Here is a 55081-nt window from a genome sequence, read left to right as displayed (position 1 = left end):
TGATCGACCCCGCCCACCCGATGACGGCACGCCTGGACCGCGAGTTCGAGCCCGTGATCGCGCTGGCGGCCCGCTGGCGCGAGCGCACCTGGGACGACGTCAGCCCCACCGGCCGGTTCGACGGGGGCTTCGTCAACACCGACCACGTGCTGGGTTGGGTCGCCGACGACGGACGACGACGCGGCGACGACGCGCCGGTGCTGGTCGCACACTCCACCCCCGACTTCGCTCGGCTCCACCTCGACGATCCTGAGGCGGCTGGCCCGGAGATGGTGCGGGCACTGCGCGAGGTGATGGGTCTGTCCGAGCCGGTGGAGGTTCACGTGCACCGCTGGTCGCTGGCGCGGCCCGTGGGTGAGCGCGAGGCGCCGTACGCCCTGGAGGCGGGGCCGCACGGACTGCTCGGCGTGTGCGGCGACGGATGGGGCCCTTCGCCGAAGGTGGAGACCGCGTGGCGGTCGGGCCGCGACCTGGGTCGTGCGCTGGTCGAGCGGCTCAGCTGACCAGCGACCTGGTCATGAAGACGCTGTACGGGTCCTCGACGTACGCCCCGAAGGGACCGCACGGGACGAAGCCCGCCCGGGCGTAGAACGAGCGCGCCGGAGCGAAGAACTCCATGCTTCCCGTCTCCAACGACACCCGGGTGACGCCACGGCTGCGAGCGTCCTCGACCAGGTGCTCCAGCACGTAGGTCCCGACGCCCTGCCCGCGACGAGCGGGATCGGTGCGCATCGACTTGAGCTCCTCATGCCCCTCCTCCACGCCCGCGAGCGCACAGCTGCCGACCAGGTCGTCCCCGTCGAGGGCGACCCAGACCCGGATGTGGGTGGCGCGGAGATCGGTCAGGTCGAGGGCGTGCCGGCTCTCGACGGGAGCGGTCGGCTCGGTCTCGTCGAGGTGCGCCTGGAGGAAGGCAGCGAAACGAGGGTCGTCGAAGTCGGCGCGCTCCATCCTCAGCTGCATGGAGCAATGGTGACGGTTCGGACCGGTACGGTCGACGCCATGGCCGACGAGCTCTCGCCCCACGACATCGTCCAACAGTCAGCCCTGCAGCTCTGGGCGGCGGCCCAGACGGACTTCGATCCCTTCCAGGTGCCGCCGGAGGAGTGGGGGCCGACGGTCCCGATCAAGGATGCCGACATCGCCATCGACACCCACCTCGACCTTGCGACTGTCCGCGAGGCGCTGACCGCCCTCGACGGGCACCGGCTCGTCGTGGGACGCGACGCCGGCAACATGAGCGTCGAGTCGATCATCCCTGACCAGCCCTCGTGACCGAGCGTCTCTTCGTCTACGGCAGCCTGGCCCCGGCGCGGTCGAACGAGCACATCCTGGCCGACGTCGACGGGACGTGGGAGCCGGCCTCGGTCACGGGCGCGTTCGTCGACGAGGGCTGGGCGTTCGACGAGGGCTACCCGGCCATCGTCCTGTCCCCGGACGGTCCGGTGGTGGACGGCCAACTCTTCACCTCCGACCACCTGCCCGAGCACTGGGCGCGTCTCGACGAGTTCGAGGGTGTGGACTACGAGCGCGTGACCGTGCAGGCCCGGCGCCCGGACGGACAGTCCGTGCCGGCCCAGGTCTACGTGCACAAGGCCCGCTAGAGCCCCAGCATCCGGCCGATGATCTCCTTCTGGATCTCGGTCGTCCCGCCGTAGATCGTCTGGATGCGCGAGTCGGTGTAGGCCTTGGAGATCGGGTACTCCGACATGTAGCCGTAGCCTCCGTGCAGCTGCACGCCCGCGTCCACGGTCCTCTTCTGGAGCTCGGTCGTCCACCACTTGGCCATCGAGGCGAGCGAGGTGTCGACCGTCCCGGCGTTGAGGCGCAGCACGCAGTCGTTGACGAACACTCGCGCGATGTGGGCCTCGGTCGCCATCTCGGCGAGCACGAACCTGTTGTGCTGGAACTTCCCGATCGGCTTCCCGAAGGCCTCGCGCGACTTCGCGTAGTCGAGGCAGAGACCGAGGACGTGCTCGACGGCGGCGACGGCGATGCAGGCGATCGAGATGCGCTCCTGCGGCAGGTTCTGCATCAGGGAGACGAAGCCGGACCCCTCGGGGCCGAGGAGATTGTCCTTCGGCACGCGTACGTCGGTGAAGGACAGCTCGGCGGTGTCCTGGGCGTGCAGCCCCATCTTGTCCAGGTTGCGCCCCCGCTCGAAGCCCGGCATCCCGCGCTCGACGACCAGCAGCGAGATCCCCTGGTGCCCCGCGTCGGGGTCGGTGCGGGCGACGACGACCACCAGGTCGGAGAGGATGCCGTTGCTGATGAAGGTCTTCGACCCGTTCAGCACGTAGTGGTCACCGGCGTCGACCGCGGTGGTGCGGATGCCCTGCAGGTCCGACCCGGCACCGGGCTCGGTCATCGCGATCGCGGAGATCAGCTCTCCCGACACGAGCCCAGGAAGCCAGCGAGCCTTCTGCGACGGTGTCCCGAGAGAAGAGATGTAGGGGACGATGATGTCGGTGTGGACCGCGAACCCCGGTCCCGAGGCGCCGGCACGCGTCGCCTCCTCCGCCAGGACCATGTTGTAGCGGAAGTCGGTGATCCCGGCCCCGCCGTACTCCTCCTCCACGTCGAAGCAGAGGAGGCCGGCCCGCCCGGCCTCCAGCCACACCTCGCGCGACACCACGCCGTCGGCCTCCCACTGCGCGTGGTGGGGGACCACGGAGCGCTCGAAGAACGCCCGCGCCGTCGCACGGAAGTCCTCGTGCTCCTGCTCGAGGATCGAGGGACGTTCAGGCATGGTGCTCCTTCTGGGTGGGGCCGGAGGCACTCTCCGCCGGGGTGAGGCGACGCCGTGTCGACGCGCCTAGGTTGGCCGCATGAGCCTTGTGAGCACAGCCGTCCGCGCGACCCATCTGGTGACGAACGCCGCGTGGTTCGGCGGGTCGCTGATGGGAGCGGTCGGGCTCAACCCGGCGGCCCGGCGACCCGACACCCAGCGCGAGCGGATCGAGGTCTCCGGGACGGGCTGGGAGCGATGGGGTCCGGTGCAGGGCGGCTCGATCGCGCTGCACCTCCTGAGCGGCGTGGCGATCCTCGCCGACAACAGGAACCGCGTCGTGGCGCACCCGCCGACGACGGTCGCGGTCGCGGCGAAGACCGCGCTGACCGGCGCCGCCATCGCCTCGAGCGCGGCTGCCTATGTGTACGGCGAACGGCTCGGCAAGGCCTCCGGCGAGGACGGTCACGCGGAGGATCCCGAGGCGGCGGACCGGGCGCGGCGGAAGCTGGCCTGGCTGCAGTGGACCACTCCGGCGCTCACTGGCTCACTGCTGGTCCTCGACGCCCAGCTCGGCGAGCAGCAGCGCGGCGCTGCCGGCCTGCTCGACCGACGCTTGTGACGAGCCGCGCGGCGACGTAGGGCGGCTCCCGCAGGGCCTGCACGAACGGGTACTGCTCGGTCCCGGCCAGAGGGTTGGCCACCGGGTCGAACCGCTGAGACGTGTCCTGCTCGGACCACGTGATCTCGATGCGTCCGACGCGGACCCAGTCGCCCGCGCCCAGCGCAACGTGCAGCGTGTACGCCGCAGGCGGCGACCCGTCGACCGGCTCCGCGTCCGGGGCGATCATGAAGGTCGCCGGGCCTGCCGGCGTACGGACGGGCAACAGCGACGTCTGGTGGCCGAACCGGCCCGGGCCGCGCAGGAGCAGGAGGTAGCGGGACGGGCCGTGGGTCCCGGTGCTGGCGAGGAGCACGTCGGCGACACCGCCGTCGGGGCCGCCGGTCGGCAGCCGCAGCGCCATCCCCTCGATGTCGGGCCAGCCCTCCGGCAGGCCCATCGAGCGCGACCACCGCAGGGTGCACGGGTGGGTGCCCACCCGGGCCAGCGGGTCGACGCCGAGGCCCGGCACCGGGTCGGTCACGGTGAGGTCTCCCGTGCCCTGGCGGCCGATCGGGTGCAACGCCTTGTCGCGTCGGGCCAGGCCCGCGACGAGTGCAGCGACGCCGAGGGCAACCCCGGGCAGCGCGCCCGCAGCCAGCCCGGGGACGCGCGTCAGGACACCCATGCCTTGACCTGCGCGATCGTTGCCGCGGGGTCCTCGCTCGCCGGCGTCAGGGACAGGTTGGTGACGCCCGCCTCGCGGAACGCCTCGATCCGCTCGCGGACGTAGGAGGCGGGTCCGACGAGGTTGGCCGCTTCCAGCCAGTCGGTCGGGATCAGTGCCTCGGCCTCCTTCTTCTTGCCCGCGAGGTAGAGGTCCTGGATCTCGGCCGCCTCCGCCTCGTAGCCGTAGGCCGCCGCGACGTCGTTGTAGAAGTTCTTGCCCTTCGCACCCATGCCGCCGACGTAGAGGGCGAAGACCGGCCGGGCGAAGTCGAGCAGGGCCTTGGTCTCGGGGCCCTCGCCGATCGCGACCATGCCGCCGGCGGTGATCTCGAGCGGAGCCAGGCTCGACGACCGCTTCGCAGCGCCCGCCTCGAGAGCGTCGCTCCAGACCAGGTGGGCCTTCTCGGGGTGGAACAGGTGGGGGATCCAGCCGTCGGCGATCTCGGCCGCCTGCTCGACCGACTTCGGACCCAGGCCGGCGATGTAGATGGGCACGGCGTCGCGCTCGGGGTGGGTGAGGATCTTCAGCGCCTTGCCGAGCCCGGTGACGGCGCCGTCGTCCTTGCTCAGGGGCAGCTTGAAGATCCCGTCGCTCTCGAGCTTCTCGCGCTTGAGGCCGCGCCGGACGAGGTCGATCACCTCGGCCGTACGAGCCAGTGGCTTCGAGTAGGGCACCCCGTGGAAGCCCTCGATCACCTGGGGTCCGCTCGCGCCCAGCCCCAGGATCGCGCGCCCGCCGGAGACGTTGTCGAGACCCGCGACAGTCTGCAGCAGTGCGCCAGGGGTGCGGGAGTAGATGTTGAGGATCGCGGCGCCGATCTCGATCGTCTCGGTCTTCGCCGCGAGGTAGCCCATCAGCGTGGGCGAGTCGAAGCCGTACGCCTCGGCCACCCAGACGGTGTCGAGGCCCGCCTTCTCGAGCTGGCTGACCTGGTCGGCGGCGTCGCGGGGGTTGCCGGAGTACATCAGCGGCATCGAGAGCTTCATGCCTGCAACTGTGACACCACCACTGTCATCGTCGCAAGGAGGGTGTCTCAGCGGAGGGCCTGGCCGGCTCGGCGGCGAGCGCGCGAGGCGTGCGTCCCGGGCGCGACTCCCGGACGGGGGTGCGTGACCCACATTGCCCGGCTCGAGAATGTGGGTGTGTGACCCCCCGCTGGCGCGTCGGGGACGACTCAGCACACGGGGGTGCGGCACCCATATTTCCGTCGCCGAGAATGTGGCTGTGCCACCGCCCGGGGTGTGGGCGGCGAGGTATGGCGGTAGCGCGGCCGCTCAGGCCGGCAGGCGCGAGCCGAAGGTGACGTCCACCCCGGGCGAGAACATCACGTGGTCCGGTGGGCGGGCAGCCAGGTCGCCGAACCCGTGCACGGCCAGCAGCTCGTCGTCCAGCTCGTCCAGCACGGCGTGGTGCAGCGGCCAGGTGGGGTGCGCGTTGGGCCAGTAGCGGGTGCGGCCGCGCCGGTCCGCCAGGTGCAGCCCCCACCGGGCCGTGAGGAACAGCTCGAGCGGACCCGCTTCGAGGGGCTCGCCGACGCTCACCGAGATCCGCGAGCGAGTGCCGCGTGGTCCGGGCCAGCGGCGCCGGCAGGTGTAGGTGACTCGGCTCCCGTCGCGCGTGCGGGCCATGCGTGACCAGAGGTAGGGCAGCTGCGGGCCCTGGCGAGCGGCGAGGACCGGCGCCAGCCGGGAGGCGTCGAGGCTGAGGAAGACCACGCCGCGGCGCCCCTGGTCGTCGACGGAGTAGAGCCGCACGTTGGTCTCGTGGAACGACCCGACGTAGGGGAGCCCTGGGCTTCCCCGGAACCCGATGCCCTTCATCCAGAAGGGGATGAGTCCCACATGGGTCATGCCCTCGAACGTGTCGGGCCGCGTCCCCGCTGGGAGGTAGGGCTGGATGCGTTCGGGCTCGACCGCCCAGTGGAGGAAGGCCAGGTCCTCCCAGCGCTGGGTGAAGACGGTCGTCGCAAAGGTGCGCGGTGCGAGCGGCGTGATCGCCTCAGGCTCCATGGTCGGCCGTCCCGTGCCAGGACTCCCACAGTGCGGCGTACGACCCACCGGCGGCGACGAGCTCGTCGTGCGACCCGAACTCCGAGATCACGCCGTCCTCGACGACCGCGACCCGGTCGGCGTCGTGGGCGGAGAAGAGCCGGTGCGCGATCGCGATGACCGTGCGACCTTCGAGTACGGCGGCCAGCGACCGTTCCAGGTGGCGCGCCGCTCTCGGGTCGATCAGGGAGGTGGCCTCGTCCAGCACCAGCGTGTGCGGGTCGGCGAGGACGAGCCGGGCGAGCGCGATCTGCTGGGCCTGGGCCGCGGTGAGCGCACGACCGCCCGAGCCGACGACAGTGTCCAGCCCGGAAGGCAGCGCGGCGACCCACTCGCTGGCGTCCACCGCGGCCAGTGCTTCGTGGACCTCGCTGTCGGACGCGGACGGTCGGGCCAGGATGAGGTTCTCCCGGATCGTCCCGACGAAGACGTGGTGCTCCTGGGTGACGAGTGCGACGTGACCGCGGAGGTCACCGAGCGGGAGCTCGACGAGACCGACGTCGCCGACGGTGACGGACCCGGTCCTCGGCGGGTGGATGCCGGCGAGCAGGCGACCCAGGGTCGACTTCCCGGCGCCTGACGGACCGACTATGGCGATGCGCTCCCCGACGCCCACGTCGAGGTCCACCCCGTGCAGCACGTCGCGTCCCTCCACGTAGGAGAAGTGCACCTCCTCGGCGTCGAGCTTCTCCGAGGACGGCGTGCGGCCGGTGACCGAGCGGTCGTCCGGCACCTGGGCGACGCCCAGCAGCCGGGAGAGCGACGCCGCGCCGAGCTGGAGCTCGTCGAGGATCGAGACGATCCGGTCGACGGGGTCGATCAGCATCTGCACGTACAACGTGGCCGTGGTCACCTCGGCCAGCGTGACGTCGCCACGCGTGTAGAGCCAGCCCCCGAAGAGCAGCGTGCCGACGACGGGGAGCAGGTAGCTCAGCTCCATGCTCGGGAAGAAGACCGTGCGCAGGTGCAAGGTGTAGCGCTCGGCCCTGAAGGACGCCGCGCAGTCCTCGTCGCTGAGGCGCACACGCTGAGGTCCGAGGCCGAGTGCCTCGACGGTGCGGGCGCCTTCGACCGTCTCGGACAGGGTGGTGTTGATCTGGGAGTAGGACGCGGTCTCCGCGAGGTAGCCGTCCTTGGCTCGGGCGAGGTACCACCGCAGCCCGATCACCAGGGGCGGCAGGGCGAGCAGGCACGGCAGCGCCACCCACCAGCCGACGCTGAGCGCGGCGGCGAACGTCAGCGCCGCCGACAGCACCGCGATCGTCCACTCGGGCAGCGCCCACCTCACCGACCAGCCGAGCTGGTCGATGTCGCTGCCGGTGCGGGTCAGGAGGTCGCCGGAGCCGGCGGCCTCGACCGTACCGATCGGCAGCGCCAACGTGTTGGAGACGAAGTCCTCGCGCAGCTCGGCCAGCACCAGCTCGCCCATCACCTGCGAGCGGTAGCGGGCGAAGCGGGTCAGCACCGACTGCAGCACCAGGAAGAAGGCCAGCCACAGGACGATCGAGTCGACGCGCGCAGCCGTGGTGCCGTCCTCGACGGACTGGACGAGGTCGCCGAGCAGCCGAGGGGCAGCCAGCGCGGACAGGGCCGCAGCGATGTGGAGAGCGAGTGCGGTCCACAGCAGCCGGGGGTGGCGATGGGCGACCTGACCGACGTAGCGGCGGACGGCCCTGCCGTCGGCGATGGGAAGCCGGGTGGTGACGCTCATACGCGTACTCGCTTCGCTCCGTGCGCGCATGAGGCACATCTCGCGCGGCGACTGATGGCTAACTTCGCTCGCTCGCTCACGATGCGACCACCACGTCGCGCACGACGACCGTCCGGTAGGCCGGGTGGTTGGCCAGGAGCTCGGCATGGGTGCCGACGGCGACGACCACACCGTCCACGAGGAATGCGACCTCGTCGACGGCGTCCAGGACGAGCGGGCTGACCGTGGTGACGACGGTCGTACGGCCGGCGCGGTGGGCCTTCAACCGGGACGCGATACGGACCTCGGTGTGCGCGTCGACGGCACTCGTCGGCTCGACCAGCACCAGGATCTCGGGGTCCGCTGCCAGGGCCCGCGCGAGGACGAGCCGCTGCCGCTGACCGCCGGAGAAAGAGCGCCCCTTCTCCGTGACGACCGTGTCGAGGCCGTCGGGCAGCGCGTCGAGGATGTCCTTGGCGGACGCGGTGGCGAGGGCTTCGTCGACGCCGCCCTTGCCGCGCTCGTCGATCCGGTCGGCCAGGCGACCCGCGAAGAGCGCGGCCTGGGTGTCCGAGACGACGATCCGCTCGCGGACCACTGCATGCGGCAGCGAGGTGAGGGGGACGCCGCCGAGGGACACGTCGTCGTCGGTCTCGGGCGCGCACAGGCCCAACCTGTCGGCCAGCAGTGCGGAGTCGTCCGGCTGCTCGGACACGATGGCGACGAGCGTGCCGGGACGGACTCGCAGGCCCGAGCGCACGTCGAGGAGGTCGCTGTCGGCAGGAGGGGCTGGGGAGGGGGAGGCGGGGTCGACGACGTCGGGATCCAGGGCGAGGACCCGGCACACCCGGCCGGCCGCGACGCGGCCGCGGATCATCTTGTTGGCGAACTCCGTCGCCGTACGCAGCGGGATCAGGAGGAAGGCGGAGTAGCCGTAGAACGCGACGAGCTCACCGGCACTGAGCTGTCCGACGACCGCGGCGCGGCCGGCGAGCCAGACCACGAGCACGACGAAGACGCCGGGAAGGAAGATCTGCAGGGCGTCGAGCACCGACTGGAGCTTGGCGACGTTGACCGCCGCCACCCGGGTGGCCTGGGACTCGCGCCGGTAGCGGTCGAGGAAGACACCTTCGCCGCCGATCCCGCGCAGGACGCGCAGCCCGCCCACGATGTCGGTGCCGGTGTTGGAGAGGTCGCTGCGCATCTGTCGTTCGGTGGCGCTGCGGACCTGCAGTGGCTTGAGGATCGGGCCGAGCACGAGCAGCAACAGGGGCACGCCGATCAGCACCACGAGACCGAGCTGCACCGACGTCGTCAACAGGATCGTCGAGACCAGCAGGAAGGAGACGATGGCACCCGAGAAACGCGCGGTCACGTCCATCACGTTGCCGATGTGGTTGAGGTCGGTGGTGCCGATCGCGATCACCTCGCCGGTGCTGACCTTGCGTGGCAAGGAGCCACCGAGGCGGACCGACTGTCGGGTGATGAGCTGGACGACGCGGTAGGACGCGGTGAGCCAGTTGGTCACCGCGAACCGGTGACGCATGATCCCGGTGACCGCCTGGACCAGACCGATCAGCAGCATCACCCCGGCCCAGAGCAGCAGCTGCGACTGGTCACGATCGGCGACACCCCGGTCGATCGCGCGGCCGAGGACGGCCGGCAGCACGGCCTGGCACGACATCCAGAGGATCCCGAAGGTCATCCCGCCCAGCAGGGTGCGCCGCTGTCCCATTGCCAGCCACCACAGGAAGCGTCCGGGTGAGCGATGGTCCGCGATACCGGGGTCGGGGACGGGAAGCTGACGCACTCTGACGAGGCTACGGAGGAGGTGGGTGTCCTAGCGAATCCTTTGTTGCCGCTCGCTCCTCACGCGACGTTCACCTGCCTGTCGCCGCACCGATGCCTGCCGGGCTCACCGTGGTCCCATGAGCGTGACCTGCCAGCAGCCGGCCCTCGACCGGACCCCCAGCCTCGTCATCACCCCGGCGATCGTCGCCCATCGCGGCGCCAGCGGACACCGTCCGGAGCACACGCTGTCGGCCTACCGGGCCGCGATCCGCATGGGCGTCGACGACATCGAGATCGACCTGGTCAGCACCCGGGACGGGGTGCTGGTCGCGCGCCACGAGCCCGAGCTGAGCGGCACCACCGATGTCGCGGAGCACCTCGAGCTCGCGGACCGGAGGGGGACGAAGACGATCGAGCGCCGCGTGGTCACCGGGTGGTTCGCCGAGGACTTCACCCTGGCCGAGATCAAGACGCTCACGGCCCGCGAGCGGCGGCCGGCCATGCGTCCGGCCAGCGCTGCCCACGACGGACGTGAGGGCATCGCCACGCTCACCGAGATCCTGACGATGGTGCACGCCGAGTCCATGCGTCGGCGTCGCAGCGTGGGAGTGATGATCGAGCTCAAGCACGCGGCGTACTTCGACTCCATCGGCCTGCCCCTCGACGTACCCCTCCTTGCTGCGCTCCGTCGCCACGACCTCGACGGGCCCATGGCCCGCATCAGCCTGATGGCCTTCGAACCGCAGATCCTCCAGCGGCTGGCCCTGCGGACCCGGCTGCCGATCATCCAGCTGCTCGCGGTCGGTGACTCGCACGCCGTGCTGTGCACCCCGGCGGGACTGGCCAGGATCGACGAGTACGCCGACGGCATCGGCCCGCACAAGAGCCTGGTCCTGCCTCGTGATGCGTCCGGTGCCATCGGTGACCCGTCCACGCTGGTGCGGGACGCCCATCGTCTCTGGCTGACCGTGCACGTGTGGACCGTGCGCGCCGAGAACCGTTTCCTGCCCAGCAACCTGCGACGCGGGCTCGACCTTGATGCGTACGGCGACATGGCCGGTGAGGTCCGGGCGCTCCTCGACGTCGGTGCCGACGGCGTCATCACCGACCACCCGGACCTCGCCGTGAGCGCTGTCCGGGAGCTCGTCAGCTGAGGCGCGTGGTGTCCTCGGACCCGGACCCGGACTCGGACCCGGACTCCGGCTCCGGCTCGGACCACGCGGGCTCGGGCTGCACGTAGGCCGGCCCTGCGGGCACGTGGTCCTTCGACCGTCGCCCGGTCAGTGCGACGGCGAGGAGGCCGGCGAGCCCGGCGGCGAGCCAGGGCAGCGGCATCAGCCATCGCAGGTCGCCGCGCCCGATCGCGCTGGTCTCCAGCAGGAGCCAGATGAAAGTCAGGCCGAGGAAGGCCACGCCCATCACGAGGTGGGCAACGCTGACCGGGTGCCGTCCCGACGCGTCCGCTTCGACCTCGGACTGGATGGCGTCATCGGGGGAGGGGTGGCTCATGGGGGACCTCACTGCTCTCGGGACTCGCGGATGGTGACCTCGCCGACGCCGAGGTCGACGTAGATGCGCAGGTCGGGAACCTCGTTGCCGCCGTCGAGGAGGTTCTCGACCGTGACGTCGAAGCCGTCGTTGTGCTGGTCGAAGACGTCGACGTCGCCGACACCGGTCGTAGCGGCCGCCTGGACGTCCATACCGCGCGGGACGATGACCTCGATCTCCCCGACACCGCCCTCGACCGTGATCTCGTGGCCGTCGAGCCCGTCGACGTCGTCGACGGCAGAGAGGTCAAGCGTGAGCTCACCCCCGTCGAGGGTGTAGAACCCACGGACGTCCTCGGAGGTCGTCGGGGTGTAGGCGAGCGTGGTGTCCACGTAGTTGGACGTGGCGGTGGCGATGAGCGTCACGGCGCTCAGCACGAGGCCGATGAGGATCAGGCCGCCGGCGCGTCCCCAGAAGGCTCCCAGGACCAGCATCGCGCCGGTCAGGGCGAGGCTCAGGGCGGGGTACGCCGCGTCGGGGACGTCGGTGCCGGAGACGTCGATGATGCCCAGCGTGCCGACCCCGGTCGCGATCAGCGCGAGCGTGAACCAGAAGAGGATCGGGCCCTTCTTGCGCGGGTTGCGCGGCCGGGAGTAGCTCGCCCGGTCGTAGGTCTGGTACGGCTGCTGGTACGGCTGGTAATGACTGCGCGGCACCGCCGCCGTCTGCGAATCCCAGATCGGTTGCTCCGGCGCGGCGGTCGGCGTCGTGGTGGTGGGCGAGGCGGGTGACGAGGGGGGGGAGGCTCCGGTCACCGGGGCGGCGTAGCCGGTCACCGCCGGCACGTAGGGACGAGGTCCCTGGTCCTTGCGGTTGAGGAACCACACGATGCCCAACGCCACGATGACGAGCGGCCAGGGGAACCAGAACGCTCCTGCCGAGTCACCAACTGCGGCCAGCGCCGCCACGATGCCGGCGATGAGGAGGGCGATTCCGCGGTTGCGGTCGTCGAGCCCGAGCGGCTGCGCGGTCGATCCCTCCTCCGGGACGAGCAGCCAGGCTGCGCCGTACACCACGAGGCCGGCACCGCCGAAGAACACCAGCACCACGAGCGTGACGCGGACGATGATCGGATCGATGTCGAGGTGGCGCGCCAGGCCGGCCGAGACGCCGGCGATACGACGGTCGAGGTTGCTGCGGCGGAGCCGGCCGAGGTCGAGGACGTCGTTGCGAGTGGGTCGCGGGCTCTGCTGGTCGGGCCGGTCGGCAGCAGGCCGGGGCTCGGCGGCCGGCGGTGGAGAGGGGTTCGTCATGGCTCCAGTCAACGCCCAGCGGCCGGCCGGCACCATCGGGGACGTCCCTGATCATCGACCCGCGTCGGTCGGACGGTCACCTCAGGGTTCGTTCGGGGTCGATCCTCATGGTGGGCACGCGCCCTGCCTGCGACGATGGACACACGATGAGCCTCGCTTCCCCCCACCCTCCGTCCGGGCCCCCACCCGTGGCCCCTCCCTTCCGCCGCGCCACCCGCGACACCGAGTCACCCATTGCGGGCGGCGTGTCCGGCGGGTTGGCGGCGCACTTCGGCGTGCCCGTCCTGTGGGTGCGGGTCGCCTTCGTCGTGCTCACAGTGCTGGACGGTGTCGGGCTGATGCTCTACGCCGGTCTGTGGATGTTCCTGCCCACCGACTCCCGGTTCGACCAATCGGCCCCGGGGCTGGAGAGCGCCACCCGCACCGGCAAACGGCCTCGGCGCGTCTCTCGACTGCGGGACGCAGGCCCTGCCATCGCCATCGGTGCGCTGCTCTTCGGGGCGGTCCTCGCGTTCGAGGCCGCCTTCGGCCAGGGGGCACTCTTCTGGCCGGTCGTGATCGCGGTGGCCGGCATCGGGCTGCTGTGGCGCCAGGCGGACGAGGCGCAGCGTGAGCGCTGGCTGGACTCGACCGGGCGCATCGATCCCTTCCGTGCCGTCTTCGGCGTCGGCGGCTGGGCCTCCTACTTCCGCGTGTTCGCCGGCCTCTCGCTGGTCGTCGGCGCGCTGATCATGTTCGCCGTCTGGACCGGGACGTTCGCCTTCGCCGTGCCGGTCGTCATCGCGGGCCTGCTCGGTGTGCTCGGACTCGCGATCGTCGTCGGTCCCTGGGCGGTCCGCCTGGTCCACGACCTCGGCGCGGAGCGGGCCGAGCGGGTCCGCAGCCAGGAGCGCGCAGACATGGCCGCCCACCTGCACGACTCCGTGCTCCAGACCCTCGCCCTCATCCAGAAGAACTCCGGCGACGCCGCGATGGTGGCCCGGCTCGCCCGCTCGCAGGAGCGCGACCTGCGCTCCTGGCTCTTCGAGTCGGTGGGCACCGACGTCACCCTGGCCGGCGAGCTCCGCGCCATCGCAGCCATCGTGGAGGACACCTACTCCGTGGTCGTCGACGTCGTGGCGGTCGGCGACGTAGACATGACCGAGGCGCTCAAGCCCATCACCGATGCCGCCCGCGAGGCCCTCGCCAACGCTGCCAAGCACGCCGGGGTCAAGCACATCGATGTGTACGCCGAAGTGTCGGCCACCGCCGTCGATGTGTTCGTCCGCGACCGCGGCGCGGGCTTCGACACCACGGCCATCGCGGGCGACCGCCAAGGCGTCCGTGGCAGCATCATCGACCGGATGGCCCGCCACGGCGGGACCGGCGAGGTGCGCTCCGCGCCCGGCGACGGCACCGAGGTGCGGCTCCACCTGCCCCTGATGAATGAGGAATCACCATGAACAACGCGACCAGTGCCACCGGGACCCCCCGTCCTGTCCGGATCGTGATCGTCGACGACCACGCGATGTTCCGCGCCGGGGTACGTTCCGAGCTCACCACGGTGGGCGCGGGGGTGGTGGACATCGTCGCGGAGGCCGCTGACGTCGACTCCGCGGTCGCCGTCATCCGCGAGCAGCAGCCGCACGTCGTGCTGCTGGACGTCCACCTCCCCGGCGGCGGGGGTGCCGAGGTGATGCGACGGATGCCGGCACCCGACGCGCGCTATCTGGCGTTGTCAGTGAGTGACGCCGCCGAGGACGTCATCGGCACCATCCGGGGCGGGGCCAGGGGATACGTCACCAAGACGATCACCGGACCGGAGCTCGTCGATGCGATCGCCCGCGTGGCAGGGGGCGACGCGGTGTTCTCGCCCCGACTGGCCGGCTTCGTGCTCGACGCCTTCGCCGGGTCCATCGACGTCGCGGCCGTCGACGAGGACCTCGACCGGCTCACCGAGCGCGAGCGCGAGGTGATGCGCCTGATCGCGCGCGGCTACGCCTACAAGGAGGTCGCCAAGGAGCTCTTCATCTCGGTGAAGACGGTCGAGACCCACATGTCCTCGACCCTGCGCAAGCTCCAGCTCTCCAGCCGGCACGAGCTCACCCGCTGGGCCTCCGACCGCCGGCTCCTCTAGCACGCTCCTGGGGGTGGGGGGCGATTGACAACAGCCCGCGGAACCGGTGGGCTCGGCCCACCCATTTCCTCTCGGATCGAGGCAGAGCCGTGGCCCACACCAGCGATGTGTCCGTCGCCGAGCATGACGACGGCACCGGCCTCAAGAGGTCGATCACGGGCAAGCAGCTGTTCTTCTACACCCTCGGAGACGTCCTGGGCTCGGGGATCTACGTCCTCATCGGCCTCGTCGCCGCTGCGGTCGGCGGGGCGTTCTGGATTGCCTTCGCGGTCGGCGTCTCCGTCGCCGCCATCACCGGGACGGCGTACGCCGAGCTGGTGACCAAGTATCCCCAGGCGGCCGGGTCGTCGCTGTACGTCCAGAAGGCCTTCGGCAACAAGGCCCTCACCTTCCTGGTGACCGTGTCGTTCCTCGCCGCGAGCTTCGCCGCCTCGGGCTCGCTGGCGGCCGGCTTCGCGTCGTACTTCTCCGAGCTGTGGGCGGGTCCGCCCGCTCTGCTGGTCGCGCTGGTCTTCGTCGCCCTTCTGGTCCTCATCAACTACATCGGCATCAGCGAGTCGGTGGTGACGAACATGGTGATGACCTTCGTCGAGCTCAGCGGGCTCATCATCGTGCTGATCATCGCGGCCATCCACATCGGTCGGGGCGACGCCGACTTCGAGACGCTCACCGACATCAGCGTCTCGGGCAACCCGGCCCTGGCGGTCCTGGCCGGGGTGGCGCTGTCCTTCTTCGCCATGACGGGCTTCGAGAACACCGCCAATGTCGCCGAGGAGACCATCGACCCGCACAAGGCGTTCCCACGCTCCCTCGTCGGCGGCATGATCGTGGCCGGCACGGTCTACGTGCTGGTCTCGATGGCAGCGGCCCTCACCGTGCCCACCGACGAGCTGGCCAAGTCGGAGGTCGCCCTCCTCGAGGTCGTCAAGCAGGGCATCCTGCCGTTCTCCACCGACCTGATGGTCACCATCTTCACGGTCATCGCCCTCGTGGCGATCACCAACACCACCCTGGTCACCCTGGTCACCCAGCCGCGCATCCTCTACGGCATGGCGCGCGAGGACGTCGTCCCGGGCGTCTTCGCCAAGATCCACCCCACTCGGCGCAGCCCGTGGGTCGGCCTGCTCTTCAGCGGCCTGGTCGTGGGCGCCCTGCTGATCATCGGCACGCTGATCACCGAGGCGGGCGGCAAGCTCGACGTCGTCGAGCGCCTTGCCCTGGTGACGGTGGTGTTCCTCCTCGCGATCTACGCCCTCGTCATCATCACCTGCCTGAAGCTGCGCGGGCAGGACGAGGACGAGCGGGCGTTCCGGGCCAACACACCCCTGCTCGTCGTGGGGCTCGTCGGCAACCTCGCCATCCTCTACTGGGTCATCTACGACGACCCCGGCTCGCTGCTCTGGTGCGCCGGCCTGCTTGCGGTCGGTGGCGTGCTCTACCTCGCAGAGAAGCTCTTCGGCAGCCGTGGCACGGAGTCGACCGCTGGTCCACTGGACCGCGAAGACCGGGAGGTCTGACATGCATGTCATCGTCGCCACCGACGGTTCGAAGCAGTCACTGGCTGCCGCCAAGCACCTCAAGGCTTTCGCCGACCCGGCGAAGATCACCGAGGTCTCCGTGATCGCCGTGATCCGGCCCCTGGCGGCGGTGGCCTTCGCCGACGAGCTCTCCGAAGCCGAGCACCAGGCCTCGTGGGACTCCCTGTCGTTCCGGGAGGCCGCCGAGAATGCCGTCGCCATGATCGCAGCCACGTTCGACGGATGGGGACCCAAGGTGCACCAGCGGGTGCGCTCGGGCTCGCCGGCCAACGAGATCATCAAGGCCGCCAAGCAGTACGACGCCGGGCTCGTCGTCGTCGCAGCGGGCGGTCGCGGCCTGAGCGAGAGTGTGCTGGTGGGCAGCACTGCCCAGCGGGTCCAGCACTATGCGCCGTGCCCGGTGCTCGTCGTACGTCCCAAGCCGCGCCCCAAGAAGGCCAAGCAGTCCTGATCCGGTCACGCCGCTAGTCTTCGCCCATGGAGATCCTGCGCCTCGTCCTGTTGTTCCTGCACCTTCTCGGCTTCGCTGCACTCTTCGGTGGGCTCGTGGTGCAGGCGAGGGAGTCGGACAAGTCGGTCAACGCGGCCATGCGTGACGGCGTCGGGACCGCGTTCCTGGCCGGGCTCCTGCTCGTGGGGGTGCTCGAGGCCGGCGACGCCGAGGTCAACCACGCCAAGATCGGGGTCAAGTTCGTCATCGGGCTGGTGCTGCTGGTGCTGGTGATGGCGAACGTCCGGAAGCCCACGATCCCGCAGGGGCTCTGGGCCGGACTTCTCCTGCTGAGCGTGGCCAATGTCGCCGTCGCTCTCTTCTGGTCACCGGCTCACGCGGCCTGAGCGGCGTCGGTCCCAGCCCGTAGGCTGGTGGGGAGATGAGTAGCCCCCACCTGATCCCCGGCCTCGAGCACGACACCGCCCCTTCGGAGCCTCGCACCACCCGCAGTGGACCGACCCCCGACGAGCTGCTCGAGGGGCTCAACGAGCCGCAACGTGCCGCGGTGGTCCACGTCGGGGCGCCGCTGCTCGTGGTGGCCGGCGCCGGTTCGGGCAAGACGCGTGTGCTCACCCGACGCATCGCGTGGCTGATCACCGAGCGCAGGGCGCACCCGGGCTCGATCCTGGCGATCACCTTCACCAACAAGGCCGCGGCCGAGATGAAGGACCGCGTCGAGGACCTCGTCGGCAAGCGCGCCCGCATCATGTGGGTCTCGACGTTCCACTCCGCCTGCGTGCGCATCCTCCGCAAGGAGATCACCGCCCTCGACCTGGGCGGGACGACCTACAAGTCCAACTTCTCGATCTACGACGCTGCCGACTCCAAGCGCCTGATGACGCTGGTCCTCAAGGGTCTCGACCTCGATCCGAAGCGCTACCAGCCCGGTGCGGTGCTCCACTGGGTGAGCGACCAGAAGAACGAGCTGCGCGACCCCGAGGACGCCGTCAAGGACGCACACAACGGCTTCGAGGAGGCCTACGCGGCGGCATACACGAACTATCAGCGCCGCCTGCGCGAGGCCAACGCCCTCGACTTCGACGACCTGATCATGACCGCGGTGCGGCTGTTCCAGAGGCTGCCCGACGTCCGCGAGAACTACCGCCGCCGGTTCCGCCACGTCCTGGTGGACGAATACCAGGACACCAACCACGCGCAGTATGCGCTGATCCACCAGCTCTGCGGCCAGGACCTCGAGCAGGACCGACCGGTCGACGACACGCCCAGCGAGCTGATGGTGGTGGGCGACGCGGACCAGTCCATCTACGCGTTCCGCGGCGCCAACATCCGCAACATCCTCGACTTCGAGAAGGACTTCCCGGACGCCACGTCGATCCTGCTCGAGCAGAACTACCGCTCGAGCCAGACGATCCTGACGGCGGCCAACTCGGTGATCAAGAACAATGCCGGGCGGCTCGACAAGCGGTTGTGGTCGGACGCGGGCGACGGCGAGCGGATCGTGGGGTACGTCGCCGACGACGAGCACGACGAGGCCAGGTTCGTCTCCGAGGAGATCGACAAGCTCGTCGACACCGGCCGGCTCAAGGCCGCCGACGTCGCTGTGTTCTACCGCACCAACGCCCAGTCCCGGGTCTTCGAAGAGGTCTTCATCCGCACCGGTCAGCCCTACAAGGTCGTCGGGGGCGTCCGCTTCTACGAGCGGCGGGAGGTCCGCGACGCACTCGCCTACCTCCGCATGCTGGTCAACCCGGCCGACGAGATCTCGCTGCGCCGCGTCCTCAACACCCCCAAGCGCGGGATCGGCGACCGCGCGGAGGCCTGCGTCCAGGCGCTCGCCGAGCGCGAGCGGATCACCTTCTGGGAGGCGCTCCTCATGGCCGACCAGGCGCCGGGGCTGGCTACCCGCTCGCTCAAGAACATCCAGGGCTTCGTCGCGTTGATCCAGGAGCTCCAGTCGATGGTCGCCGCCGACGAGCGTGCCGACGTGATCCTCGAGTCCGTGCTGGAGCGCTCGGGCTACCTCGCCGAGCTCGAGGCCAGCGACGACCCGCAGGACGCCACGCGCGTCGAGAACCTCGCCGAGCTTGTCGCCGTGGCTCGCGAGTTCTCCGACGACCCCCAACCCGGTCCCTCCGCAGACCCGAGCGATCCTGACGACACCGTGTCGGGATCAGTCGTCCCCGGACTCGGTGACTTCCTCGAGCGGGTGGCGCTCGTGGCCGACTCCGACCAGATTCCCGACGCCCCCGACGGGGAGGGCGCAGGCGTGGTCACCCTGATGACGCTGCACACCGCCAAGGGACTGGAGTTTCCGGTGGTCTTCCTGACCGGTCTCGAGGACGGCGTGTTCCCGCACCAGCGGTCGCTGGGCGACCAGACCGAGCTCGAGGAGGAGCGGCGGCTCGCCTATGTCGGCGTGACCAGGGCCCGCGAACGCCTCTACGTCTCCCGGGCGATGGTGCGCTCGGCGTGGGGCGCGCCCTCGCACAACCCGGCCTCGCGCTTCATCGACGAGCTGCCGGTGGACCTGATCGACTGGCGCCGTACAGCTCAGGCCCAGACCCGCTGGGGCCGGCCCGACCTCGCGGCGGGCTCGCCCGCCCGACTCGGCGTGCCGACCGACGCCGGTCGACGCAACTTCTCATCGGCCGCCGCGCGTGCCGATGTCGCCGCCAAGGCGAAGCCGGCGCGGCAGATCCCGTCGCTGGAGCCGGGCGACCGGGTGGTGCACGACTCGTTCGGGATGGGCACGGTCGTGGCCCTCGAGGGAGCCGGGGAGAAGTCGGTGGCCTCGATCGACTTCGGGTCCGACGGCGTCAAGCGGCTGCTGCTGCGCTACGCGCCGGTGGAGAAGCTGTAGCTGAAGCGCGCCACGGCGCAGCGCGGCGTCGAGCGGTGCGTGTGCCATCTTCTGCGAGCCAGAAGGTGGGTGTGGCACCGCCGACGGGGCAGGCCGGTCACTGGAGCGGGTGGCAGGTGCGTATGCCACCTTCTGCGAGCCGAGAAGGTGGGTGTCGCACCCGCTCGACGTCGGCCGGGCGGTCAGGCTGCGAGGCTCAGGGTTGGATGCCGTGCTCGAGCAGTGCGGTGAACGGGTCGACCGGGTCTCCGGCGCCGGGCCGCACCTCGAGGTGGAGGTGCGGGCCGGTCGAGTTGCCGGTGGATCCCACTGTGCCGATGGCCTCGCCCCCGCGGACGACATCGCCCACGCTGACCAGGAACGAGGTCTGGTGGCAGTACCAGATCTCGGTGCCGTCATCGAGGGTGACGACGGTCTTGTTGCCGTACGAGCCGTCATAGCCGGTCTCGGTCACGACACCGTTGGCGACGGATCGGATCGTGGAGCCGATGGGGGCGGAGAAGTCGAGGCCGGTGTGGACACTGGACCACAGATAGCTGGACGCGCCGAAGGGGGCCGAGATGCGGTAGGAGGCCAGGGGGAGGACCCACTGGTTCTCCTTGATCTTCGCGGCCTGCTTCTCCGCGGCCTTGGCGAACTGTTGGAGGGCGGCGTGCTGCTGCTCGGCCTGGGCCTCCGCCTGGGCGACGAGGTCCTCGTTGGCGGCGTCAGCCATGGCATCGCGACGCGAGTCGCGCGACACGATGACCTCGCGGTTGCGGAGGGGGGAGACGCTGGCGAAGCTGGTGCTGCCGGCAGCGGCGATGGCGCCGGGCTGCGAGCTGGCGGTGCGGACAAGATCGGTGTCAGCCGCGGTGACGGCGCCGTACGCCGAGATCGCGAGGGCGGCGACCCCAGCGATGATCGGGGCGGACGGCAGGGCGCGAAGGACGGGGTGCAGGGCAGGCTGCTTCTCTGCCTTGCGTCGACCGGCGACGGGTGCTGCCGAGTGGTCGCGGCCTGAGCCGCGGTGCGCTCGGTGGTTGCCCATATACAGAAATCCTTCGTCCGGCTGAAATGCGGGGAGTGACAGTGAGGCGTCGCAGACTGTAACGGATAGGTCACAGTGATTGAAATCCTCTCTCGGTGCCATTGTGGAGGACGTCACCGGGGTCTGCAGCCGTTCGCCGAAGTTGCGTCCCGTCCTGCTCGTGACATGGGCCACGTCGTCGGAGTTGGCTAGCCTTCGGCCATGACGTCCGGCACGCCCCACAGTGGCCTCCGCGTCGTGGTCGCCGAGTGCGCGGCCGACGGGGAGGGCGGTCGCGGCGCCCGCATCGCCTGTGCCCTGCGAGACGCGGGACACGAGGTCGTCCACACCGGGCCGCTCCAGAGCCCCGACCAAGTCGTCGAGGCCTCGATCCAGGAGGATGCGGACCTGATCGGCCTCGCAACTGAGGGCGCAGACCCGGGGCTCCGCGCCACGTTGGTCGGGCTCCTCGAGGCGCGCGGGGTCGACGACATCGAGGTCCTTGTGGGCAGCGACGAGATCACCCGCTGGGTGGCGGAGCACTTCGCCCAGGATCCCATCACCGGTTGAACCTCAGGCCCGCGAAGCCTGGTAGCGACGCAACGCCTCCGCGCGCTCGTCGGCGTGGTCCACGATGCGCAACGGATAGCCCCCCTCGTAGCCCACGTCGGACTTCCAGGGCTCGTGTGCGGTGGCGCCGCTCAGGTGTGCCAGCTCGGGCACCCAGCGGCGTACATAGGCACCGTCCGGGTCGAACGTCTTGCCCTGGGTGACGGGGTTGAAGACCCGGAAGTACGGCGACGCGTCGGTGCCGGTCCCGGCCACCCACTGCCACCCGTGGTTGTTGGACGCGACGTCACCGTCGATGAGCGACGACAGGAAGTGCCGCGCACCCACCGTCCAGTAGACGTGCAGGTCCTTGGTCAGGAAGGAGGCGGTGATCATGCGCACCCGGTTGTGCATCCAGCCGATCTCCCGCAGCTGGCGCATGCCGGCGTCCACGATCGGATAGCCGGTGGTGCCGGTGCGCCAGGCCTCGACGGCGTCCTGGTCGTCGTACGTCATGCCCGACAGCGCCGGCTTGAGGTCCGACCAGGCCGAGGCGGGGGCGTGCCACAGCACGTCGGCGTAGAACTCGCGCCAGGCGAGCTCGGTGGCGAAGGCGGACGTCGGGTCCAGGTCTGCGAGCAGGGAGCGCGGGTGCAGCACGCCGAGGTGGAGGTACGGCGAGAGCCGGGACGTGCCGTCGTGGTCGGGTCGGTCCCGCTCGACCGGGTAGTCCGCCAGATCGTTGTCGCGGAAGTCCTGCCAGCGGCGCCAGGCCGCTTCCTCCCCGGCCCCCGGGAGCTTGAACGGAGCGGCGGCGACTGCCTGCTCGAGCATCCCGACGGCCCGCTCGTCCGACTCGGCCGGCACGAGGTCGGGCGACTGCGGGCGCTCGGCCGGGGCCGCCCAGCCGTGCGCCCGCCACGACCGCGCGAAGGCACTGAACACCTGGTAGGGGTCACCGGTCCCGTTGGTCACCTGACCGGGACCGATGGCGTACGGCGAGCCCGTGCCCACCAGCTCGACCATCTCGCCGACCGCCTGGTCGCGCCGGCGACCGTAGGGCGTCGTCTCGGCAGCGACATGGACGACACCGCCGTCCGCCACTGCCGGGACGACGTCGACCGGGTCGCCGTACCGGATCGTCAGGGGAAGGTCCTGGGCGAGAGCCAGCACGTTGGCCGCCAGCCACGCCCGACGCGCCGGACCTGCTGCCGACCACAGCACGGGGTCGATGACGAAGAGCCCGGTCACGGGTCCGTGGGCCAGCGCGGACAGGAGCGCGGGGTTGTCCCGGACGCGCAGGTCGCGACGGAACCACATGACCGAGGACCCAGAAGACATGCACTTCACGGTACCGACGGTGTGATCAGAGCGACTGGCCCCGACCTCGATGTGACGCGCCTGACAGGTCTAGGGTGCCAAGGAGCATTGCCGGAGTGGTTACGCACAAACGAAAAGGACTGGGTACGTCGTGGACTTGATGGAGTACCAGGCGAAGGAACTCTTCGCGAAGTATGGAGTGGCCGGAGCGCTCGGCAAGACCGTCACGACTCCCGAGGACGCTCGCGCGGCCGCGGAGGAGATCGGTGGCGTCGTCGTCGTCAAGGCGCAGGCCAAGGCCGGCGGTCGCGGCAAGGCCGGCGGCGTCAAGGTCGCGAAGACGCCCGAGGAGGCCGAGGAGGCCGCTCGCGCGATCCTCGAGCTGGAGATCAAGGGTCTCCCGGTCAACCGCGTCCTCGTGGTCCCCGGAGCCTCGATCGAGGAGGAGTACTACTTCTCCTTCCTGCTCGACCGGTCCAACCGCTCCTACCTCTGCATCGCCAGCGTCGAGGGTGGCGTGGAGATCGAAGAGGTCGCCAAGACCAACCCCGATGCGGTCAAGAAGATCCCGATCGACGCCGGCACCGGTGTCGACGAGGCCAAGGCGATCGCCATCGTTGATGAGGCCGGTTTCCCCGCCGAGCTGCGCGACCAGGCGATCCAGATGGTCCAGCAGCTGTGGACCGTCTTCGTCGAGGAGGACGCGACCCTCGTCGAGGTCAACCCGCTGGCGCGGCTGACCGGTGACAAGCTCGAGGCCCTCGACGGCAAGGTCTCCCTCGACGAGAACGCCGAGTTCCGTCACCCCGAGCACGCCTCCTTCGAGATCCGCGACGAGGAGGACCCGCTCGAGGCGAAGGCCAAGGACAAGGGCCTCAACTACGTCAAGCTCGACGGCGCGGTCGGCATCATCGGCAACGGCGCGGGCCTGGTCATGTCGACCCTCGACGTGGTCGCCTACGCCGGCGAGAAGCACGGCGGCGTGAAGCCCGCCAACTTCCTGGACATCGGCGGCGGCGCCAACGCCCAAGTGATGGCCGACGGCCTCGACGTCATCCTCAACGACGAGCAGGTCAAGAGCGTGTTCGTCAACGTCTTCGGCGGGATCACCGCGTGCGACGAGGTGGCCAACGGCATCAAGGGCGCGCTCGAGATCCTCGGTGACGCAGCGACCAAGCCCCTCGTGGTCCGGCTCGACGGCAACAACGTCGACGCCGGCCGCGCCATCCTGGACGAGCTCAACCACCCGTTGGTGACCCAGGTCGACACGATGGACGGAGCGGCCGACAAGGCCGCCGAGCTCGCGAACGCCTGAGGACGGAGAGAAAACCATGAGCATCTACCTGAACAAGGACTCCAAGATCATCGTCCAGGGCATGACCGGCGGGATGGGTGCCAAGCACACCACCCTGATGGTCGAGTCCGGCGCCGACATCGTCGGCGGTGTCAACGCCCGCAAGGCCGGCACCACTGTCGAGCTCGGCGGCAAGGAGCTGCCCGTCTTCGGCAGCGTCGCCGAGGCCATGAAGGAGACGGGCGCCGACGTGTCGGTCGCCTTCGTGCCGCCGGCGTTCACCAAGGACGCCTGCATCGAGGCGATCGACGCCGAGATCCCGCTCCTCGTCGTGATCACCGAGGGCGTCCCGGTGCAGGACACTGCCTCGGTCGTCGCCTACCTCGAGGGCAAGTCCACCCGGATGATCGGCCCGAACTGCCCCGGCATCATCACGCCGGAGGAGTCACTGGCCGGCATCACGCCGCACACCATCGCGGGCAAGGGTCCGGTGGGCCTCGTGTCCAAGTCGGGCACCCTGACCTACCAGATGATGTACGAGCTGCGTGACTTCGGCTTCACCACGGCGATCGGCATCGGTGGTGACCCGATCGTGGGCACCACCCACATCGATGCCCTCGAGGCGTTCGAGAACGACCCCGACACCAAGGCGATCGTGATGATCGGCGAGATCGGCGGCGACGCCGAGGAGCGGGCCGCGGCCTACATCAAGGACCACGTCACCAAGCCGGTCGTCGGGTACGTCGCAGGCTTCACCGCTCCCGAAGGCAAGACCATGGGCCACGCCGGCGCCATCGTGTCGGGCTCGTCGGGCACGGCGCAGGCCAAGAAGGAGGCCCTCGAGGCTGCCGGGGTCAAGGTCGGCAAGACGCCGTCGGAGACCGCCGCGCTGATGCGGGAGATCCTCCAGGGCATGTGAGTCCCAGGCACGAGCCCCGTTCGCTGCGGCGACCGGGGCTCGTGTCGATTTCAGCAGCCGGCGCGGGCGAAGACGCACATCTCGATCGCGAGGTCGCGGCCGAGCCGGGTCTGCCTCCGGATCTGCACCCGGCTCTCCGAGAGCCCTCCTTCGCCGTACGTGTGGGTGATCAGCACGCCCTTGCCGACCCGGATCACCTGGAAGGTCGAGAGTCCCAGACCTCGGGTCCAGCTCTGCGTGAAGATGACGGCGTCGTAGCCGGTGTCGGCGTCGTGCACAGTCCAGACTGATCCTCGGACGGGCTCGGTGCAGGCGGTGAGTGCCGTGCGGATGCGGGCCAGAGCTCGGACCGCCACCCGGGCACGACGCATCGAGACGAGCTCACGGGCGTCGAGGTATTCCGGACCGGTCGCTCGCACCGCCTGCCTGTCCTCCACAAGTGCCGGAGCCAAGGGCCACCACCGCTCGCCGCACGCACCGATCCGGCCGATGGCCTTCGCGTCGGGTGCCGGGACGGGCTGCTCACCGGTGGAGTCGTCGACCGAGATCCGCAGGGCGAGCGGGAAGTCGTCGGGAATCGGCGTCGGCGTCGCGGTGGTCGTCGCGGTGGCAGGAGAAGCCGGGACGAGGAGAGCAAGGGCGAGCAGGGTGGTGATGACTCTCGTCATGAGACCGCAGCCTAGGCGCCGGGCAGGTCGCTGAGGCGCTCCAGCGCCCGCTCGGCGATGGCGACGAAGGCGTCGCGCTGGAGCGTCTTGCCCTCCGAGGGGGTGAAGCCGACCTGGGAGACGGCGTTGCCGTCGCGCATGATCGCCATCCAGAACTGCATGGTCCTCTCGTCCGAGATCTCGATCTCCAGGTCCCACACGGTCAGCTGTGTCCGCTTGCCCGAGCGGTCGACCAAGGTGTCGACCTCTGTGCCGAGGTCGACCTCGGCGCACCGGCGGATGCGGCTGCGGACCTCCTTGACGAAGCTCGCCGCCTGCCCGTCCTGCATGGTTGCGACGGTCTGGGTGAGCCCGAAGGTGTCGATCTTCTTCTGGGCCAGGAACAGGAAGGTGCGCGTCAGCGGGCGCTTGACGCCCTTGCCGGTGAACTGCGTGTTGTCGCAGTAGGTGGACGCGGCGTTGGCCCGGGCGCGCTGGGGGTCAGTGCCGACCCAGGGACCGACAGCACCGGCCACCGGTGGCAGGTCGACCGCGCTGAGCAACCCGGGTGGCCTGCCCACGGCGATGGGATCGCTGGGCCGCACCTTGGGCGGTCCGGCACAGGCGCCGGCCCCAACCTTCCCGCACGCGGCGTTGACCGCAGCAGCCACCCCGGCGGCCGTCGCCTGCACGGGCACCGGCCTTCCGGAGGTGCTGACGAGGGTGATGACGGTGAGCCGCCCGGTGCGGGCAATGCCCACGGCGATCTGGGCGGGAGTCCTGTTCCAGGTGCGCAGGTTCAGCACCGTCGCCTCGTCGCCCACCCGACCGATCGTGTGGGTCGAGAGGAGCTGGGCTCGTGAGTCGAGGCAACCGGCGTACCAGCCTTGTGCGGTCGTGAAGGCTGTCTGCGCGGCCTTCGCGTCGGCCGACATCTCGACGAACTCGACGGCAGTGGCCCGCTCGCGAGTGTCCCGGCGGCTGCTGGACGTGCCGTCCCTCTTCGTCTTGTCACTGCCGCTGCCGCTGCCACTGCGGCTGCCACTGCCGCTGCCACCGGCGGTCGACGCGGCGCTGGTCTTGCCGATGAACGACCGCATCAGGGCGCCGGCGCCATCGGTCTTGGCGTTGGTGAGGAAGTCGTCCTCGGTCTTCGGGTCGGCGAAGCGGGTCTGCTGGCACGGCATCACCAAGCCGTCACCCGCCAGGTTGTCGGACGTCTCACTGAGGCGCCACGTCATGCTGGGATCGAACCGGGAGACCTGGTCGACCTGCAGCAGGGACTCGGCAGCGAGCGACGGGGGTGCGGTGGGTCGGCTCTGACGCAGGGACGCGCTCGGCAGAGCGCGCTCCTGGTCCAGGCTGCTCGGCTCGACGCCGTCCGAGGCGACGACGGTGCCGGAGATGAGGAGCGCCGCCACCACCGCGGCGGAGCCCATCAGCGTGTGCGTGCGACGGCGGGCGGTGCCCGAACGACGCACGATCGTGCTGCGGGGCCACCTGGTGTCGGCGATGGGTTCGAGCAAGGCCTCGAGAAGAGGGCGTACGTCGGTGCTCGCCGCATCACGCGCGATGGAGAAACGAGAGGTCGAGGTCTGGAGCACTCGCTCCGCGTCCGACCGGGGGAGACCGACCTCGCGCGCGATCTCTCCGAGGGTCATCGGGGAGAGGGTGCTCAGCACCAGCGTCCTGCGCTCCTGCGCGCTGAGCTTGGACAGCGCATCCAGGGTGGCCCGGACGTCGTCGTCGATGCCCTTGTCGCGGTGCCACGGACGCGCCGCGTGCCGCCGTTGGGCCCGCCGGTGCGCCAGCGGTCGGACGAAGGCCTCGCGATCCTCGAGCCGCGAGACCTTGCGCCAGTGGTGCCAGGCGACGGAAAAGGCATCACGCACCGCGACCCTGGAGGCCGACAGATCACCCGTCAACGCGTACGCCTCGTGCAGGAGGCGGTCGCGGGTCTCGGCGTAGAACGCGTCGAACGTCTCTGGGCTCCTCATGACCTTTCCACGGTACGTGATCCGCCGCAGCCCGCGCACACCCCGGCTCTGGCTCTGCGCCGGAGGGAGGCGCTGCCTCTGCGGCGTACCCGGCGTGGGAACCCGAACACCATCCGTGCCCGCGTCATGATGGCGGGGCCATGACCTCACTGCTCGTCGACCGCCGTGACCGCACGGGTGCCCCTGCAGCCGCCCAACGACCCCTGGTGCTGATCGCCACGCTGGGCGGGGCCGTGGCTGCCCTCGCCCCCTTGCTGGTGTGCATCGCCGTGGGCGTCGTCGGCTGGTTCGCCTCCGACGCCGGCGCGCACGGCGCTCCCCGCGACGGCATGCGCATGGGCGCCCTGGCATGGCTGATGGCTCACGGATCGGGCACCACCGTGCAGGGAGTGGCGGTCGGCGTCGTTCCCCTGGGGCTCACGGCGATCTGCGCGTGGTCGATGTGGCGGGTGGCTCACCGCGTGGGTGACGCGCTGTCCGGTCACGGACCGGACGCCGACCGGATCTCCGACGGCGAGCGCGACCTGACGGTACCCATGGCGGCCGGCACGTTCTTCCTCGGGTACGCCGTCGTGGCGGTGGTGACCGCCGCGTTGGCGTCCACGGTCGCGACCGCGCCCAGCGTCCCTCCGGTCGTCCTGTGGATCCTGGCGATGTCGCTGCTGTTCGCAGCGCCCGCGATCGCCATCGGCTCGGGTCGCGCGGCGATCTGGGCAACCTTCGTGCCTGTCGTGGTGCGACAGGGCGCTGCGACCGCACGCGCGATCCTGACGGCGCTCCTGGCCCTGGCCACCCTGGTGTTCCTCGTCTCCCTCGCCGTCGGTGTGGGCGAGGCGGCGACCATGGTGGGCCAGCTGCACCTGAGCGCGGCGGAAGGCACGGTCTATGCGTTGACCAACGCCGCCTTCGTGCCCAATGCGACTCTCTTCTCCGGGTCCTTCCTGCTGGGTCCCGGCTTCGCAGTCGGTGGCAACACCCTGGTCTCACCCGACGCAGTGGTGCTGGGGGCACTCCCGCTGTTCGCCTTGCTGTCCGCCCTGCCGGATGCCGGCGTGCCCGCCCCCTGGCTCTCCGCAATGGTGTGGCTGCCCCCGGTGACCGCCGCGGCAGCAACCATGAGGTTCCAGCGACGGCACCCCGCTCCGACTTGGCTGGACGCTGGGCTCCGCGGTTGCGGAGGCGGGATCGCCGCCGCCGTGGCCTTCGCCGTCCTGGCATCGGTGTCCGGTGGGGCCGCAGGGCCCGGACGGATGCGTCACGTCGGGCCTGACGTGTTCGACGTGCTCCTCGCCTCGATCACGGCGTTGGGACTCGGAGGCCTTGTCGGGGCTCTCGTCATGACCTGGTGGCAGCGACGAGGACTGTCGTCGTCAGGGCCCTAGGATCCACCGGGTGACCAGTCGTCTCGTCGTCCTCGTCTCGGGCACCGGAACCAACCTGCAGGCACTGATCGACGCCTGCGCGGATCCGGCATACGGCGCAGAAGTGGTCGCCGTGGGTGCAGACCGCCACGGCATCGAAGCGCTCTCTCGGGCGGACCGGGCAGGCATCGCGACCTTCGTCAAGCGGGTCGTGGACTTCAGCACGCGCGAGCACTGGGACCGCGCGATGGCGGACTCGGTGGCCGGCTTCGAGCCCGACCTCATCGTGCTCGCCGGCTTCATGAAGCTCGTCAGCGACGACTTCCTGGCTCGCTTCGAGGACCGCGTCGTCAACACCCACCCCGCGCTATCCCCGTCGTTCCCGGGCATGAACGGCCCCGCCGACGCCCTGGCGTACGGCGCGAAGGTCACCGGCGCCACGCTCTTCATCGTCGACGGGGGAGTCGACACCGGCCCGATCGTCGCCCAGGTCGCGGTGCCGGTGGTGGATGGCGAGGACGTCGAGACCCTGCACGAGCGGATCAAGGCGGGCGAACGGACGATGCTGGTCGACACCGTCGGCCGGATGGCGCGCGAGGGCTGGCACGTCGACGGCCGCCTGGTGCGGATCGGCTGACGGCACCTCCGCTTCGGTCGACTGCGTGGTCTTGTCTCCGCTTCGGTCGACTAGGCTGCCCCCACACGACTGGCGCAGGTGGGCGACCACCGGGGAGTGAAGCCAGGGAGCATCGAACGCCTGGGTGCTCCCCCCCGCAGCGACTCATGGAGCAACCGTGTCCCAACGCCTTGACCAGATCCCCCTTCGCCGCGCCCTCGTCTCGGTCTACGACAAGACCGGGCTCGACGACCTCGTCCGCGGGCTCCACGAGGCGGGCGTCGAGCTCGTCTCCACCGGCGGTTCGGCCAAGCTGATCGCGGACCTCGGCCTGCCGGTGACGAAGGTCGAGGACCTCACCGGGTTCCCCGAGTGCCTCGACGGCCGGGTGAAGACCCTGCACCCCCGGGTGCACGCCGGCATCCTCGCCGACCGCCGTCTCGACTCGCACGTCCAGCAGCTGGCCGACCTCGACGTCGAGCCCTTCGACCTGGTCGTCTGCAATCTCTACCCCTTCGCGCGGACGGTCGCGTCCGGTGCCACGCCCGACGAGTGCGTCGAGCAGATCGACATCGGTGGTCCCTCGATGGTCCGTGCGGCCGCCAAGAACCACCCCTCGGTCGCCATCGTGACCTCACCCGACCGCTACGCCGACGTGCTGTTCGCAGCTGCGGCCGGGGGCTTCACGCTCGAGGCGCGCAAGGCGCTGGCTGCCGAGGCGTTCGTGCACACGGCGACCTACGACGTGCACGTCGCGTCCTGGATGGGCAACGTGCTGACCGACACGTCCGCAGGCTCGGGCTTCCCGGCCTGGATGGGCGCGACCTGGGACAAGGACGCCGTGCTGCGGTACGGCGAGAACCCCCACCAGTCGGCGGCGCTCTACTCCAACGGACACCTGCCGGGCGGACCGGGTCTCGCCCAGGCCACCCAGCTGCACGGCAAGGAGATGTCCTACAACAACTACGTCGACGCCGATGCGGCCCGCCGTGCGGCATACGACTTCGACCAACCGGCCGTCGCGATCATCAAGCACGCCAACCCCTGTGGGATCGCCGTCGGCCCCGACGTCGCTGACGCCCACCGCAAGGCCCACGCCTGTGACGCGGTGTCCGCCTTCGGTGGGGTGATCGCGACCAACCGGCCCGTCTCGGTGCAGATGGCCGAGCAGGTCGCCGAGATCTTCACCGAGGTCGTGGTGGCGCCCGGTTACGAGGACGGTGCTGTCGAGGTCTTGGCGGCGAAGAAGAACATCCGGCTGCTCGAGTGCGCCCCGCCCGCGCGCGGGGGAGTCGAGATGCGCGCCATCTCGGGCGGCCTGCTGCTCCAGGGCCATGACCTCCTCGACGCCGCCGTCGAGGGTGGTGGCGACGACCCGGCCGCATGGACGTTGGCCACCGGCGACGCTGCCTCGGACGAGCTGCTGGCAGACCTGGTCTTCGCTTGGCGCGCCTGCCGCGCCGTGAAGTCCAACGCCATCCTGCTGGCCGCCGACGGCGCCTCGGTCGGCGTCGGGATGGGTCAGGTCAACCGGGTCGACTCCTGTCGGCTGGCAGTCGAGCGGGCAGGCGACCGTGCGCGAGGCTCGGTCGCCGCGTCGGATGCCTTCTTCCCCTTCGCCGACGGCGCCCAAGTGCTCATCGACGCCGGCGTTACGGCGATCGTGCAACCCGGCGGTTCGGTGCGCGACAACGAGGTCGTGGAGGCGTGCGAGAAGGCCGGGATCACGATGTACTTCACCGGCGCGAGGCACTTCTTCCACTGATGGTCCGGTTCCTCACCGGCCTCGTCCCGGACACGAAAGCTGGAGCGCGACCTCGCGCTCCAGTCGGTGCTCTCGGCGTTCGGCACCGGCTCGTTCCTCACGGGTACGACCGTGCTCTTCACCCAGATCGTCGGGCTCACCGGGTCGGAGATCGGTCTGGGCCTGTCGTCAGCGGCACTGGTCACCGGCGCACGGTGGAAGTCCCTGTCGGGCCGGAGGTGCACGTCTCGCCGGGGGCGTTCAAGAACCGCGGGTTCTTCATCCTGTCGGTCTGCAACGGCGTGCTGTCCTCCAACCAGGTGCTCCTGAACGTCGTCGTGCCGCTGTGGCTCGTCGAGCGCACCGATGCGCCGCAGACCCTGTTGGCTTGGCTGTTCGGCACCCACACCGTGCTCGCCGTGCTGTTGCAGGTCCGCGCCTCCCGCGGGGCGGCCTCCGTCGACGGCTCGCTGCGAGCGGTGCGCTGGGCCTTCGTGCTCTCCTGCTTGGTCCTCAGCGTGACCCACGAGACGGTGGGCTGGGTTTCCGTCGTGCTCATCTGGATCGGACACATCACCATCACCGGCGCGGAGCTGTGGCAGTCGGCCTCCGACTGGGCTTCACCTCGGAGCTGTCCGACCCGCGACGGCTCGGCGACGACCAAGGCGTGTGGGGCCTGGGCCACCAGGTCGAGCCCCTCGTGTTCCCCGCGCTCTACACCTTCCTCGCGCTCACGTGGGGCGCCCCGGGCTGGGCCGTCATTGCCGCGATCGGCGTCACGGCGGCAGCCGTCTCCCACCCCGCGGCACGCGCCGCGGAGCGCTACCTCGCGCGCCATGGCGCCCCCTCGACAGCCACCAGCAGCACGACCAACTCGCCCCTCAGCTCACCCGCCAGCCACCTGGAGACATCGTGACCGCACAGACCCTCGACGGAGCAGCCACGCTGCGCACCATCAAGGCCGAGCTGGCCGAGCGCGTCGCCGCGCTCAGGGCCCGTGGCATCACACCCGGGCTCGGCACCGTCCTCGTCGGCGACGACCCGGGCTCGCACTGGTATGTCGGGGCGAAGCACAAGGACTGCGCCGAGCTGGGGATTGAGTCGATCCGCCGCGACCTGCCCGCGACGGCGACCCAGGCGGAGGTGGAGGACGTGATCGACGAGCTGAACGCCGATCCGGCGTGCACCGGTTTCCTCGTCCAGCAGCCCACCGGGCTGGACGAGTTCGCGCTGCTCTCGCGCGTCGACCCGGACAAGGACGTCGACGGCCTGCACCCGACCAACCTCGGCAAGCTCGTGCTCGGCAAGGCCGGGCCACTGCCGTGCACCCCGGTCGGCGCCATCGAGCTGCTCCGCCGCCACGGCGTGCCGATCGCCGGCGCCGAGGTGGTCGTCGTCGGCCGTGGACTCACCGTCGGCCGTCCGCTCGGCCTGCTCCTGACCCGACGCTCGGAGAACGCGACCGTCACCCTGTGCCATACCGGGACAACGGACCTCGCAGCCCACGTGAGGACGGCCGACATCGTCGTGGCCGCTGCGGGTGTGCCCGGCATCATCACCGCCGACATGGTCAAGCCCGGTGCGGCCGTGCTGGACGTCGGGGTCTCCCGCGTCGACGGCAAGATCACCGGTGACGTGGCGCAGGACGTCTGGGACGTGGCCGGCTGGGTCTCGCCCAACCCGAAGGGTGTCGGTCCGATGACCCGCGCGATGCTGCTGAGCAATATTGTGGAGATCGCCGAGCAGAACACCACCCCATGACGGGACCCCTGTGACCGACCCTGCCCCCGATTCGCCGCCCGACGAGAGCGTCGAGCGGTCGCGCGACGAGAGCTGGATCGCGCCGCCCGAGAGCGTGCCGCCGATCTCGGCCGAGGACCTCGTCGACGGAGACCACCCCGGGTACGGCCCTCAGGAGCGGCGTTATCCCTCGACCATCGGGGGCGCCTTCTACATCTGCGTGCTCGCGGTCACGGTCGCCGGGCTCGTCGTGGTCACGAGTGGCGACTGGCGGCTCGGGATCCGCATGGTGGGCGGAGCGTTGATCGCGGCCGCCGTCGTACGCATGCTGCTGGCGCCCCAGGACGCCGGCATGCTCGCCGTCCGCCACAAGGCCCTGGACATGGTCCTGCTCACGGGACTCGGCGCTGCCCTGATCTTCCTGGCGACCTCGATCCCGGACCAGCCGGGGTTCTAGCGAAGCTGCTCCGAAATCGCCTCGACCCGCCACGAATCACTCAGGCGGGTCGAGGCTGTGGAGCAGATGCTGTGAGCTAGATGAGGCCGAGCTCGGTGACCTGGTCACGCTCGGACTCGAGGCGGGCGACCGACGCGGCGATCCGCTCCTTGGAGAAGTCGTTGAGCTCGATGCCCTCGACGATCTTGTATTCACCGTCGGTGACCGTGCACGGGAACGACGAGACGATGCCCGTGGTGACGCCGTAGGAGCCGTCGGACGGAACCGACATCGACACCCACTCCGAGGTGCCGTTGAGCCAGTCCCGCATGTGGTCGATGGTGGCGTTGGCCGCCGACGCAGCGGAGGAGGAGCCGCGCGCCTTGATGATCGCGCCGCCGCGCGTGGCGACGGTGGGGATGTATTCCTCGGTGATCCAGGCCTCGTCGACCTGCTCGGCCGCCGGGCGGCCGCCGACCATGGTGTTGAAGAGGTCGGGATACATCGAGTCGTCGTGGTTGCCCCAGATCGCGAGGTTCTCGATCTCCGTGACGGCCACGCCCAGCTTCTTGGCAAGCTGCGTCTTGGCGCGGTTGTGGTCGAGCCGGGTGAGGGCGTTGAAGCGCTCGCGCGGGATGTCGGGGGCGTTGCTGAGCGCGATCAGTGCGTTGGTGTTGGCCGGGTTGCCCGTCACGAGCACCTTGACGTCGTCGGCGGCGTTGTCGTTGAGCGCCTTGCCCTGACCGGTGAAGATCTTGCCGTTGGCCGCCAGCAGGTCGGCACGATCCATGCCCTCCTTGCGCGGCATGGCACCCACCAGCATGGCGGCGTTGACGCCGTTGAAGATGGGCGCCGGGTCGGCACCGATCTCGACGCCGGCCAGCAGCGGGAAGGCGCAGTCGTCGAGCTCCATCACGACGCCCTCGAGGGAGGGCAGGGCCGGCTCGATCTCCAGCAGGCGGAGCTCGATCGGGCGGTCGCCCAGGGCGCCGGCGGCGAGACGGAAGAGCAGGCTGTAGCCGATCTGACCGGCTGCGCCGGTGACGGCGACCTTCAAGGGAGTGGTGGTCACGAGGACTCCTGTAGGCGAAGTGAGATGGGGGTCGAACCACGACCGACGCTAGCAGCGCCGCTCGCTGACCGGCCCGGGAGGGTTGGCTGGCATTCTCCTCCCATGTCGCGCACCTCCGTCCCCCCACGTCGCGGTCGCCACTTTGCCGTCCTCGCGCTCGCCCTGGCCCTGACGGGCTGCAGCGCGGGCGAGCCTCGCTCCGTCGGTCCGGCGGGTGTGGACGGGCTCGAGATCCCGACGCCGACTCCCGACCCGCAGGACTTCGTGCGGGTGGTCGACAACCCCTACCTGCCGCTCGTGGCCGGCAGCGAGTGGGTCTACGACCGCGTCGAGGGGGGCGTCACGGAGTCGGTCACGGTCTCGGTGAGCGGCACGCGCACCGTCGAAGGGGTCACCGCGACCGAGGTCACGACCGTCGCGGAGGGCCGCTCTGGATCCGTGAGCTTCCTGGAGCTCCTCGCCCAGGACCGGGAGGGGAATGTCTGGTCCTTCGGCGGAGACGACTGGCTGGCGGGCCGCGACGGGGCCCAGGCCGGACTCGTCATGCCGGCCACGCCCCGCGTCGGCGACGGCTTCCGCCAGCAGTACGCCCCCGGGGTCGCCGAGGACCGGTCGCAGGTGCTCGACACGGCGACCAGCGTCACGACGGCGTACGACTCCTGGACCGATCTCGTCGAAGTGCTGGAGACCAGCGACGTGCCCACCGGGACCGAGACGCGGAAGCTCTACGCGCCGGGGGTGGGGCTGGTGCTGGCCGAGGAGGGGGCGACAAGGACCGAGCTCGTGTCCTACGAGTCGGCCGAGAATCCGTGACGTGTCACGCTTGGGCGACGCGGCCAGCACTGCTGTTACCGAACGGTCGCGAAGTCGCGGGCGGGGACCTCGTGACTGCTCGGTAGCGAGCGTAAAGGCTTGCCGCGAGGCGGCTCAGTCCGGGCGACGCACCTGGGTGCGGCCGTCCTCGCCGTCGTCCTCAACCGGCTGGCCCCAGTTCTGCGCGGGTGGCTGCTGCTGTGGCACGGGCGGAGCGTAGGGGTCGGGTGCGGGCTGGCCCCAGTGCTGGGGGCCGGCGGCCGGCGGACCTGCGGGCGATGCCGGCTGGCCCCACTGCTGGGCGGGAGGTTGCTGCTGGGGCACGGGCTGGGCGTAGGGATCGGGTGCGGGCTGCCAGTGCTGCGGCGCGGCCTGGGGCGGCAGGGCACTGTGCTGCCCCTGCGACGCGGGCTGCCCCTGCCACTGCGGCTGGCCCTGGTTCCACTGCTGCTCGTAGGTGCCGGGCGGGGCATAGACGGCCTGCTGTCGACCGGAGCGGAAGCTGAGCCCGGACCCCGGGACGTGAGCGGAGGCGTGGCCGAAGACCAGGGGGTAGGTGAGGCCGGCGATCGTGGCGCCCACCAGCGGAGCCACGATGAACAGCCACAGCTGGATGAGCGCGTCGGTCCCGCCGAACACTCCCACGCCGACCGAGCGGGCGGGGTTGACCGAGGTGCCGGTGGCATTCATCGAGGCGAAGTGGATCATCGCCAGCGCGAAGCCGATGGCCAGCGGCCCCATCAGCGCCTGGAACTCGTTGCGCTCGTCGGTCACCGCCAGGATGACGTACAGGAAGATCGCCGTCAGCAGCATCTCGAGCACGAAGGCCGCCCACATGGCATAGCCCGACCCCTCGTCGCCGAAGGAGTTGGCGCCCATGTTCCCCTCGGAGGAGAAGCTCTCGAAGCCGTGCATGAGACCGAAGAGGGCCGCGCCGGCGAGCAGGGCTCCCAGGAGCTGGGCGCCGACGTAGACGGGCGCCGTCTTCCAGGGCAACCGCCCGCCGAGGACGGCACCGAGCGTCACCGCGGGGTTGAAGTGGCCGCCCGAGATGCGACCGACAGCATAGGCCATCACCATGACGGCGAGGCCGAAGCTGAGGCCCGTCGTGACGTAGTCGTTGCTCATCAGCGCCGCCCCGACGCCGAAGAAGACGAGCACGAAGGTGCCCAGCAGCTCCGCGGCGAACTTCTGGCCCGTCGTCGGGGTCTCGTCGGTGCCGATGTGTGGTTCGGTCATGAAGCAGCCTTCCGTCAGGTGGAACAGGTGCCCACCCCCGTGGACCACGGGCACTCTAGCGAGGCGAGGTGACGGGTGCGAGGCTAGGGACAGGCGACGTCAGGTATCTTGACGTCAAGTTAGTTTGCTCGCGCCGTACCCACGTCTCGTCTAGGAGCGTTCCGCACCCATGGCCAAGATCATCTACACCCACACCGACGAAGCACCCATGCTCGCGACCTACTCGTTCCTGCCGATCGTGGCGACCTACGCCAAGACCGCCGGCGTCGAGGTCGAGACGCGCGACATCTCGCTGGCGGGGCGGATCATCAGCCAGTTCCCCGAGCGACTCTTACCGGAGCAGCGCATCGACGACGCCCTCGCGGAGCTCGGCGAGCTGGCGACCAAGCCCGAGGCCAACATCATCAAGCTGCCCAACGTCTCGGCCTCCCTGCCGCAGCTCAAGGCGGCGATCAAGGAGCTGCAGGGCAAGGGCTACGACCTCCCCGACTACCCCGAGAACCCGCAGACCGCCGAGGACAAGGACGCGCGGGCGAAGTACGACAAGGTCAAGGGCTCGGCGGTCAACCCCGTGCTGCGTGAGGGCAACTCCGACCGACGCGCGCCCGGCGCGGTGAAGAACTACGCCCGGTCGCACCCGCACTCGATGGGTGCCTGGAGCAGCGACAGCAAGACCAACGTGGCCACCATGGGCGCCCACGACTTCCGCTCCAACGAGAAGTCGGTCGTGATCGAGTCCGACGACACCCTGAGCATCGTGCACGTAGCCACCGACGGCACCGAGACGGTCCTCAAGGACTCGCTCCCGGTGCTGGCCGGCGAGGTCGTCGACGGCACCTTCATGAGCGTCGCCGCACTCCGACGCTTCCTCACCGAGCAGATCGCCCGCGCCAAGTCCGAGGGCGTCCTGTTCTCGGTCCACCTTAAGGCGACCATGATGAAGGTCTCCGACCCCATCATCTTCGGCCACGTCGTGCAGAGCTTCTTCCCGACCCTCTTCGAGCAGTACGGCGAACAGCTGGCCGCCGCCGGCATCAGCCCGGGCGACGGGCTGGGCGGGCTCCTCGACGCGGTGTCCGCCCTGCCGGAGGGGGACGCCATCAAGCAGGCGGTCGCGCAGGGCATCGCCGACGGCCCCGCCCTGGCGATGGTGGACTCCGACAAGGGCATCACCAACCTGCACGTGCCCTCGGACGTGATCGTCGACGCGAGCATGCCCGCCATGATCCGCACCAGCGGCCACATGTGGGGCCCGGACGGGCAGGAGGCCGACACCCTCGCGGTGATCCCGGATTCCTCCTACGCCGGCATCTTCCAGACCGTGATCGACGACTGTCGCGCCAACGGCGCCTTCGACCCCTCGACCATGGGCTCGGTGCCCAACGTGGGACTGATGGCCAAGGCGGCCGAGGAGTACGGCTCGCACGACAAGACCTTCGAGGCGTCGGCTGCGGGCAGGATCGAGGTCCGCAACGGTGCCGGCGCCGTGCTGATCGAGCACGACGTCGAGCCCGGTGACATCTGGCGTGCGTGCCAGACCAAGGACGAGCCGATCCGCGACTGGGTCAAGCTGGCCGTCACCCGCGCCCGCGCCAGCGGTGCGCCTGCCATCTTCTGGCTGGACGAGTCCCGCGCGCACGACGCCATCCTGATCGCGAAGGTCAACACCTACCTCGCCGACCACGACACGTCCGGCCTGGACATCACGATCGCCAAGCCGGCCGACGCGTGCGCGACCTCGATCGAGCGGATCCGCCGCGGCGAGGACACCATCTCGGTGACCGGCAACGTGCTGCGCGACTACAACACCGACCTCTTCCCGATCCTCGAGCTGGGCACCAGCGCCAAGATGCTCTCGATCGTCCCGCTGATGAACGGCGGTGGCCTCTTCGAGACCGGCGCCGGGGGATCCGCGCCCAAGCACGTCCAGCAGCTCGTCAAGGAGAACTACCTGCGCTGGGACAGCCTGGGGGAGTTCTTCGCCCTGGCTGCGTCGTTCGAGCACCTGGCGGCGTACGACGACAACCAGCGCGCCAAGATCCTCAGCGACACCCTGGACCGCGCGACCGAGACCTTCCTCAACGAGGACCGGTCGCCGGGTCGCAAGCTGGGCACCATCGACAACCGCGGCTCGCACTTCTACCTCGCGCTCTACTGGGCCGAGGAGCTCGCCGAGCAGACGGAGGACGCCGAGCTCGCGGACGCGTTCGCTTCCCTGGCCGGTGCCCTGCGGGACAACGAGCAGAAGATCGTCGACGAGCTCCTCGCCGTACAAGGGAAGCCGGCCGATATCGGCGGCTACTACGAGCCCGAGGACGAGCTCGCCACCGCGGTCATGCGTCCCAGCGCCACCTTCAACGAGGTGCTCGCCTCGCTGTGATCGGGTTCACCCGACGAGGGCGTCGGCACAGGGAATGAGTAAGGGCCTCACCGGCTTGCACACTGAAGTGCCCCTGACGACTGACGACGCCCTCGATCTCGACGACGCCCCGGTCGTGCAGGCCCGCCACTTCGGTCTTGCCGTCGTGGCGCTGGCAATGGGCGGCTTCGCGATCGGCACCACGGAGTTCGTCACGATGGGCCTGTTGCCGCAGATCGCCCGCGGCGTCGACGTGTCCATCCCCACCGGGGGTCACATGATCTCCGCCTACGCGCTCGGCGTCGTCGTCGGCGCTCCGTTGCTGGCCTTTCTCGGTGCCCGTCTGCCTCGGCGCGCGCTGCTGGTGGCGCTGATGGTCGCCTTCGCCGTGGGCAACGCGGCGAGCGCGCTCGCGACGTCGTACGGCGAGCTGATGGTCGCCCGGTTCGCGGCTGGTCTTCCACACGGCGCCTACTTCGGCGTGGCATCGCTGCTGGCTGCCAGTATGGCGAGCCCGGCGCGCCGGGGGCGTGCAGTGGCGGCGGTGATGCTCGGCCTCAGCGTCGCCAACGTCGTCGGCGTCCCCGCTGGCACCTGGCTCGGGCAGAGCCTCGGCTGGCGGTCGGCCTTCTGGGTCGTGACCGTCCTTGGTGTGGTCACCCTTGCTCTCGTGCTGGCGTTCGTGCCCAGCTGTCCCGGCGACGGCGGGGCGAGTGGGCGACGCGAGCTGGGCGCCTTCGCGCTGCCGCAGGTGTGGCTGACGCTGGTCGCCGGTGCCATCGGCTTCGGGGGGATGTTCGCCGTCTACACCTACATCGCACCGACCGTCACCGGCGTCGGCGGTCTGCGCGAATCTGCGGTGCCGGTCTTCCTGATGTCCTTCGGTCTCGGCATGGTGGTCGGCACCTGGGTGGCCGGGATCATGGCGGACTGGTCGATCTTCCGGTCGCTGCTGATCGGCTCGGCCGGCCTGGGAGCCAGCCTGCTCGTCTTCTGGCTCACTGCCCCGGCCGGCTGGGTCGCGCTGCCCGTGGTCTTCCTGATCACCGCCATGGGCTCGGTGCTCGTGGTCAACCTCCAGCTGCGGTTGATGGACGTCGCCGGCGACGCCCAGACCCTGGGCGCGGCCATGAACCACGCATCCCTCAATGTCGCCAACGCGTTGGGTGCCTGGCTCGGCGGGCTCGTGATCGCTGCGGGTCTGGGCTATCGCGCGCCCGCCCTGGTCGGCGTCGCCCTGAGCGTGCTGGGATTCCTCGTCATCGTCCTCTCCGCAGTCGTGCACCGGCGTAACCCGCCGTCAACACCAGCGAGCCCACTCGGTAGCTCGGTTTAACGCGCAGTCCACACCGCCGTAGCACCGGTCGAACAGGCTGGGGGCCATGGACAAGGACCCGAGATCTGCCCCCGAGGACGCCGACCTGGTGTGGCGGCGCCAGCTGCGAGACCGGCGAACAAATGACGTCGTCGAGCTGCTCGCCCGCCGCCGCGAGCTCGCCGGTCTCAACCCGTGGGCCGACCTGGTGAGCGAGGGCGTCGCCTGGACCGCGTGAGCGGTCATGCAGAGGGACCGCGTGAGCGGTCATGCAGAGGGACCGCGTGAGGCGGGCCGGGCGACGCGTCGCGAAGGTCAGATCGCCCAGCAGTTGCTCCACTGGGAGAGCCCGGCGAAGCGCGCCTCGAAGAACAGCGCCGCCTCGACCCCGAATGGCACGTAGCCGCCGACGTGCGTGGGGATCAGCGTGGGGGAGAACCGCACGTTGGCGCCCCGGCTGCACCACGACTTCGCCATCGCCTTGCCCACGGCGTAGGGGATGACGTCGTCGAAGGTGGAGTGGCTCACGAACACCGGCATCGCGGGCTTGATGTTGCCGATCCTCTGCTCGGCGATCATCGTGGCGAACTGCGGCAGGGCGATCAGGTCCGACATCGGCCTGCCGTTGTAGCTCAGCGTCGAGGACTTCACGAAGGCGTGACCGAAGAGGTCGAAGACACAGTCCTGCTCGACCGTGGTCATGGTCTCGACGCCCTTCGCGTTGAGGTACGGCGTCAGGTCCACGCCATAGCTGGCTGAGATCCCGCGCAGCGCGAAGAAGGCGAACGCCGAGTAGAGGCTGCCGTCGAGGGTGGTGGCCACCTTCGCGAGGTCGGCAGGCACCGCACCCACCGCCACTCCCTTGACCCGGAGCTCAGGGGCGTACGTCGCCGCGAGCTCAGCCGCCGACGCGGCCGCGCCGCCACCCTGCGAGTAGCCCTGGATGCCCACGGGGCTGGTGACCGAGAGGCCGGTGCCGGTGATCCGCTGGGCGGCTCGGATGACGTCGAGCACGGCCCGGCCCTGCGAGACGCGGTCCATGTAGGTGTGGATGCCGGCCGTGCCGAGCCCTTCGTAGTCGGTCACGGCGACGGCGTACCCGCGGTTCAGCAGCCCCTGGATGGCGATGCCTTCGTATTCGAGGCCCGCGCTGTACTGACGTGAGGGTGCACATCGGTCACCCATGCCCTGGGTGCCGGCGGCGAAGCCGATCACCGGTCGGCTGCCCAGGCCGATCCAGGCCGTCTTGGGGACGAGGACGACGCCGGAGACCGCGATCGCCTTCCCTGTCCGGTTGGTGGTCTTGTAGAGCACCCGCTTCGCGTTGGTCACCAGGCTGCTCGCGTTGAGGGGGTCGAGCAGGAAGGTCATCGGCTCGGTCCGGATCACCGTGCCGTTGGCCGCAGGCAGGGTGGCTGGTGCCTCGTAGAAGGCGGGCCGCGGCGGTTCGACGACCACCGCATTCGCCGTAGGTGCTGCCACGACGACGATGGCCGTGGCCACCAGCGTCGCGATGGATGCTGCAAGCGCGCGCGTTCGAGTCATGGATCTGTGCCCTCCCAAGCAACTGCCCCCGTGACCGGCCCTCCCGGTTGCGCGATGTTACTTGTGAGTTACCTCACAGCGCCAGAGTTGGGCGAGGAAAAGTTACTGGCGCGTAGAGATGCAGCGGTCCTCAGGTGTAGACCATGCCCATGCGCTCACGGACCTCGTCCAGCGTGGCCTCGGCGACTTCGTTGGCGCGCTCGTTGCCCCTGCGCAGGATGTCGGAGACGTAGGACGTGTCCTGCTCGAGCGCGAGCCGCCGAGCGCGCAGGGGAGCGAGCTCGGTGTTGATGGCCTCGGTGAGCCGCTTCTTCAGGACGCCGCCCCCGCCGTCGCCGATCTCGTCGGCGACCTGCTCGGGTGCGACGCCCTCGCACAGGGAGATGAGCAGGAGGAGGTTGGCCACCTCAGGACGACCGGTCGGGTCGTAGGTGATGACCCGGTCGCTGTCGGTCTTGGCGCCCTTGAGCTTCTTGGCCGTCTCGTCGGCGGTCATCCGGAGCTCGATGACGTTGCCCTTGGACTTGCTCATCTTGGTGCCGTCGAGACCGAGGATGTTGGTGGCCTCCGAGAGGAGCGCGTCGGGCTCGGGGAACGTGGCGCCGTACCGCTCGTTGAACCGGCGCGCCACGACGCGAGTCTGCTCCAGGTGAGGAAGCTGGTCGCGGCCCACCGGCACGACGTTGGCCTTGCAGAAGAGGATGTCGGCGGCCTGGTGGAGGGGGTAGGTGAGCAGCAACCCGCCGATGCTGGTGATGCCGGCGCTCTTCGCCTCGTCCTTGACCGTGGGGTTGCGCTGCAGCTCGGCCACGCTGACCAGGCTCAGGAACGGCAGCATCAGCTGGTTGAGGGCCGGCACGGCCGAGTGGGTGAAGATCGTCGCCCGGTCGGGGTCGAGGCCCGCCGCGATGTTGTCGAGCGTCAGGCTGCGGACGCTGTCCTGGATGTCACCGAGCATCTCGCGGTCGGTGATCACCTGGTAGTCCGCGATCAGCTGCCAGATCTCGGCCCCGCTCTGCTGGAGCCTGACCCGGTTGCGGATGGAGCCGAAGTAGTGGCCGATGTGCAGGGCGCCGGTGGGCCGGTCGCCCGTCAGCATCCGCAGGCTGCCCGGATCGTCCTCCAGTCGCTGCTCGATCGAGGCGCTGCGCGCCAGGGCTGCCTGGTAGGAGTCGGTCACGAGGAGGGATCCTACAAACCGCCCGCCGGGCTCCGCGAACCAGTTGGGAGAAGCAGTTGGGTAGGGTCTCCGGGTGCCAACCATCGGAGTTGCCGTGGCGATCCCGGAGCCCTGGGCGACTGAGCTCCAGGACTACCGGACCTCCGTCGGCGACCTCACAGCCCCGCAGATCCCGACGCACATCACCCTGATCCCCCCGATCGAGGTCGGTGACTCCCAGCTCGGCGACGTCGAGGAGCACCTGGAGGGGGTCGCAGCGCAGATGGACGTCTTCCCGATCCACCTGCGGGGGACGGGCACCTTCCGGCCCGTGTCCCCAGTCGTGTTCGTGACGCTGGCCGAGGGCATCTCCAAGTGCGAGATGCTCGCCGCAGCCGTACGCCGAGGACCGCTGGCCGTCGAGCTCCACTTCCCCTACCACCCGCACGTCACCATCGCTCACCACCTCGCGGACGCCCAGCTCGACCAGGCCTTCACCGAGCTCGCCGACTTCGAGTGCGCGTTCCAGGCCAACGCGTTCTCGCTCTACGTCCACGACACCGACGCGGGCTGGCAGGCGACGCGGGAATTCGCGCTGCAGCCCATCCCCTGAGTCCGGGAGCCCTGCATGCAGCTGATCGACAACCTCAACAAGCGCGTCCACGAGGTGCGTGAGCACCGCCCGCTGGTGGACCACATCGTCCGCACGGTCCAGCACTACGGCAAGGTCAACGGCAGCCTGCAGGCCGGGGCGGTCACCTACTTCGCGTTCTTGTCGTTCTTCCCCATCCTCGCGCTCTCCTTCGCCATCATCGGCTACGTCTCGTCGGTCTATCCCGACGCCCAGCGCGACCTCGTCAAGGCGATCGACGCCGTGCTCCCCGGCATCGTCGGGCCGAGGGACGGCCAGGTGAAGCTCGACGACATCGAGGACGCCGCCCCCGGCATCTTCAGCATCGGGTTGGTCACCGTCCTCTACTCCGGTCTTGGCTGGTTGTCCGGCATGCGCACCGCCCTGCTGACCGTGTTCGAGCAGCCCGAGCGCGAGCGGCCCAACTTCCTGTCCGGGAAGCTGCACGACATGATGGCGTTGGGCGCCCTCGGCGTGATCCTGATGGTCAGCGTCGGAGTCTCAACAGTCGTCACCACGCTCTCGACCACCATCCTCACGTGGTGGGGGCTCGGACTGGGGCTCGATCCGGTGGTGTGGGTCCTCGCCCTCCTGATCGGCATCGCCGCGAACACCTTGCTGTTCTTCGCGTTCTTCCGCCTGCTGGGCGATCCCGACGCGCCGGCAAGGGCGCTGTGGTCGGGGGCCTTCGTCGGGGCCATCGGCTTCGAGCTGCTCAAGCAGGCGTCCCGCTACCTGTTGGCGCTCACCGAGGACCAGCCCGCCTTCCAGGCGTTCGGCATCGCGCTCGTCCTGGTCGTGTGGATCAACTACTTCTCCCGGGTGATCGTGTACGCCGCAAGCTGGGCACACACCCACCCGGCGGCACTCGCGGCGGAGCCGGTCGACACCGAGGAAGCCGTGCAGGGCCCGCGGATCGACCTTCAGCAGGCCGTCGAGCACAACCCTGCGGTCGCCGCGGCAGCACCGGGCATGTCCCCGACCGGCGCGTTCGCCGCCGGCGCTGCGTCGATGCTCGCGCTCGTCGCCATACTCCGCCGCAACAAGCCCTGAGCCCTGCCTAGCCTGCCTGGCGGTGGGTGAGCCACATTTTCTGGCCTGGTCACCGCCCAGCCCGCGCTTGGTCCTGCAGCGGTGCGCTAGCCGCCTTTGACGTCCACGGAATGTGGCTCATTCACCGCCCTGCCCCGGAAGAAGGGCCAGGCTCAGTGGCCGTGCCGCATGGCGGTCCGGAGGTCCTTGTTGAGCTGCGAGATCACGTCGAGCGGGATCTCCTTGGGGCAGGCAGCGGTGCACATGCCGATGTTGGTGCAGCCACCGAAGCCCTCGTGGTCGTGCTGGGCCACCATGTTGACGACGCGGGAGTCGCGCTCGGGCTGACCCTGGGGGAGCTCGCCGAGGTGAGTGATCTTGGCACCCATGAACAACGACGCAGAGCCGTTCGGGCAGGCGGCCACGCACGCCCCGCAGGCGATGCAGGTGGCGACGTTGAACGCGCGCTGCGCGTCCTCGCGGGGGACGGGGACCGAGTGGGCCTCGGGGGCGGACCCGGTGTTGACGGAGATGTAGCCCCCCTGCTGGATGATCCGGTCGAAGGCGCTCCGGTCCACCACGAGATCCTTGAGCACCGGGAACGCGGTGGCGCGCCAGGGCTCGATCGTGATCGTCTCGCCGTCGACGAACGAACGCATGTGCAGCTGGCAGGTCGTGGTGACCTCCGGTCCGTGCGCGTCACCGTTGATCATCAGCCCGCACGTGCCGCAGATGCCTTCGCGGCAGTCGGAGTCGAACGCGATCGGGTCCTCGTTGTTGGCATTGAGCTGCTCGTTGAGGACGTCGAGCATCTCGAGGAAGGACATGTCGGGGGACACGTCGTCCAGCTTGTAGGTGTGCAGGGCGCCGGCCGAGGCGGCGTCCGGTTGACGCCAGATCTTCAGCGTCAGGCTCATGTTGTCGTTGCTGCTCACTTGTAGCTCCGCTGCTTCATCTCGATGGCCGTGTAGGTGAGTTCTTCCTTGTGCAGGATCGGCGGCTCGCCGTCACCGGCGAACTCCCACGCTGCGACGTACGCGAAGAGGTCGTCGTGGCGAAGCGCCTCGTTGTCCTCGGTCTGCGACTCGGCCCGGAAGTGGCCACCGCACGACTCGCGACGGTTGAGCGCGTCGATGCACATGAGCTCGCCGAGCTCGATGAAGTCAGCCACTCGGCCGGCCCGCTCGAGCGACTGGTTGAGCGACTCGTTGGTGCCGAGCACCTTGACGTTGCGCCAGAAGTCGTCCTTGAGCGTCCGGATGAGGTCGATGGCCTTCTTGAGGCCGTCCTCCGTGCGCTCCATCCCGCAGTACTCCCACATGATGTTGCCGAGCTCGCGGTGGTAGGAGTCGACGCTGCGGGTGCCCTTGACGTTGAGGAAGTGGTTGATCCGCTGCTCGACCGTTGCGCGGGCCTCCACGACAGCCGGGTGCGACTCGTCGATCTTCTCGAAGGGCCCGTCGGCGAGGTAGTCGCGGATGGTGTGGGGCAGCACGAAGTAGCCGTCGGCCAAACCCTGCATCAGCGCCGAGGCTCCCAGACGGTTGGCGCCGTGGTCGGAGAAGTTGGCCTCACCGGTCACGAAGAGCCCCGGGATGGTGGACATGAGGTCGTAGTCGACCCAGGCGCCGCCCATGACGTAGTGCACGGCCGGGTAGATGCGCATCGGCACTTCGTACGGGTTCTCCCCCGTGATCCGCTCGTACATGTCGAGGAGGTTGTCGTACTTCTCCTCGATGCCGTCGCGCCCCAGTCGCTCGATGGCGGCCGCGAAGTCGAGGTAGACACCGCGGCGCACGCCCTCGACCTTCGGTCCCACGCCGCGGCCCTCGTCGCACACGTTCTTCGCGGCGCGGGAGGCGATGTCGCGGGGGACGAGGTTGCCGAAGGAGGGGTAGATCCGCTCGAGGTAGTAGTCGCGGTCCTCCTCGGGGATCTCGCGCGGGTCCTTGTCGCAGTCGGCCTCGTTCTTCGGCACCCAGATGCGGCCGTCGTTGCGCAGCGACTCGCTCATCAACGTCAGCTTGGACTGGTGGGCGCCGGAGACCGGGATGCAGGTGGGGTGGATCTGGGTGTAGCAGGGGTTCGCCATGTAGGCGCCCTTGCGGTGCGCTCGCCACACGGCCGTGACGTTGCAGCCCATGGCGTTGGTCGAGAGGTAGAAGACGTTGCCGTAACCGCCGCTGGCGAGCACGACGACGTCGGCCAGGTGCGTCTCGACGGCGCCGGTGACCATGTCGCGCGCGATGATGCCGCGGGCCCGGCGGCCCTCGCCCTCGCCGACGACGATCAGCTCGAGCATCTCGTGCCGGGTGAACGTCTCGACGGTCCCGGCAGCCACCTGGCGCTCGAGGGCCTGGTAGGCGCCGATGAGGAGCTGCTGGCCGGTCTGGCCGCGGGCGTAGAACGTGCGGGAGACCTGGACGCCGCCGAAGGAACGGTTGTCCAGCAGTCCGCCGTACTCACGCGCGAAGGGGACGCCCTGGGCGACGCACTGGTCGATGATGTTGGTGCTGACCTCGGCCAGGCGGTAGACGTTGGACTCGCGGGAGCGGTAGTCGCCGCCCTTGACGGTGTCGTAGAAGAGCCGGTGGACCGAGTCGCCGTCCTCCTTGTAGTTCTTGGCGGCGTTGATGCCGCCCTGCGCGGCGATCGAGTGCGCCCGGCGCGGGGAGTCCTGGTAGCAGAAGGACTTGACGTTGTAGCCGGCCTCGCCCAGCGTCGCCGCCGCCGAAGCGCCGGCGAGCCCGGTGCCGACGATGATCACCGAGAGCTTGCGGCGGTTGGACGGGTTGACCAGCCGCGCCTCGAACTTGCGGTCCTGCCAGCGGTTGGCGATCGGTCCCTCGGGCGCCTTGGTGTCCACGATGGGCTCGCCCGGCGTGTAGTAGCCGACGGCGTCGTCGGTCATGTCCGCCGGGCTGTCCTTGGAGGGATCGGCGTGCGTGGTGGTGTCGGGCATTTCGTGGGCCATGGGGATCGCCTTTACTTCGAGATGACGCCGGCAAGGACGGCGATCGGCACGAGCGAGAAGCCGACCGAGATGATCAGCGCGGTGACGAAGGCGATCCGCTTCCACCTCAGTCGCGCACCCGCAGTGCCGGTGAGGCCGAGGGTCTGGGCAGCGCTCCAGACGCCGTGGTGCAGGTGTGCCCCGAGGGCGAGCATCGCCGCGAGGTAGATCAGCGTGAGCCACCAGACGGAGAACGAGTCGACCATCAGGTTGAAAGGGTCGTTGGTCGCCCCACCGCTCACGTTGACCTTGCCGACAGTGAAGTTCAGCAGGTGCCAGATGATGAACAGCAACAGCGTGACGCCGCCCCAGCGCATCATCCGGCTGGCGAAGTTGGCGCCGGTGCTCTTCTTCACGGCGTACGGCGTGGTGCGGGCCTTCTTCGCCCGACCCCACAGCGCCAGCCCGGTGTAGACGTGCACCACGAGCGCCAGGAGCAGCACGACCCGGATGATCCAGAGCGCACCCTCGTGCGGAAGGATCGGCTCACCGATCTCGCGGATGTGCTCCGCGTATTCGTTGAAGGCGTCGTGGCCGGCGAAGGCCTTGAGGTTCCCGTACATGTGCAGCAGCACGTAGCCGATGAACACGAGGCCGGAAACGGCCATCAGGAGCTTGAGGGCGACGGTCGAGCGCGAGGCGCGCGCCCCTTTGACCAGAGACGTGGTTGACACGACCGAACCGTACCCCGCAGGTCATGGGGAGATCCCCGTGGGCGCGTCCTCTTCCCCTCGGGTGTGACACAAGCCATAGTCTGTCGCGTTGTCCACCTTGAGGAGCAGCGACTGTGGCCCTGACAGATTCCGGGAAAACCGGCGTGACCGGACCCACGCGTGCCAGCATCGAGGCGCGCACCCTGCGCAGCGACCGGTGGTGGCTCGCGCCGCTGACGACGTTCGTGGTCTTCACCGCCTTCGTCATCTACGCCACGATCCGGGCGTTCATGGGGCGGGACTACTACGCCTCGCCATACCTCTCGCCGTTCTACTCACCGTGCCTGGGCGACTGCGTGGAGGGCGCCTCCGACTTCGGACAGCCGTTCCAGGCCTTCCCGCTCTCGGCCGCGCTGCTCATCCTGATCTTCCCGCTGGGTTTCCGGATGACCTGCTACTACTACCGCAAGGCCTACTACCGCGCGTTCTGGCTCTCCCCGCCCGCGTGCGCGGTCGCCGAGCCGCACTCGGCCTACTCCGGTGAGTCGCGGTTGCCGCTGATCCTGCAGAACATCCACCGCTATTTCTGGTACGCCGCCGTGCTGGTCGGCGCGGTGCTCACCTTCGACGTGTTCCTCGCCTTCCGGGCCATGCCGGCGGAGTACGCCGTCGGAGACGGCGAGACCAGCGGGATCCATATGGGTCTGGGCACCCTGCTGATGATCATCAACGTCGTCTTCATCTGGCTCTACACGCTCTCGTGCCACTCGTGCCGGCACGTCGTGGGCGGTCGCCTGCGCCACTTCTCCAAGCACCCCGTCCGCTACAAGCTGTGGACGTGGGTGTCGAGGCTCAACACGAGTCACGGCAGGTGGGCGTGGTACTCGCTGTTCTCGGTCGCGATCGTCGACCTCTACATCTTCCTGCTCGCCGCCGGAACCATCCAGGACGTGAGGTTCTTCTGATGAGCGACAACACTGGCAGCCACCCCGCCGGGGCCCACCCCACCACTCGGCACCCCATGACCGGCAACGAGATGTCCGCAGCTGCGGCCGGCGGTATGGAGCGGCACACCTACGACGTCGTGGTCGTCGGGGCGGGCGGTGCCGGCCTCCGGGCCGCGATCGCCGCGCAGGACGCGGGTGCTCGCACGGCGCTCGTGTGCAAGTCGCTGCTCGGCAAGGCGCACACCGTCATGGCCGAGGGCGGCATCGCCGCGGCGATGGGAAACCGCTGGCCGGAGGACAACTGGGAGGTCCACTTCCGCGACACGATGCGCGGCGGGAAGATGCTCAACAACTGGCGGATGGCCCAGCTCCACGCACAGGAGGCGCCCGAGCGGGTCCAGGAGCTCGAGGACTGGGGTGCCCTCTTCGACCGGACCGAGGACGGCCTGATCAGCCAGCGCGACGTCGGCGGCCACAAGTACGCCCGGCTCGCCCACGTCGGCGACCGCACCGGGCTCGAGATGATCCGCACGCTGCAGCAGCGCGCCGTACACCTCGGCATCGACGTCTTCATGGAGTGCACGATCACCGACCTGCTCAAGGACGACGGAGTCATCTCCGGCGCCTTCGGCTACTGGCGCGAGTCGGGACGGTTCATCACCTTCGAGGCGCCCAGCGTGATCCTGGCGACGGGCGGGATCGGCAAGTCCTTCAAGGTCACCAGCAACTCGTGGGAGTACACCGGCGACGGCCACGCCCTGGCGATGCGCTCGGGCGCCAACCTCATCAACATGGAGTTCGTCCAGTTCCACCCCACCGGCATGGTCTGGCCACCCTCGGTGAAGGGCCTGCTCGTCACCGAGTCGGTCCGCGGCGACGGCGGCATCCTGAAGAACTCCGAGGGCAAGCGGTTCATGTTCGACTACATCCCGGAGTTCTTCAAGAGCGAGACCGCCGACACCGAGGCGGAGGCCGACCGGTGGTACGACGACAAGAAGAACAACCGTCGACCACCCGAGCTGCTGCCCCGTGACGAGGTGGCGCGGGCCATCAACTCCGAGATCAAGGCCGGTCGCGGCACGCCCCACGGCGGCATCTACCTCGACATCGCCTCCCGGCGCTCGCCCGAGTTCATCCGCAAGCGGCTGCCGTCGATGTACCACCAGTTCAAGGAGCTCGCCGACGTCGACATCACCGCCGAGCCGATGGAGATCGGCCCCACCTGCCACTACGTCATGGGTGGCGTCGAGGTCGACGCGGACACCCAGGAGAGCGCCGTGACGGGCCTGTACGCCGTCGGCGAGTGCTCGGGCGGCATGCACGGGTCCAACCGGCTCGGTGGCAACTCGCTGGGTGACCTGCTGGTTTTCGGCAAGCGTGCGGGTGAGGCCGCGACCGCCTACGCCACGTCCCTCGGCGAGGCGCGTCCCCAGGTCGACGAGGCGGACGTGAAGGCCGCCCAGGTCAGTGCCCTGGCGCCGTTCGAGGTCGAGGGCGGTGAGAACCCGTACACGATCCAGTCCGACCTCCAGCAGTCGATGAACGACCTGGTCGGGATCATCCGCACCGCCTCCGAGCTGGAGGAGTCGCTCAGCCGGATCGAGGTTTTGAAGAAGCGCGCGGAGACGATGGTCGTCGAGGGGCACCGCCAGTACAACCCTGGCTGGCACCTCGCCCTGGACCTGCGCAACATGCTCCTCGTCAGCGAAGCCATCGCCACGGCAGCGCTCGCCCGACAGGAGTCGCGCGGGGGGCACACCCGCGACGACTTCCCCCAGGCCGACGACGCGGTCTGGGGCAGGAAGAACCTCGTCGTGTCGACCGACGACAGCGGGCAGGGCGTGGTCCTGCGGGAGCAGCCGCTGCCCGAGATGCCTGAGGACCTGAAGAAGTACTTCGCACCCGCAGCCGCCGAGAGCCCCGCAGCCAGCAAGGAAGGGAAGTAGCCATGGGATACGACCTGAAGATGCGTGTATGGCGCGGCGACATCGACGGCGGTGACCTGGCCGACTACACCGTCGAGGTCTCCGAGGGGGAGGTCGTCCTCGACGCACTCCACCGGTTGCAGGCCACCCAGGCCGGCGACCTCGCTATCCGGTGGAACTGCAAGGCCGGCAAGTGCGGCTCGTGCAGTGCCGAGATCAACGGCCGGCCCCGGCTGTTGTGCATGACCCGGCTCTCCGACTTCGACGAGTCCGAGACGATCACCGTGACGCCGATGCGCTCGTTCCCGGTGATCCGCGACCTCGTCACGGACGTCTCCTACAACTACGAGAAGGCCAAGGAGCTGCCCGGGATCGCGCTCGGTCCCCGAGATGCCGACGGGAAGCGCCGGATGGCACAGATCGACGTGGAGCGCGGCCAGGAGTTCCGCAAGTGCATCGAGTGCTTCCTGTGCCAGAACACCTGCCACGTCGTGCGGGACCACGAGGACAACAAGCCGGCCTTCGCCGGGCCGCGGTTCTTCCTGCGCTACGCCGAGCTCGACATGCACCCCTTGGACACCCACGACCGTCGCGAGCTCGCCCAGGGCGCAGCGGGGCTGGGGATGTGCAACATCACCAAGTGCTGCACGGAGGTGTGCCCGGAGAACATCCAGATCACCGACAACGCGATCATCCCGATGAAGGAGCGCGTGGCGGACCGCAAGTACGACCCGCTCGTGTGGCTGGGCAACAAGATCGGGCTGCGGAACAAGGACTACGAAGGTCGCACCGAGGTCTGAGGCGCCCATGCGATCCAAGGCCCTGCCGGTCGTCATGCTGGTGGCCGCTGCCCTGTCGGGGGCAACCCCTGCCGCGTCGGCACTGCCGGAGTAGGAGCACGCCGGGGTCCGGGTGTCGTTCCCGGACAACCATCCGGTGCGGGTCACGGACCTCCGGCACGCCCGGCACGAGCGCTACGACAGGGTCGTGATCGAGCTGCGAGGCCCGATGCCGGACTACCGCACGGGTTACTACCCGCGCTCCACCTATGACGGGACGGGCGAGCCGATCCCCATCAGGGGTCGCTCGGGGCTCTGGATCGGCCTCATGGCGGACGACCACGACGCCGACGGCGCCAACCTCGACACGGGTACGCGACTGGCGAGGCCGCGGTACGAGACGCTGAAGGCGCTCGCCCTCGCCGGCTGGCACGCGGGGCAGACGACCTTCTTCTTCGCGCTGCGGCACCCGTGCGCCGTACCGTGTCTTCCACTTGGCGGACCCGAGCCGGATGGTCATCGACTTCCGACACGGCTGAGCTGACGACGTGAGCAGCTGACGAGACAGCGGTCGCTCGCTGTCACCTGCTGGCAGTGAACTACCGCTGTCTTGTCCTCAGTCGCTGTCCTGGGGTGGTCCCGAGGGTGCGGACGGGCACGACCCCTCGTCGTACGGCGTCAGCGAGCTCGTGGATGAGCAGGAGCAGGAGCACGACCTCGGCCACCAGGAAGGGCGGTAGCAAGAGGAAGGAGACCAGCACTGCGAGCAGGACGACCACGACCGCCAGCGCCAGCGCGAGCGGGTCCTCGGGCAGACACAGGTCGAGACCAGGGGATCAAGCGGCCGCCGGAGCGCTCTCCACAGGGGACCGGGGCTTCCGGGGCGAGCGCCGTGAGACGAATGCCATAGGTCCACCCGGGTCCTCGACGCACCCCCGGGCCTATCCTGCCCACCATGACCGACGCGCCTGCCGATCTCGAGGCTGATCTCGAAGGTGGCCTCGCCGAGCCCGAGGACCTGGAGCCCGCGCAGGGCTCGCTGCGGTTGTCGTCGCCCGGTGACGACTACGACGCCACTCAGTGGGAGACGGCCGCGGCCGGGGTCCTCCGCAAGGCCCGCAGGCTGCGTGACGACGATCCGGACTCGGCCGTGTGGGCCACGCTGTCGCGCACGACCCTGGATGGGATCGAGGTGGCGCCCATCGGCGTCCCCGGCGACCTCGAAGGCCTCGCGACCTCCGGCCGGCCGACCCGTGCAGGCGACTGGGACGTCCGCACCCATGTCAGCGGGCCCGACGCAGCCCAGGCCAACGAGGCCGTGCTGCTGGACCTCGACAACGGCGCGACCTCGCTGTGGGTCGAGCTCGGCGCCGGTCTCACCGTCGAGGACCTGCCGCGCGCCCTCAGGGGAGTGCTGGTGGACCTCGCGCCGGTCGTCCTCTCCAACTCCTCGGTCGCCGCGGCGCGGGCCCTCGTCGCCCTCGCCGACGACACCGGGGTCGACCTGCACCCCGGCACCAACTTCGGCGCGGACCCGCTTGCCGACGACGTCGTCGAGGTGGCGCTCCTCGCGCGCGAGCACGGCGTGCTGGGTGTCGTGGCCTCCGGCCTGCGAGTGCACGAGCAGGGTGCGAGCGACGCGCAGGAGCTCGGCGTCGCGATCGCCGCCGGCGTCACGGCGCTCCGGGCGCTGACCGAGGCCGGCTTCAGCCCCGACGAGGCAGCGGCGGTCGTCGAGCTCCGCCTGGCCGTCACCGACGAGCAGTTCCCCTCCATCGCCAAGCTCCGTGCCGCCCGCCGCCTCTGGGCGCGCGTGCTCGAGCTGAGCGGGGTCGGTGACCTCGCGGTTCGTCAGCACGCCGTGACGTCTCGTGCACAGATGAGCAAGTACGACCCCTGGGTCAACATCCTGCGCGGCACCGTGGCCGCCTTCGCGGCGGGGGTCGGTGGTGCGGAGGCCGTGACGGTGATCCCGTTCGACGAGCCGCTGGGCCTGCCCGACGCGCTGGGTCGCCGGATCGCCCGCAACACCTCGTCCCTCCTCATCTCCGAGTCGCACGTCGCCCGCGTCGCCGACCCGGCTGGCGGGTCCTATGCCGTCGAGAAGCTGACCGATGACCTGGCGGCCGCGGGATGGGCGGAGCTGCAGGAGATCGAGGCGGCCGGCGGGCTGGCCGCCGACTCCGGCCTGTCCGGCAGGATCGCCGCGGTCGCTGCGACCAGGGACGAGCAGGTGGCGCGCCGCACGCGGCCGCTGACCGGCGTGAGCGAGTTCCCCCACCTCGGTGAGTCGCTCCCCGAGCGCGCGTCCTCGTCCATCGGGGCCGACGTCCGCCGCTACGGCGCTGCCTTCGAGGCGCTGCGCGACGAACCCGCGACTGCTCCCGTCTTCCTCGCGACCATGGGGTCGGTGGCTGCCCACACCGCCCGGGCCACGTTCGCCACCAACCTGTTCGCTGCCGGCGGTGTCGCTGTCGAGGTCGCAGGACCCACGGACGGCGTGGAGTCGGTGCTTGCGGCGTACAACGGCGAGCAGGTCGTGTGTCTGGCGGGCACGGATGCGGCGTACGCCGACCGGGGCACCGACCTCGTCGCCGCACTGCGCGGGGCGGGGGCCACCCACGTGATCATCGCCGGGAAGCCCATCGACGGGGTCGACGACAGCTGTGCCATGGGCGTGGACGCGCTCGCCTTCCTGACCAGGACGAGGGAGAAGCTGGTATGAGCATCCCGAAGAGCTTTGCCGACCTGCCGCTGGCGGGCGGTGCGACGGCGTCGAGCACCGCGACGGCGGGCGCGCCGTGGGGGAGTCCCGAGGGCATCGACATTCTGCCCACCTACGGCCCCGAGCACCTCGAGGGCCTCGATGCGCTCGACACGTGGCCCGGACTGGCGCCGTTCCTGCGTGGCCCCTATCCCACGATGTACACCACCCAGCCGTGGACGATCCGGCAGTACGCCGGGTTCTCGACCGCCGAGGAGTCCAACGCGTTCTACCGGCGCAACCTCGCGGCCGGCCAGAAGGGGCTCAGCGTCGCCTTCGACCTCGCGACCCACCGAGGCTACGACTCCGACCACCCGCGTGTGCGCGGCGACGTCGGCATGGCGGGGGTCGCGATCGACTCGATCTACGACACCCGCACCCTCTTCGACGGCATCCCGCTGGACGAGATGTCGGTCTCCATGACCATGAACGGCGCCGTCCTGCCGGTGCTCGCCCTCTACATCGCGGCGGCCGAGGAGCAGGGGGTGAAGCCCGAACAGCTCGCGGGGACGATCCAGAACGACATCCTCAAGGAGTTCATGGTCCGCAACACCTACATCTACCCGCCGCTGCCGAGCATGCGGATCATCAGCGACATCTTCGCGTTCACGTCGCAGAAGATGCCGCGGTTCAACTCCATCTCGATCTCCGGCTACCACATCCAGGAGGCCGGGGCGACGGCCGATCTGGAGCTGGCCTACACGCTGGCCGACGGCGTCGAGTACCTGAAGGCCGGCCAGGCCGCCGGCATGGACGTCGACACCTTCGCGCCCCGGCTGTCGTTCTTCTGGGCGATCGGGATGAACTTCTTCATGGAGGTCGCCAAGCTCCGTGCCGGGCGGCTGC

54 protein-coding genes are annotated in these 55081 nt (G+C 69.8%); 32 read left to right on the top strand and 22 right to left on the bottom strand.

Features of this window, described 5'->3' with window-relative positions; translation table 11 throughout:
* The coding region (locus tag JWN68_RS11510) for an FAD-dependent oxidoreductase (RefSeq protein WP_297738814.1) at positions 1–503 on the top strand (503 nt) is incomplete at its 5' end.
* Here the strand turns inward: JWN68_RS11510 and JWN68_RS11505 are convergent.
* On the bottom strand, positions 496–963 hold the full coding sequence (locus tag JWN68_RS11505) for a GNAT family N-acetyltransferase (RefSeq protein WP_297738811.1): 468 nt from the start codon (positions 961–963) through the stop codon (positions 496–498). The genes JWN68_RS11510 and JWN68_RS11505 overlap by 8 nt on opposite strands.
* A gap of 39 nt (positions 964–1002) precedes the next feature.
* Here JWN68_RS11505 and JWN68_RS11500 point away from each other — a divergent pair, with 39 nt between their 5' ends.
* Together JWN68_RS11500 and JWN68_RS11495 are read left to right on the top strand one after the other, a co-directional pair.
* Positions 1003–1275: a hypothetical protein gene (locus tag JWN68_RS11500; protein WP_297738809.1), complete on the top strand. Its 273-nt coding sequence runs from the start codon at positions 1003–1005 to the stop codon at positions 1273–1275.
* Positions 1272–1604 carry a gamma-glutamylcyclotransferase family protein gene (locus tag JWN68_RS11495; RefSeq protein ID WP_297738807.1) on the top strand — a complete coding sequence of 111 codons (333 nt, stop codon included), beginning with the start codon at positions 1272–1274 and terminating at the stop codon, positions 1602–1604. The genes JWN68_RS11500 and JWN68_RS11495 overlap by 4 nt, the downstream gene beginning before the upstream one ends.
* Here JWN68_RS11495 and JWN68_RS11490 read toward each other — a convergent pair.
* Positions 1601–2749, bottom strand: coding sequence for an acyl-CoA dehydrogenase family protein (locus JWN68_RS11490; RefSeq protein ID WP_297738805.1), 1149 nt, complete (start codon positions 2747–2749; stop codon positions 1601–1603). The two genes, JWN68_RS11495 and JWN68_RS11490, sit on opposite strands and share 4 nt — an antisense overlap.
* A 79-nt stretch (positions 2750–2828) precedes the next feature.
* On the opposite strand from JWN68_RS11490, the gene JWN68_RS11485 reads away from it, so the two are divergent.
* Positions 2829–3350 (top strand): hypothetical protein, encoded by a 522-nt coding sequence (locus JWN68_RS11485; protein WP_297738804.1) that lies wholly within the window; start codon positions 2829–2831, stop codon positions 3348–3350.
* Here the strand turns inward: JWN68_RS11485 and JWN68_RS11480 are convergent.
* From JWN68_RS11480 to JWN68_RS11460, 5 genes are all read right to left on the bottom strand, one after another.
* Positions 3268–4017 carry a hypothetical protein gene (locus tag JWN68_RS11480; protein WP_297738802.1) on the bottom strand — a complete coding sequence of 250 codons (750 nt, stop codon included), beginning with the start codon at positions 4015–4017 and terminating at the stop codon, positions 3268–3270. The genes JWN68_RS11485 and JWN68_RS11480 overlap by 83 nt on opposite strands.
* On the bottom strand, positions 4005–5045 hold the full coding sequence (locus JWN68_RS11475; protein WP_297738799.1) for an LLM class F420-dependent oxidoreductase: 1041 nt from the start codon (positions 5043–5045) through the stop codon (positions 4005–4007). The genes JWN68_RS11480 and JWN68_RS11475 overlap by 13 nt, the downstream gene beginning before the upstream one ends.
* A gap of 288 nt (positions 5046–5333) precedes the next feature.
* Entirely contained in the window at positions 5334–6068 is a 735-nt protein-coding gene (locus JWN68_RS11470; RefSeq protein ID WP_297738797.1) for a DUF2071 domain-containing protein, read from the bottom strand.
* A complete protein-coding gene (locus JWN68_RS11465) occupies positions 6058–7818 on the bottom strand; it encodes an ABC transporter ATP-binding protein (protein ID WP_297738795.1) in 1761 nt (586 codons plus the stop codon). The genes JWN68_RS11470 and JWN68_RS11465 overlap by 11 nt, the downstream gene beginning before the upstream one ends.
* Before the next feature lie 76 nt (positions 7819–7894).
* Positions 7895–9607, bottom strand: coding sequence for an ABC transporter ATP-binding protein (locus tag JWN68_RS11460; RefSeq protein ID WP_297738793.1), 1713 nt, complete (start codon positions 9605–9607; stop codon positions 7895–7897).
* 118 nt (positions 9608–9725) lie between these two features.
* On the opposite strand from JWN68_RS11460, the gene JWN68_RS11455 reads away from it, so the two are divergent.
* Complete coding sequence (locus JWN68_RS11455) at positions 9726–10742, top strand: glycerophosphodiester phosphodiesterase family protein (protein WP_297738791.1); 1017 nt, start codon at positions 9726–9728, stop codon at positions 10740–10742.
* Here the strand turns inward: JWN68_RS11455 and JWN68_RS11450 are convergent.
* Both JWN68_RS11450 and JWN68_RS11445 read right to left on the bottom strand, forming a co-directional pair.
* On the bottom strand, positions 10735–11097 hold the full coding sequence (locus tag JWN68_RS11450; protein ID WP_297738789.1) for a hypothetical protein: 363 nt from the start codon (positions 11095–11097) through the stop codon (positions 10735–10737). The genes JWN68_RS11455 and JWN68_RS11450 overlap by 8 nt on opposite strands.
* A gap of 8 nt (positions 11098–11105) precedes the next feature.
* Positions 11106–12389, bottom strand: a complete 1284-nt coding sequence (locus tag JWN68_RS11445; protein ID WP_297738787.1) for a PspC domain-containing protein — start codon at positions 12387–12389, stop codon at positions 11106–11108.
* Between the two features lie 188 nt (positions 12390–12577).
* Between JWN68_RS11445 and JWN68_RS11440 the strand changes: the two genes are divergently transcribed.
* From JWN68_RS11440 to pcrA, 6 genes are all read left to right on the top strand, one after another.
* Positions 12578–13831 (top strand): ATP-binding protein, encoded by a 1254-nt coding sequence (locus JWN68_RS11440; protein WP_297738785.1) that lies wholly within the window; start codon positions 12578–12580, stop codon positions 13829–13831.
* Positions 13828–14505, top strand: coding sequence for a response regulator transcription factor (locus JWN68_RS11435; RefSeq protein WP_297738783.1), 678 nt, complete (start codon positions 13828–13830; stop codon positions 14503–14505). The genes JWN68_RS11440 and JWN68_RS11435 overlap by 4 nt, the downstream gene beginning before the upstream one ends.
* An 89-nt stretch (positions 14506–14594) precedes the next feature.
* Complete coding sequence (locus JWN68_RS11430; protein ID WP_297738781.1) at positions 14595–16022, top strand: APC family permease; 1428 nt, start codon at positions 14595–14597, stop codon at positions 16020–16022.
* 1 nt (position 16023) lies between these two features.
* Positions 16024–16494, top strand: a complete 471-nt coding sequence (locus JWN68_RS11425; RefSeq protein WP_297738779.1) for a universal stress protein — start codon at positions 16024–16026, stop codon at positions 16492–16494.
* Between the two features lie 26 nt (positions 16495–16520).
* Positions 16521–16880 carry a hypothetical protein gene (locus JWN68_RS11420; RefSeq protein WP_297738777.1) on the top strand — a complete coding sequence of 120 codons (360 nt, stop codon included), beginning with the start codon at positions 16521–16523 and terminating at the stop codon, positions 16878–16880.
* A gap of 35 nt (positions 16881–16915) precedes the next feature.
* Positions 16916–19357 carry a DNA helicase PcrA gene (gene pcrA / locus JWN68_RS11415; protein ID WP_297738775.1) on the top strand — a complete coding sequence of 814 codons (2442 nt, stop codon included), beginning with the start codon at positions 16916–16918 and terminating at the stop codon, positions 19355–19357.
* A 196-nt stretch (positions 19358–19553) separates the two neighbouring features.
* Here the strand turns inward: pcrA and JWN68_RS11410 are convergent, their stop codons facing one another.
* Positions 19554–20387, bottom strand: a complete 834-nt coding sequence (locus tag JWN68_RS11410; protein ID WP_297738771.1) for a M23 family metallopeptidase — start codon at positions 20385–20387, stop codon at positions 19554–19556.
* Between the two features lie 201 nt (positions 20388–20588).
* Between JWN68_RS11410 and JWN68_RS11405 the strand changes: the two genes are divergently transcribed.
* Entirely contained in the window at positions 20589–20936 is a 348-nt protein-coding gene (locus JWN68_RS11405; RefSeq protein WP_297738769.1) for a methylmalonyl-CoA mutase, read from the top strand.
* A 3-nt stretch (positions 20937–20939) separates the two neighbouring features.
* Here JWN68_RS11405 and JWN68_RS11400 read toward each other — a convergent pair whose 3' ends face one another.
* Complete coding sequence (locus JWN68_RS11400) at positions 20940–22256, bottom strand: deoxyribodipyrimidine photo-lyase (protein ID WP_297738767.1); 1317 nt, start codon at positions 22254–22256, stop codon at positions 20940–20942.
* 130 nt (positions 22257–22386) lie between these two features.
* Here JWN68_RS11400 and sucC point away from each other — a divergent pair, with 130 nt between their 5' ends.
* Together sucC and sucD are read left to right on the top strand one after the other, a co-directional pair.
* Positions 22387–23550 (top strand): ADP-forming succinate--CoA ligase subunit beta, encoded by a 1164-nt coding sequence (gene sucC / locus JWN68_RS11395; protein WP_297738765.1) that lies wholly within the window; start codon positions 22387–22389, stop codon positions 23548–23550.
* Positions 23551–23566: 16 nt separating this feature from the next.
* A complete protein-coding gene (sucD, locus tag JWN68_RS11390; RefSeq protein ID WP_297738763.1) occupies positions 23567–24448 on the top strand; it encodes a succinate--CoA ligase subunit alpha in 882 nt (293 codons plus the stop codon).
* A gap of 50 nt (positions 24449–24498) precedes the next feature.
* On the opposite strand, the gene JWN68_RS11385 is transcribed toward sucD, so the two are convergent.
* The gene (locus JWN68_RS11385) at positions 24499–25116 is read right to left on the bottom strand and encodes a hypothetical protein (protein ID WP_297738761.1); all 618 of its coding nucleotides are present in this window, start codon (positions 25114–25116) and stop codon (positions 24499–24501) included.
* A gap of 11 nt (positions 25117–25127) precedes the next feature.
* Positions 25128–27092 (bottom strand): hypothetical protein, encoded by a 1965-nt coding sequence (locus JWN68_RS11380; protein WP_297738759.1) that lies wholly within the window; start codon positions 27090–27092, stop codon positions 25128–25130.
* Positions 27093–27232: 140 nt separating this feature from the next.
* On the opposite strand from JWN68_RS11380, the gene JWN68_RS11375 reads away from it, so the two are divergent.
* From JWN68_RS11375 to purH, 3 genes are all read left to right on the top strand, one after another.
* Complete coding sequence (locus JWN68_RS11375; protein WP_297738758.1) at positions 27233–28474, top strand: DUF6350 family protein; 1242 nt, start codon at positions 27233–27235, stop codon at positions 28472–28474.
* 10 nt (positions 28475–28484) lie between these two features.
* Positions 28485–29090: a phosphoribosylglycinamide formyltransferase gene (purN, locus tag JWN68_RS11370; protein WP_297738756.1), complete on the top strand. Its 606-nt coding sequence runs from the start codon at positions 28485–28487 to the stop codon at positions 29088–29090.
* A gap of 157 nt (positions 29091–29247) precedes the next feature.
* The gene (purH, locus tag JWN68_RS11365; protein ID WP_297738754.1) at positions 29248–30834 is read left to right on the top strand and encodes a bifunctional phosphoribosylaminoimidazolecarboxamide formyltransferase/IMP cyclohydrolase; all 1587 of its coding nucleotides are present in this window, start codon (positions 29248–29250) and stop codon (positions 30832–30834) included.
* A 181-nt stretch (positions 30835–31015) separates the two neighbouring features.
* Here the strand turns inward: purH and JWN68_RS11360 are convergent, their stop codons facing one another.
* Complete coding sequence (locus JWN68_RS11360; protein ID WP_297738752.1) at positions 31016–31372, bottom strand: hypothetical protein; 357 nt, start codon at positions 31370–31372, stop codon at positions 31016–31018.
* 36 nt (positions 31373–31408) lie between these two features.
* On the opposite strand from JWN68_RS11360, the gene JWN68_RS11355 reads away from it, so the two are divergent.
* From JWN68_RS11355 to JWN68_RS11345, 3 genes are read left to right on the top strand one after another with little or no spacing between them, the layout of a single operon-like run.
* Positions 31409–31729, top strand: a complete 321-nt coding sequence (locus tag JWN68_RS11355; protein WP_297738750.1) for a hypothetical protein — start codon at positions 31409–31411, stop codon at positions 31727–31729.
* Positions 31726–32574, top strand: a complete 849-nt coding sequence (locus tag JWN68_RS11350) for a bifunctional methylenetetrahydrofolate dehydrogenase/methenyltetrahydrofolate cyclohydrolase (RefSeq protein ID WP_297738748.1) — start codon at positions 31726–31728, stop codon at positions 32572–32574. Before JWN68_RS11355 ends, JWN68_RS11350 begins: the two co-directional genes overlap by 4 nt.
* A 10-nt stretch (positions 32575–32584) precedes the next feature.
* A complete protein-coding gene (locus JWN68_RS11345) occupies positions 32585–33010 on the top strand; it encodes a DUF3017 domain-containing protein (protein WP_297738746.1) in 426 nt (141 codons plus the stop codon).
* Between the two features lie 76 nt (positions 33011–33086).
* On the opposite strand, the gene JWN68_RS11340 is transcribed toward JWN68_RS11345, so the two are convergent.
* Positions 33087–34061, bottom strand: coding sequence for a malate dehydrogenase (locus tag JWN68_RS11340; RefSeq protein WP_297738744.1), 975 nt, complete (start codon positions 34059–34061; stop codon positions 33087–33089).
* Positions 34062–34163: 102 nt separating this feature from the next.
* Between JWN68_RS11340 and JWN68_RS11335 the strand changes: the two genes are divergently transcribed.
* Positions 34164–34874 carry a hypothetical protein gene (locus tag JWN68_RS11335; RefSeq protein WP_297738742.1) on the top strand — a complete coding sequence of 237 codons (711 nt, stop codon included), beginning with the start codon at positions 34164–34166 and terminating at the stop codon, positions 34872–34874.
* A 114-nt stretch (positions 34875–34988) separates the two neighbouring features.
* Here JWN68_RS11335 and JWN68_RS11330 read toward each other — a convergent pair whose 3' ends face one another.
* Positions 34989–36113, bottom strand: coding sequence for an MIP family channel protein (locus JWN68_RS11330; protein WP_297738740.1), 1125 nt, complete (start codon positions 36111–36113; stop codon positions 34989–34991).
* A 169-nt stretch (positions 36114–36282) separates the two neighbouring features.
* Here JWN68_RS11330 and JWN68_RS11325 point away from each other — a divergent pair, with 169 nt between their 5' ends.
* The 3 genes from JWN68_RS11325 to JWN68_RS11315 are packed head-to-tail and all read left to right on the top strand — an operon-like array spanning position 36283 to position 40025.
* Positions 36283–38493, top strand: coding sequence for an NADP-dependent isocitrate dehydrogenase (locus tag JWN68_RS11325; RefSeq protein ID WP_297738738.1), 2211 nt, complete (start codon positions 36283–36285; stop codon positions 38491–38493).
* Positions 38494–38527: 34 nt separating this feature from the next.
* Positions 38528–39808 (top strand): MFS transporter, encoded by a 1281-nt coding sequence (locus tag JWN68_RS11320; protein ID WP_297738736.1) that lies wholly within the window; start codon positions 38528–38530, stop codon positions 39806–39808.
* Between the two features lie 46 nt (positions 39809–39854).
* Positions 39855–40025, top strand: coding sequence for a hypothetical protein (locus JWN68_RS11315; RefSeq protein WP_297738733.1), 171 nt, complete (start codon positions 39855–39857; stop codon positions 40023–40025).
* Between the two features lie 77 nt (positions 40026–40102).
* On the opposite strand, the gene JWN68_RS11310 is transcribed toward JWN68_RS11315, so the two are convergent.
* Both JWN68_RS11310 and trpS read right to left on the bottom strand, forming a co-directional pair.
* A complete protein-coding gene (locus JWN68_RS11310) occupies positions 40103–41332 on the bottom strand; it encodes a lipase family protein (protein WP_297738731.1) in 1230 nt (409 codons plus the stop codon).
* Positions 41333–41462: 130 nt separating this feature from the next.
* A complete protein-coding gene (gene trpS / locus JWN68_RS11305) occupies positions 41463–42512 on the bottom strand; it encodes a tryptophan--tRNA ligase (RefSeq protein ID WP_297738729.1) in 1050 nt (349 codons plus the stop codon).
* Between the two features lie 73 nt (positions 42513–42585).
* Between trpS and JWN68_RS11300 the strand changes: the two genes are divergently transcribed.
* Both JWN68_RS11300 and JWN68_RS11295 read left to right on the top strand, forming a co-directional pair.
* Positions 42586–43104 carry a 2'-5' RNA ligase family protein gene (locus tag JWN68_RS11300; protein ID WP_297738727.1) on the top strand — a complete coding sequence of 173 codons (519 nt, stop codon included), beginning with the start codon at positions 42586–42588 and terminating at the stop codon, positions 43102–43104.
* A gap of 15 nt (positions 43105–43119) precedes the next feature.
* Positions 43120–44175: a YhjD/YihY/BrkB family envelope integrity protein gene (locus JWN68_RS11295; RefSeq protein WP_297738724.1), complete on the top strand. Its 1056-nt coding sequence runs from the start codon at positions 43120–43122 to the stop codon at positions 44173–44175.
* 152 nt (positions 44176–44327) lie between these two features.
* Here the strand turns inward: JWN68_RS11295 and JWN68_RS11290 are convergent, their stop codons facing one another.
* The 3 genes from JWN68_RS11290 to JWN68_RS11280 form a co-directional block, all read right to left on the bottom strand.
* Positions 44328–45071: a succinate dehydrogenase/fumarate reductase iron-sulfur subunit gene (locus tag JWN68_RS11290; protein WP_297738818.1), complete on the bottom strand. Its 744-nt coding sequence runs from the start codon at positions 45069–45071 to the stop codon at positions 44328–44330.
* Positions 45072–45085: 14 nt separating this feature from the next.
* Complete coding sequence (locus JWN68_RS11285) at positions 45086–47065, bottom strand: fumarate reductase/succinate dehydrogenase flavoprotein subunit (protein ID WP_297738816.1); 1980 nt, start codon at positions 47063–47065, stop codon at positions 45086–45088.
* Between the two features lie 74 nt (positions 47066–47139).
* Positions 47140–47841, bottom strand: a complete 702-nt coding sequence (locus JWN68_RS11280; RefSeq protein ID WP_297738722.1) for a succinate dehydrogenase cytochrome b subunit — start codon at positions 47839–47841, stop codon at positions 47140–47142.
* Between the two features lie 143 nt (positions 47842–47984).
* On the opposite strand from JWN68_RS11280, the gene JWN68_RS11275 reads away from it, so the two are divergent.
* The 4 genes from JWN68_RS11275 (at position 47985) to JWN68_RS11260 (ending at position 52015) form a co-directional block, all read left to right on the top strand.
* Complete coding sequence (locus tag JWN68_RS11275; protein ID WP_297738720.1) at positions 47985–48785, top strand: hypothetical protein; 801 nt, start codon at positions 47985–47987, stop codon at positions 48783–48785.
* The gene (locus tag JWN68_RS11270; RefSeq protein ID WP_297738718.1) at positions 48785–50713 is read left to right on the top strand and encodes a fumarate reductase/succinate dehydrogenase flavoprotein subunit; all 1929 of its coding nucleotides are present in this window, start codon (positions 48785–48787) and stop codon (positions 50711–50713) included. The genes JWN68_RS11275 and JWN68_RS11270 overlap by 1 nt, the downstream gene beginning before the upstream one ends.
* A gap of 2 nt (positions 50714–50715) precedes the next feature.
* Complete coding sequence (locus JWN68_RS11265) at positions 50716–51492, top strand: succinate dehydrogenase/fumarate reductase iron-sulfur subunit (RefSeq protein WP_297738716.1); 777 nt, start codon at positions 50716–50718, stop codon at positions 51490–51492.
* Between the two features lie 112 nt (positions 51493–51604).
* Positions 51605–52015 carry a hypothetical protein gene (locus JWN68_RS11260; protein WP_297738714.1) on the top strand — a complete coding sequence of 137 codons (411 nt, stop codon included), beginning with the start codon at positions 51605–51607 and terminating at the stop codon, positions 52013–52015.
* A 55-nt stretch (positions 52016–52070) separates the two neighbouring features.
* Here the strand turns inward: JWN68_RS11260 and JWN68_RS11255 are convergent, their stop codons facing one another.
* Positions 52071–52250, bottom strand: coding sequence for a hypothetical protein (locus JWN68_RS11255; protein ID WP_297738713.1), 180 nt, complete (start codon positions 52248–52250; stop codon positions 52071–52073).
* Positions 52251–52426: 176 nt separating this feature from the next.
* Here JWN68_RS11255 and JWN68_RS11250 point away from each other — a divergent pair, with 176 nt between their 5' ends.
* Both JWN68_RS11250 and JWN68_RS11245 read left to right on the top strand, forming a co-directional pair.
* Entirely contained in the window at positions 52427–54196 is a 1770-nt protein-coding gene (locus JWN68_RS11250) for a methylmalonyl-CoA mutase family protein (protein WP_297738712.1), read from the top strand.
* Positions 54193–55081, top strand: an 889-nt coding sequence (locus tag JWN68_RS11245; RefSeq protein ID WP_297738711.1) for a methylmalonyl-CoA mutase family protein, incomplete at its 3' end; no start/stop codon positions are given. The genes JWN68_RS11250 and JWN68_RS11245, both read left to right, overlap by 4 nt.

Origin of the sequence: Nocardioides sp., from assembly GCF_025964975.1 — a bacterium.
Taxonomy (GTDB): domain Bacteria; phylum Actinomycetota; class Actinomycetes; order Propionibacteriales; family Nocardioidaceae; genus Nocardioides.
Note: the sequence above shows the minus strand (reverse complement) of the source record. Positions and strands in the feature narration are given on the sequence as shown.

Bases quoted from the DNA above. Each gene is read 5' to 3' on its own strand.
- JWN68_RS11505 (WP_297738811.1), bottom strand. From the start codon at position 963: ATGCAGCTGAGGATGGAGCGCGCCGACTTCGACGACCCTCGTTTCGCT.
- JWN68_RS11500 (WP_297738809.1), top strand. From the start codon at position 1,003: ATGGCCGACGAGCTCTCGCCCCACGACATCGTCCAACAGTCAGCCCTG.
- JWN68_RS11490 (WP_297738805.1), bottom strand. From the start codon at position 2,749: ATGCCTGAACGTCCCTCGATCCTCGAGCAGGAGCACGAGGACTTCCGT.
- JWN68_RS11485 (WP_297738804.1), top strand. From the start codon at position 2,829: ATGAGCCTTGTGAGCACAGCCGTCCGCGCGACCCATCTGGTGACGAAC.
- JWN68_RS11480 (WP_297738802.1), bottom strand. From the start codon at position 4,017: ATGGGTGTCCTGACGCGCGTCCCCGGGCTGGCTGCGGGCGCGCTGCCC.
- JWN68_RS11475 (WP_297738799.1), bottom strand. From the start codon at position 5,045: ATGAAGCTCTCGATGCCGCTGATGTACTCCGGCAACCCCCGCGACGCC.
- JWN68_RS11470 (WP_297738797.1), bottom strand. From the start codon at position 6,068: ATGGAGCCTGAGGCGATCACGCCGCTCGCACCGCGCACCTTTGCGACG.
- JWN68_RS11465 (WP_297738795.1), bottom strand. From the start codon at position 7,818: ATGAGCGTCACCACCCGGCTTCCCATCGCCGACGGCAGGGCCGTCCGC.
- JWN68_RS11455 (WP_297738791.1), top strand. From the start codon at position 9,726: ATGAGCGTGACCTGCCAGCAGCCGGCCCTCGACCGGACCCCCAGCCTC.
- JWN68_RS11450 (WP_297738789.1), bottom strand. From the start codon at position 11,097: ATGAGCCACCCCTCCCCCGATGACGCCATCCAGTCCGAGGTCGAAGCG.
- JWN68_RS11445 (WP_297738787.1), bottom strand. From the start codon at position 12,389: ATGACGAACCCCTCTCCACCGCCGGCCGCCGAGCCCCGGCCTGCTGCC.
- JWN68_RS11435 (WP_297738783.1), top strand. From the start codon at position 13,828: ATGAACAACGCGACCAGTGCCACCGGGACCCCCCGTCCTGTCCGGATC.
- JWN68_RS11425 (WP_297738779.1), top strand. From the start codon at position 16,024: ATGCATGTCATCGTCGCCACCGACGGTTCGAAGCAGTCACTGGCTGCC.
- JWN68_RS11420 (WP_297738777.1), top strand. From the start codon at position 16,521: ATGGAGATCCTGCGCCTCGTCCTGTTGTTCCTGCACCTTCTCGGCTTC.
- pcrA (WP_297738775.1), top strand. From the start codon at position 16,916: ATGAGTAGCCCCCACCTGATCCCCGGCCTCGAGCACGACACCGCCCCT.
- JWN68_RS11410 (WP_297738771.1), bottom strand. From the start codon at position 20,387: ATGGGCAACCACCGAGCGCACCGCGGCTCAGGCCGCGACCACTCGGCA.
- JWN68_RS11405 (WP_297738769.1), top strand. From the start codon at position 20,589: ATGACGTCCGGCACGCCCCACAGTGGCCTCCGCGTCGTGGTCGCCGAG.
- JWN68_RS11400 (WP_297738767.1), bottom strand. From the start codon at position 22,256: ATGTCTTCTGGGTCCTCGGTCATGTGGTTCCGTCGCGACCTGCGCGTC.
- sucD (WP_297738763.1), top strand. From the start codon at position 23,567: ATGAGCATCTACCTGAACAAGGACTCCAAGATCATCGTCCAGGGCATG.
- JWN68_RS11385 (WP_297738761.1), bottom strand. From the start codon at position 25,116: ATGACGAGAGTCATCACCACCCTGCTCGCCCTTGCTCTCCTCGTCCCG.
- JWN68_RS11380 (WP_297738759.1), bottom strand. From the start codon at position 27,092: ATGAGGAGCCCAGAGACGTTCGACGCGTTCTACGCCGAGACCCGCGAC.
- JWN68_RS11375 (WP_297738758.1), top strand. From the start codon at position 27,233: ATGACCTCACTGCTCGTCGACCGCCGTGACCGCACGGGTGCCCCTGCA.
- JWN68_RS11360 (WP_297738752.1), bottom strand. From the start codon at position 31,372: ATGAGCACGACGGAAACCCAGCCCACCGTCTCGTGGGTCACGCTGAGG.
- JWN68_RS11335 (WP_297738742.1), top strand. From the start codon at position 34,164: ATGTCGCGCACCTCCGTCCCCCCACGTCGCGGTCGCCACTTTGCCGTC.
- JWN68_RS11330 (WP_297738740.1), bottom strand. From the start codon at position 36,113: ATGACCGAACCACACATCGGCACCGACGAGACCCCGACGACGGGCCAG.
- JWN68_RS11325 (WP_297738738.1), top strand. From the start codon at position 36,283: ATGGCCAAGATCATCTACACCCACACCGACGAAGCACCCATGCTCGCG.
- JWN68_RS11320 (WP_297738736.1), top strand. From the start codon at position 38,528: ATGAGTAAGGGCCTCACCGGCTTGCACACTGAAGTGCCCCTGACGACT.
- JWN68_RS11315 (WP_297738733.1), top strand. From the start codon at position 39,855: ATGGACAAGGACCCGAGATCTGCCCCCGAGGACGCCGACCTGGTGTGG.
- JWN68_RS11310 (WP_297738731.1), bottom strand. From the start codon at position 41,332: ATGACTCGAACGCGCGCGCTTGCAGCATCCATCGCGACGCTGGTGGCC.
- JWN68_RS11295 (WP_297738724.1), top strand. From the start codon at position 43,120: ATGCAGCTGATCGACAACCTCAACAAGCGCGTCCACGAGGTGCGTGAG.
- JWN68_RS11290 (WP_297738818.1), bottom strand. From the start codon at position 45,071: ATGAGCCTGACGCTGAAGATCTGGCGTCAACCGGACGCCGCCTCGGCC.
- JWN68_RS11285 (WP_297738816.1), bottom strand. From the start codon at position 47,065: ATGACCGACGACGCCGTCGGCTACTACACGCCGGGCGAGCCCATCGTG.
- JWN68_RS11270 (WP_297738718.1), top strand. From the start codon at position 48,785: ATGAGCGACAACACTGGCAGCCACCCCGCCGGGGCCCACCCCACCACT.
- JWN68_RS11265 (WP_297738716.1), top strand. From the start codon at position 50,716: ATGGGATACGACCTGAAGATGCGTGTATGGCGCGGCGACATCGACGGC.
- JWN68_RS11250 (WP_297738712.1), top strand. From the start codon at position 52,427: ATGACCGACGCGCCTGCCGATCTCGAGGCTGATCTCGAAGGTGGCCTC.